Below are 57671 nucleotides of genomic sequence, written 5' to 3'. Positions count from 1 at the left end.
CATTTGGTCCTCGAAATTTTTTAGTGCCCTTAGAGGAGATTAAACAGAGAGTTAATCAAATCTTAGAAAAGGTTCGCCTCCAAGGGTATAACGATCGTTTATCTGAGGAGCTGTCGGGGGGTGAAAAACAACGCTTGGCGATTGCGGGTGTCCTGGTGATGGAACCAGAAATTCTGGTGCTGGACGAACCAACTTCAGAACTCGATCCGGCAGGACGCTCAGAAATCTACACGACATTAGCGGATTTGCGGCGGAAAAAGGATTTAACCATTATATTAGTCGAACACTCCAGCGAAGAACTGATTTATAAGGCAGATGAAGTCGTGGTACTTAACCAGGGAGAATTAGTTTGGAGAGGAGTTCCTTCAGAACTCTTTCGCAATCTGCCCCTCTTGCGTCAGTGGGGGATTAAGCCCCTCCCAGTCACTCAGATCGGATGGGATTTCTACGAAAAGGGTTGGATTACCCTCGCTGAAATCCCCTTAGATATCCCATCTGCAGAAGGTTTGATTAGAGAGCTTTTACCCAAATACGGACATTGGCAGGGGCATTTACAAGGCCTAGCACAAAGACAAGTGCAAGTGCCAGTACCAGGTCAAGGGTTTGGGTCAGAACAGAGAAAGGATGGCTTGCTTCAGCAAGAACTGCACTTGTCTAAGAAAGAAATTGCAGTTCAAGTCAGGGATCTAAATTATCAATATAACTCAGATCAGACCGCATTGAGAGGGATTAATCTGATGGTTGAAGCAGGGGATTTCGTGGCTTTAATCGGACAAAACGGAGCAGGAAAAACGACTTTAGCCAAACATTTTAACGGACTTTTGAAACCAACCAGTGGTGAGGTTATCATTGGGGGCATGAATACTCTAAAGTATGATACCTCCGATTTGTCAAAAACTGTCGGCTATGTCTTTCAAAATCCGGATCATCAGATTTTCTCAGCTACGGTCGAGAAAGAGTTGGAATTTGGGCTCAAGAACGCGGGATTTAAAGGTAAGGAAATCAAGGAACGTGTTGAACAGGTTCTCCAGTATACTGGTTTAGAAAGATACCGCAGCGTTCATCCGTTTAGTTTGGGCAAAGGAGAACGGCAAATGATTGCTGTGGCTTCAATCCTTGTCTTAAACCCTAAAGTCCTGATCATAGATGAACCGACCACGGGCTCAGACTGGACAGGAGTTCAGACCATGATGGCTTTGATCCGTAAACTTCACACTGCAGGGACGACAATTATCATGATTAGTCATGATATGGACTTAGTTGCTCAATATGCAAAGAGGGTTATTGTCTTGAAAGACGGCGGTGTTTTGTTAGATGGCACGCCAAAGAGTGTTTTTTCCAACGAACAAATTCTTCTTGACTCTGCTATTGTTCCACCCCAATTATGCAGGCTCTCATTCCAATTGGAGGATATTTTCGGGCCCGAACCCTTGATCGAATCAAGTGAGTTTGCGGCGATGTTCGAAAGCAGGGAGCAGTCAGGATGCTTATAGAGTATTTACCAGGGGAGACCTTGCTCCATCATCTGGATGTCCGGACAAAAATGCTCGGGTTCTTAGGGTTTATTATAATTTCCTTTCTATTTCAGGATCCAAAATATCAGCTTTTGCTTGTCTCGCTTACTGGGCTTTTAGCCTTTTGGATAAAAATCCCCTTGCAAAAGATCTGGGGAATGATGATTCCCTTGATTCCTATCTTCATATCGATTATTCTAATCACAGGATTTACATTTGCACCTGAGCGCTTTGAACATGTATCCAGTCAAACGATCCTCTTTTATGCCCTTCCTGGAGAAAGGCTGGGGGCTACTGTAGGGGGATTTATGATGGGAAGTACGTTTATTTTTCGTCTTTTTAGTATGATGATCGCTTCGTCGGTCTTGATTTTAACCACATCAATTGATGATTTCACCCAGTTCTTTCAAAAGATGAAGATGCCAGTTGAAGTTTCTATGATGCTGACAACAGCGATTCGATTTATTCCAACCCTAGATAAAAAACGCCGGCAAATTTTAGAGGCCCAAAGAGCGCGTGGTACTAAATTCAACGAGAAAGGGATCATCGGTTCCATCCGATCCTATATACCGATTATGGTTCCCTTGTTTATTAATTCAATAATGATGGCTAATTCACTATCGATGGCAATGCTTAACAGAGGGTACGGTTTGACGCGAACTTGGACATCTATGCGCGAAATAGCCTTTGCTCCAAGGGATTATTGGGTAATGTCATTTATAGTTCTGTTGATAACATTGAGTTTCTTTGTCCGATTCAGACTGCAGCTGGGAGTATTATAGGTTCATCAAAAACTGGCTCTATATGACTTACATTTTCTTGATATCAAAGGTCGATGAATCAATTCAGGGCTATATAATAATAACGATTGTACTTTCGATTAAATTTAATGTGGGAGAGAAACTATGGCACGAGATAAAGATAGACATACTTGGCGTGAAGGATATACTACAGGAAGTTGTGCTGCGGGTGCGGCAAAAGCCGCCTGTCAGTTGCTTAAAGGGAACAGTTTAGCGGAGCAGGCAGAGATTCCACTGCCGAATTCGGCGCGCTTAATGATGCCCATTCACAGCGGAGAATCCGGATACCCTCAAGCTTGGGCCAGTATTCTAAAAGATGGTGGGGATGATGCGGACATCACTCATGGCCTTGAAATTCGTGCGATGGTACGTTTCATTTCTCATCAAGGAGAAGTTCACATTCGCGGAGGCAAGGGAGTTGGGACCGTCACGAAAAAAGGCTTGGCGATCTCAGTTGGGGAAAATGCCATTAACCCGGTACCTAGAAGAATGATCCGTGAAGCAGTCCGAGAGGTTTTTCCCGATGAAGAAATCGAAGTTATTATCGAAGTTCCTAAGGGAGAAGCTACCGCTTTGCGCACGCTTAATCCGAGACTTGGGGTCATAGGGGGAATTTCAATCCTCGGGACAAGTGGGATCGTCCGACCGATGTCCGAGGAAGCGTTTAAAACTTCCATACTGCCGGAGTTGGATCAAGCAGTTGCCTATGGGCATAAAACCATTGTGTTCACCCCGGGGCACTACGGATACAGGGTAGCAACTGAACGCTTTAAAGTTCCGCCCGAAGCCGTAATACAGATGAGTAATTTTGTAGGCTATATGCTAGAGGAGGCCGCTTATCGGGGGATTGAAAGCGTCATTCTCTTGGGGCATGTTGGCAAGCTCATTAAGGTTTCCGGCGGAATTTTCCATACGCATAATCGAGTTGCAGATGCTCGAATGGAAGTCTTACTGGCACACGCTGCATTAGCTGGTCTTAATTTAGATACCTTGAAGCATCTGGCCGAGTTTCCAACGACAGAAGGGGCAACCTCCGAACTCTTGCTCCTTGGAGAGCAAAAATTGCTTCATCATCTGGCACACTTAGCGAGTGAAAGAGCCCAGGCTTACACCTTTGGGCGTCTTAGCGTTGGAACGATTATGACCTTATTAGACGGCCGACCGGTTGGCTGGGATCAGGAAGCTCTTAAGATGGTGGAGGAACAAGGGTGGGCGTGGTCGATTGAGCCTTAACCAATTACTGAGTATTTCAACTTTATCGTGTAATGCATATAACAAGGTCTGAATGTGATTGAAGCTGTCTGTCATATTCAGACCTCTTATTTCTTTTTCTAGGACTACCATCAGTTAAAGCCTTACCAATTACTTTTCCATGCTACTCATCCGACACACTGTCCGACTATAAAAGTACGGCTTTTACGACGTGATTGCAAAACCTTACAGGCTTCAAGAGCTGGGCAAGGTTTTGGCTAGCGTCATCCATGGAAGTAAGGTGCGAGCATAAACAATAGAGGCTATGTGGGAAAGAAATTATCCAATTCCGATTTCATGTTATAATAACATGAGTAGGAAAGGTGGTAATGCAGTGGGAAGCGTCGTTAGGTCAAGGAAAATATGGTTAGGAATTGGACTATTTTTGTTGGGAATTTTAATACCGTATTGGTTAAAACCTCAACTTTTAGGATTGGATCAATTACTCCAAACCATGAACCAAAAAACAGACGGAAGTGCGTTAATGGTTAATGCCTTTCTCGTTGTGTCAATAAATACCATTATTTCCACTCCTCAGTTTCTCAGCGTGGTGATGTTGGGAGATGGGATGGCAGACGCGTTCAATTGTCCTGGTTTTAAAACCATCATTCCCCTGACTGTAGTACCGCTCGCTTACGTTATCGTCAATGTGATGACTCCATTAAACTATAGTTTTGGGGCCACAGATATTTTTCTTTGGCTATCAATCGCGGTGATGCAGAAATTAAGCAAACAAAAATTAAATATGGGGATGAAACTACTGGTTTTCTCCCAATTGATCTTTGGTGTTGCCTGGTTAAATCAAATTCCTTTTCTTACTTCTTATGGTTTCGGACAAGGTTCTTTATCGATAAAAATAAAACAGGTAGCGATCCAAATTGGATTTGGTCAGGTTCTCGCACTTTATGCGAATGTGTTGTTTTTTATCTTCGTAGCTAGTGCTATTACTTTATGGATTTACTTGATTTTATATATGGAGAAATGGGCTATTTCACAGGACCTACATCGTGCCCAACTTGAAGCCAATGAATCTCGTTCAGGACGTGAAGTTCTCCATCTTGTCCACGACCTTAAAACTCCGCTTGCTACAATCGAAGGACTGGTTTCATTGATGGAGATACGATGGCCGGATCCTAAGATGCGAGAATATTGCCAAACTATCTATGGTTCTATTAATTCAATGAGCAAAATGGTCTCAGAAATTTTATATGAGGATCGAAAGAACTGGTGTGAGCTTAAAGAACTAATCGATTATATTCGAGCTAGTCGTCTAAGTGGTACGAATTTAAAGGTGGATATTGAATTAGAGGGGGAACCTCAATCAAGTCTTTACATTAATAAAATCAGGTTAACTCGAGCAATCATAAATTTAATTGATAACGCGTTGGATGCCATTCAAGGGCGGGAGAATGGAAGGGTAGTCTTGCGCGCCAAAACATTGCAAAACACTGTAAAATTAGAGGTTGAAGACAATGGATACGGTATTTTGGCGAATGATGTAAAAAGTATCTGGAAGACCGGCTACAGCACAAAAAACCATCCTGGAGTTGGCTTAGCTTTTGTACAAAAAGTTGCAGAAGGACACGAAGGATCCGTTAATATAAAAAGTGAAGTAGGGCAAGGGACGAAGGTCTGGATAACCCTGCCACTGGGAGAAAGCCAATGAGAATAATAATCATTGATGATGAACTATCCCTGCGCTATACGTTAAGTGAAATATTTAAGTATGTTGGTTGGGATCCCATAGCCTATCCCAATGGGAGAGAGGGAATTCAGGGGTTCCTTAATCATGGAGCGGATATCATTTTAGCGGATTATCATATGCCTGAAATTGATGGCTTAGAAACGGTTCGCCTGATTCGGGAACAAGATCAACAAATACCTATTCTTGTACTCACTGTAGATGAAAGGCAAGAAATTGCCGACCGTTTTCTGGATGCAGGCGCCACCGATTTTGCACTTAAACCGGTCAAAGCGCCGGATTTGATTGCTCGCGTTCAATTGCATAAGCGGTTGTTGGATATGACAAAGACTGTTCAAGCAACACCAAAAATGCAATACGAAGTGTTTGTAACCAAAGGAATTAGCGAAACGACCCTGTCCTATATAGAACGACACCTCACGGCTTGTCAGCAACCTTCTACAGTGGAGGAGATTTCGAAAGAATTATCGCTAGCCGTCCCTACAGTTTATCGATATCTTACGTATCTTGTTCAAAATGGCAAGGTGCGGTCAATCCCTAGTTATCAAAAAATAGGAAGACCAAAAAATCGATATGGTTGGATTTAATTGTATAATCATTATCGCCTTAGGGATATCCCTAAGGTTTTTCTTCTTGGATCGGACAATGAAGAATTAATTTCCCCTTTTTCTCATTTTTATTTCTTCAATTTAGTCTAAGTTTCTTGTTATAATTAGTCAGAATTGTAGTATTAATTTAGAGGGGGAAGAGAATGAATATTTCGAATAGGTTCATTACCTGAATCTTAACAACTAAAGGTAGAATTCACTGAGTCACTACAGTGAAGCCAGAGACAACCTCAAATTTGCTCTCTAAATATATTTCTTTATAATTTAGAAGAAATAAATGCAGAAGAAAAGCTTTGGTTTAGAGAGTAATGATAAATTATTGTTCAACTATGTGAGGGAGGGAAAGAAAATTATGTTTAAGAATCACAAATGGTTAGTCACCACTACCTCTATAGCTCTGGTACTTGGCGTAGTATTAACGGGTTGTGGCTCAACAGCCCCTACTGCTGGTACAACTCCGTCAAAAGAGATGAAAATGAGTTATGCCCCTGGCTCGGAGCCAAAGACTCTTGACCCCCAGATGTCCAACGGTATTCCTGAGATGATCATGGAAATGAATATGTTCGAAGGGTTAATGCGCTTAGACAAGGATAGTAACCCGCAAAATGCCATCGCTGACAGTATTACAGTTTCCCCTGATGGTCTTATATACACCATTAAACTTAAAGATACCAAGTGGAATAACGGCAACCCTGTAACGGCGGATGATTTCAAGTTTGCTTGGATGCATGCATTAAATCCGGAAGCAGCTGCAGAGTATGCTTACCAATTGTTCTACATAAAGAACGGCGAAGCTTATAATAGTAAGAAAGCTAATGCCGAAGATGTAGGAATTAAGGTCGTTGATCCTAAGACAATGGAAATTACCTTAGAAAGTCCTACTCCCTACTTTAAGTCTTTGCTGGCTTTCCCCACTTATTACCCGGTAAACAAAAACAATGTTGAGGCTAATCCAAAATGGAATTTGCAACCGGAAACCTTTGTTTCCAACGGTCCTTTCAAAATGCAATCTTGGAGTCATAATGACAAATTGGTTCTTGTTAAGAATTCTAATTACTGGGATGCCAATAGTGTTAAGCTTACGGAGTTAACCTTCAACCTTGTTTCAGACGGCAAAGCTGCTTTGACTGCCTATGAGGCTGGGCAATTAGATGGCATTGACCAAACTGCTGTACCGATCTCAGATCTGGATCGCCTCCGCAAAGCCGGCAGTTTGAAGACTTCTCCTTACTTGGGAACTTATTTTTATCGATTCAATGTAACTAAGAAACCTTTAGACAATACTAAAGTTCGTCAAGCCCTAGCTCTTGCTATTAACCGCCAAGCACTGATTGATAATGTGTTCAAAGCTGGCCAAACTCCTGCCTTAGGTTATGTTCCAGGAGGGGTTCCGGATGCTGAAACTGGTAAGACCTTCAGAGAGGTTGGGGGAGAGTTATTTAAAGAAGATCTTACCAAGGCCAAACAATTATTAGCTGAAGCTGGTTATCCCGATGGCAAAAACTTCCCAGAACTTAGTATTTTGTACAACACTAATGGTTCTCACCAACTTCCGGCCCAAGCAATCCAGGATATGTGGGCCAAAAATTTAGGGATTAATGTTAAACTGGTTGGTCAGGAATGGAAAGTATATCAACGGTCGCAACAAGACTTGCAATATGATATTTCCCGGGCAGGTTGGATTGGTGACTACATTGACCCCATGACATTTATGGATATGTTCGTAACTCAGGGCGGAAATAATCAAACCGGATGGTCGAACGCTGATTTTGACAAGGATATTGAAACTGCTAAAAAGAGCGGGGATCAAAAGGTACGTATGCAAGCTATGCATGACGCCGAAAAAGTCTTAGTGAATGACATGCCCATTATGCCAATTTACTATTATGTAAATTACTACGTGCTTAAAGATAATATTAAGGGCCTCATTCAATTACCGTTAGGATTCACTGACTTCAAAAATGTTACTGTAGAGAAATAAGTTCACAAGACTGGTAGAAAAAGGGGTGAGTTGTAATAACTTGTCCCTTTCCAGATTTACTTTTTGAAAGTGCGATCTTAGGTCAGCTTAAGTTCAACAAAACTTCCGTCTGCGCCTAAAGGCTTGGTGCAATTTTTGTTGAGGATGACTGAGGAGGACGTTATATGGCTCGATACTTATTTGGACGAATTGTTTCAGCTCTTTTAGTTGTTTGGCTTGTTGTTACCCTCACATTTTTCTTAATGCATGCTATTCCAGGTGGGCCATTTTCTTCGGAAAAGATCTTACCTCCGGCCATCATGGAAAATATTAATCAGCGTTACCATTTAAATGACCCTTTAGCTAATCAATATCTTGATTATCTCAAAAACATAGCGCATTTTAACTTTGGCCCAACTTTCCGTTATGAGGGACGTACGGTTAATGATTTATTTAGGGAAGGTCTACCTAAGACCATAGCTCTCGGGCTTGTGGCCACTGTCCTGGCCCTGGTCGGAGGGACTATGATGGGGATAATAGCTGCTCTAAAACAGAATAAGGCTCCCGACTATATTGCCACCTTTCTGGCAACTATTGGTGTTTCCGTTCCCAGTTTCGTTTTAGCAACCTTTTTGCAATACTTTGTAGGTTTTAAAACCCATTGGTTTCCTCCGATCGGTTGGGGGGAGGCAAAAAATTTAGTTTTACCGGCACTGGCTTTAAGTGCCTATCCCATTGCCCAGATTACGCGTCTCACCCGTTCTAGTATGTTAGATGTTTTAAACCAAGATTATATTCGTACTGCTAAATCTAAAGGATTACCAGGGTATATTATTGTTTTACGTCATGCTTTAAGAAATGCTTTGATTCCAGTTGTTACGTTTATGGGACCTTTTTTTGCGTATATTTTAACCGGAAATTTTGTTGTCGAATACGTTTTTAACATTCCAGGTATTGGCCAGTTTTTTGTAACCAGTATAGGTAACCGAGATTATCCAGTCATTATGGGCACAACGATTTTGTTTGCCACTTTGCTTGTAACCTTTAATCTCTTGGTGGATATTGCCTATACCGTAGTTGACCCCCGGATTAAACTTACGGGACGAAAGGGGGCCTAGTCTTGAGTATTTCTGTTGAGTCATTTTCTCCTTTGCAGCAGGGACTTAAGGCAGAGGGCATAAATCGGCCTAGTACAACTTTATGGCAAGATGCTTGGCGCCGTTTCCGGAAGAATCCTTTGGCCATGGGGGGACTAACGGTACTTGCCTTGATTATTCTCTTTGCTCTTTTCGGGCCCTTCTTTTCCCAGTTCGATTATAAAACTAATAATTTAATGGCCACAAACCAATATCCTAATTGGATACATCCCTTTGGCACAGACGAGTTGGGTCGGGATATTTTAACCAGGTCGATGTTCGGTGCCCGTATATCCTTATTAATCGGTTTTGGTTCAGTAGCTATAAACCTGACAATTGGAATTTTTTATGGCGGAATATCCGGTTATAAAGGTAGTTGGCTTGATAATTTCATGCAGCGGATAGTTGACATTATTTTTAGCATTCCAGACTTGCTGTATGTTATTTTATTAATGGTTACGTTCGGTCCTGGCTTACGGAACATTTTTATTGTTCTAGGGCTCGTAAATTGGGTGCCAATGGCTCGTATTGTCAGAGGACAAATTTTAACTCTCCGGGAACAGGAATTCGTTCTGGCAGCTCGTACCTTAGGCGCTGATACGAAAAGAATCTTGATTAAACACTTGCTGCCGAACAGTATAGGGCAAATTATTATTGTTGCTGCCTTACAAATTCCGGCAGCGATCTTTATGGAAGCGTTTCTGAGTTTTATTGGTTTAGGCGTACAAGCACCGATGGTTAGCTTGGGATCTATGGCCTCTGATGGGAGAATGAATATTCCGTCCTACCCTTATTCCTTGATTTTTCCGGCAGCTATGATTGCCCTCTTAATGTTGGCCTTTAACTTTGTGGGAGATGGCCTGAGAGATGCCTTTGACCCGAAAATGCGTAAGTAAGGGGAGAAAAATGTGCAGCAATTACACCATTTATTAGAAGTAGATAACTTAAGTACCTCTTTCTTCACTTATGCTGGGGAGGTTAGAGCAGTATCCGGAGTAAGTTTCTATATTGATGAAGGAGAAGCTTTAGGCATCGTTGGTGAATCAGGTTGTGGAAAATCGGTAACTGTTCAATCCGTGATGCGTCTTATTCCCAGTCCTCCCGGTAAAATAGTTAGTGGACAAATCCGTTTTTTAGGGCAAGATTTAGTAAAACTTCCCGAGAAACAAATGACAACTATCCGTGGTAAATCAATGGGTATGATTTTTCAGGATCCGATGACTTCCTTGAACCCAGTTTTAACGATAGGACGGCAAATGACGGAAGTTTTGCAAAGGCATGAAGGCCTCGGGAAGCAGGAGGCTATGGATCGGGCAGAAAAATATTTAGAGATGGTTGGCATCCCTAATTGTAAGCGCCGCTTAAAGCAATATCCACATGAATTTTCTGGGGGAATGCGCCAACGAGTTATGATCGCTATGGCCTTGTTATGTAATCCTAAGTTATTAATTGCCGACGAACCGACAACCGCTTTGGATGTGACAATCCAAGCTCAGATCCTTGAATTAATGAAAGACTTAAAACAGAAAATTAACACCTCAATTATTTTAATTACTCACGATCTTGGCGTGGTTGCTGGTCTTTGTTCTCGGATTATCGTTATGTATGGGGGTAAGATAGTCGAAAGTGGTACTGTCCAGGATATTTATAAATCCCCTCAACACCCTTATACCTGGGGATTGTTAAAAAGCGTACCTCGTTTAGACGCTCTAAGCCGTACCAAGCTTGTACCAATCCATGGGACACCGCCGGATTTATTAAAACCACCGGTAGGATGCGGATTTACGGCCCGTTGTGCTCATGCCATGAAGATTTGTGCCGAACAACCACCAGGAATCACTGAAATAAATCCCGGCCATCAAGTGGCCTGTTGGCTCCTACATCCAGATGCACCGAAGAGTACCTTTGACGAAAAGGGGAGAGTGGGATGAAAAATGAAGTGATTTTAGAGGTCGAAAATCTAGTAAAACACTTCCCCCTTGAAGAAGGAATCTTTTCTCGTCATCATAAAAAGGTTCATGCCGTAAACGGAATTTCTTTTCAATTACATCAAGGTGAAACGCTCGGATTGGTCGGCGAAAGCGGTTGCGGCAAATCGACAGCCGGTCGCACGATTATCCGTTTATATGAACCTACTTCTGGTATAGTTAAGTATCAAGGTAAGAATATTCTTAGCTATAATGCTAAAGAAATGCTTGCAGTTCGTCGAGATATCCAAATGATTTTCCAGGACCCTTATGCCTCTCTAAACCCCCGAATGACAGTAGGTGATATCATTGGCGAGGCTCTGGATATTCATCATTTGGCCAGAGGACAAAAAAGAACCGATCGCATCTATGAATTATTAGAGACAGTAGGACTTAATCCCGAGCATGCCAACCGTTTTCCCCATGAGTTCTCTGGTGGGCAACGCCAGCGGATAGGCATAGCCCGATCACTATCAGTTAACCCTAAACTGATTATTTGTGATGAGCCGATTTCCGCCTTAGACGTCTCTATTCAAGCGCAAATTGTCAATATGCTTGAAGAACTTCAAGAGAAGCTTGGTTTAACCTATTTGTTTATCGCCCACGATCTTTCCATGGTTAAGCATATTTCACATCGAATTGCTGTGATGTACTTGGGCCGAATTGTTGAGTTAACTGACAGCTTTACCCTTTATGAAAAACCTCTTCATCCCTATACTCAAGCCTTATTATCGGCTATTCCAATTCCTGACCCTGATATTGAAGCCGCACGTCAACGTCAAGTACTGAAGGGAAACGTGCCTAGCCCAATTGATCCTCCCTCAGGGTGTTATTTCCGAACCCGCTGCCCAAAGGCGCAAGAAGTTTGTGCTCTAAGTACTCCAGAACTGATTGAACAGGGTAACAATCATTGGGTCGCTTGTCATTGTATTTAATTAGGACCTAAAATACGGATATCTTGGCTTAGTATCTAAAACGGCTGGAACTCCGAAGCCTTGCCGTTTACTTTTTCCCTTTATACACTAATTCCAAGTATTTATACTCGGCGGCGTCATTCAGACTGTTGGCTGGCAGCATCCTGTGGATGCTGCCAGTTCCACTATAATAGGCGGTGGGATTGTGAATTCTTCAAAGCAAGGCTTATCATAGTGCAATCCTTGATTTGGCAGATAAAATAAGACTTAATAAACATATTTACCTTCACTTTAGAGGATATAGTTAAAGCAACGGCGCTTTGGAATTACTCGGAAAACAATGATTATCTAATGCGCCTTTTAATTATGGCGGCTAATAACTAACTAATTTGCGGATAACAAGTATCTACATTTAAAGCACAATAATTTTGTTTATTTATTATTTATTTTGAAAAAGAGGAATTTAGTATATACTTATAGAATAAATCACTATCCGTCTAAAGAAAAATTGGCTAGCGCCAAGCCTTCAGGCCTAGGCGTCGCCTTAGTTGCACTTATGCGTCCGGAGAGAATATAACGATAAGTTATACTTTCTGACTAGTAGAACACTCGCCTCGTGAATTTAATAGCGTTATACTTAAGGTTCCTTTAATTTAAAGGATCTAAAAGGGGAAGTCGGTGAAACTCCGGCGCGGTCCCGCCACTGTATACAAGGAGTTCTCTTTGTGAATCCATTTTGAAACACAAGATGGATGAAAATGAGAATGATGACTTGAAGCCAGGAAACCTGCCTTAAGTAGCATCACAAACCTACGAGCGATAGGAGATGTGTGTGTTTATTCAGGGTAAACCATACGAGCCGCTCAGGCTCGTTTTTTATTTGTATTCGCTAATGTATCTTTAGAAATTTAGTTAAACGACATTATGGAAGAGGGGTAAAGTATGTTACAGGTGATCGGTATCGGCCCTGGAAGGCCGGAATGGTTGCCCCCTGCGATTATTGAACTGGTGAAAAACTGCGAAATTTTAATCGGAGGGTCTAGGGCTCTTAAACTCTTTCCAGATTTCACAGGACATCAATATGTCCTATCCGGCAACTTGTCCAGCAGTGTTGAGGTGATCAGAAATGCACTTCAGGAAAAGAAGGTTGTGGGAGTTCTCGTTTCTGGCGACCCTGGTTTTTTTAGTTTTTTACCCAGACTAAAGAAGGAATTCCCAGAGGAGAATATCGACATTCATCCTGGGATCAGTTCTCTTCAATTTGCGTTTGCCAGAGCCGAGCTTCCTTGGCAAGAGGCGACTTTTGCCAGTGTCCATGGCCGAGAATTATCCGTATTGCCTCAAGTGATAACTCGTCCGACAGCGGTTTTAACCGGTGGGGAAAATACTCCTCAGAAAATCGCTCAATTTTATTTGGAACGCGGCCATAATCCGAAAATTTCGGTTGGGAATGCCCTTGCTTATCCAGAGGAATTTTGGGCAACAATGGATGCAGAACAGTTAGCTCAGGAAAAGACCTTTTTAAAGAACGCTATTGTTATTCTCCATCCACATTCCCATCGGTATTCCACTATGCAGGGCACCGGGTCCAGGCTTGGAATTCCAGACGAGGAGTTTCTGAGGGGCAAGGTTCCGATGACAAAGGCGGAAATTCGAGTTCAAGTACTCGCTAAAGCCCAAATTTCTAAATTCGATAATGTCGTTGATATTGGCGCTGGTACAGGGAGCATTAGTATTGAAGCCGCAGGGCTCGCTTCTGAAGGGGTTGTATACGCAATTGAACATAATCCGGAGGCGCAAGAACTCATTCTTACTAATCAACATAAGTTTAACGTTTCAAATCTTTGCTTGATTCCCGGAGTTGCACCCGATGTCTTCGGAGAGCTCCCCCCTGTCGATGTTTGCATTATTGGCGGGAGTAATGGGCGTTTAGCTGAAATGTTAAAAACTGTTCCTCTTGTTGAAGGGGGAAGAATCGTGATCACAGCAGTGACGATCGAAACAGTGGCTCAAGGTCTGAAACTTCTTACAGACAATAACTATCAAGATATTGACACTGTTTCAATTCAAGCAGTTCGGTGGAAAGCCGTACAAACTCTGCATATGGCTCAAGCTTTGAATCCAATCTTTATAATATCAGCAAGAAAAGGGGAAGCATCATGAATACAACATGGGGAAAATTCTATGGAGTAGGGGTAGGTCCCGGTGATCCTCAGCTCTTGACCTTGCAAGCCGTTAATGTCCTTCATTCAGTCGATCTGGTAGCCATACCAAAATCCAAGCTGGATCGAGAAAGTGTTGCCTGGGATATTGCCAAAATTCATTGTCCCTCTAATGCTCGGCTTGTCGAACTTGAAATGCCCATGACTTCAGATCCGCAGGTTTTAGCTAAGGCTTGGCAAGATGGAGCACAAACCATCCTGGCTGAATTGAAACAGGGTAAATCTGTCGCCTTTATCACATTGGGTGATCCTTCACTTTACAGTACTTATAGTTATTTACTTAACATTCTCCAGGAGGAACTTCCTCAGGAATATATTGTAACAGTACCTGGAATTACGGCTATGGCTGCAGCCGCCGCTAAGATTAACCTGCCCCTGGCCACAGGAGATGAGCCTCTGCTTATCTTGCCAAGTACGGAAGATGTTGGGGAGTTCCTTAATTTCCCCAATTTAGTGTTAATGAAAGTCTCCCGCAGACTTCCTGAAATTTTGACCCTGCTTGAAGAGCGCGACAGAAAAGCAGTCTTATTGACTCGCCTCGGACAATCTGGTGAGAAAATTCGCTGGGAACCTAAACCAGAAGATTTTACAGCTGATAAAATTGATTATCTCAGTTTATTACTCGTCAAAAAAGATTTGTTGGGGAGGGAAAACAGTGAGCCAGAAAAAAACTAGCGGTGAAGGTGAAGTAATCTTCGTCGGAGCTGGTCCAGGGGATCCTGAACTAATTACGCTTAAAGGATCTCGCGCCCTTGAGAGAGCGGACCGCGTGATTTTTGCCGGGTCCTTAGTCAATCCAGAATTGCTGGGATTGTGTCGTCCTGGAACCCCTTGTCATGACAGTGCCCATCTCACCCTTGAAGAGGTGATTGCTCTTATGTTTGAGGGAAGCAAAAATGGAGAAACGATTGTCCGGCTCCATACAGGTGATCCCAGTATGTATGGAGCAATTAAGGAACAATTTGAGCATTTAGATAAGCAAGAAATACCCTATTCCGTCATTCCTGGGGTTAGTTCAGTATTTGCCGCCGCAGCAGCGGTTAAACGTGAATTTACCCTGCCTGATATCAGCCAAACCCTGATTCTTACCCGTATAGCTGGGCGCACTCCTGTTCCAGAGCGTGAAGCACTGGCCAAGTTAGCACAACATCAAGCCAGTATGTCAATTTTCCTAAGTGTTCAGGACATGGGATCTGTTGTCCAGGCTTTGCAGGAAGGCGGTTATCCTATCTCGACGCCCATTGCTGTGGTTGCAAAAGCGAGTTGGCCAGATGAAGAGATTCTCTTGGGAACCTTGGAAACCATCGTAGAAAAGGTTAAAACAGCAGGAATTCGAAAACAGGCTCAAATCCTTGTCGGCGATTTTTTAGATCCAGCTAACGGATACGCGCGTTCAAAGCTCTATGACCCGACCTTTACACACGAATATCGGCAAGGGACAGATAAGTGAACAGGAATCTTGACAGGGACACTGACGCAGACGTAAACACAAAAACTAAAGCAGCTCTTGTGACTTTAACTGACCGTGGGTTAGATACAATCCTGCGTATTGGAGAGGGTCTTCCGAATGCCATTGGAAGAGAATATTATCTTCATGAGAAGGTGCTTAATCAAAGCAACTATCATGGAGATTCACAATCCTCCCAAAGTTTTAAAATTAAATCCTTTTCTCGTTTGAGCGATATCATTCCCAGCCTGTGGCAAGAGTTTTCTGTTCTTATCTTTGTTATGGCTTCAGGAATCGTCGTACGTCAAATTGCTTTATTAATAGAAGGGAAAGACCGAGATCCAGCAGTTCTAGTTTTAGATGAGGAAGGAAAATTCGTGATTCCTTTGCTTTCCGGACATTTAGGCGGCGCAAATGCTTTGGCCCATCAGATCTCTGAGCAAATTGGGGCTGTACCAGTAATTACGACAGCCACGGATGTGAGGGGTATGGTAGCACCGGACGAATATGCCCGCAGGTATGGATGGAAAGTTGAACCTGTTGATCATTTACCAGCGGTCAACCGCTTACTTTTAGAGCAAAAACAGCTCAATGTCTGGGCAAGTTATCCGTTGACGCCCGAGCATGAAACATGGGTTAAGGATACCCATTATTGCTTTTTATCCGAAAAGGAAAAGGATAAAGCGAATGTCATTATTGATGCTTTTCCAAACTCAAATATTAAGGCGGATTGTCTGTATTTAGTGCCACCAATTTTAAGTATAGGAGTGGGGTGCCGCCGAGGGGTTGCCAGCGATGTCATTCTAGAGAGAATCAAGCTGGCAATAGAACAGCTCGGAGCGTCCCTTAAAGCTATCGCAGGAATCTATAGTATTGACCTTAAATCCAATGAAGTGGGACTGATTGAAGTTGCCAAATACCTGCGGGTTCCGTTTCGAACCTTTCGAGCAGATGAGCTGCAGTCAGTTAATCTTCAAGAACAGTTAAGTCGATCAAACTTTGTAAGCGAAAAGATAGGAGTGGACGGTGTATGCGAAGCAGCGAGTTTACTGGGAGCCAAAAGGGGTCGGTTAGTACTGTCAAAGACCAAGGGGCAGGGGGTAACAGTGGCAATCAGCATAGAAAACTCTACGTCGTAGGTCTCGGACCTGGAGACCAGGATCATATGACAGCAAGGGTTCAGTCAGTATTAAATGAAGTTGAATACATCGTGGGATATAAAACCTACATAGACCTTATTCGATCGTTTATAACCCATCAACAAATTGTTGCAACGGGGATGCGTCAAGAAATAGACCGCTGTCGAGAAGCAATTCGTTTAGCTGCTGAGGGCCATCGAGTAGCTGTCGTAAGTAGTGGTGATGCTGGTGTCTACGGTATGGCAGGGATTATTATTGAATGTTTGGAACAAGAGAACCTGCTGGATCTGCCCTTGGAAATCATTCCTGGAGTGACGGCAGCCTCTGCGGCAGCTTCCATGTTAGGAGCTCCTTTAATGCATGATTTTGCAGTGGTTAGCTTAAGTGATCTGCTGACTCCTTGGGAAGTTATCGAGAAGCGAGTTCGCTTAGCAGCTGAGGGAGATTTTATCTTCGCACTTTATAACCCGAAAAGTAATGGTCGTCCCCATCACATTGAGACTGTTCGGGAAATTGTTTTACGTTATCGTCGCCCTGATACCCCGGTTGGATTGGTTCGAGAAGCCTTACGAGGTGAGGAGTCGAGCGTAGAAATTACCACACTGGATGATTTCACGAATCATCCCATTGATATGCTCACGACCGTCATAATTGGAAACTCTCAAACCCGGATTGTTGGCCCTTATATGGTGACTCCTCGCGGGTATAAACTGTGAAACTTCTAGTTTTAGCAGGGACTGAGGATGGGCGTGACTTGGCAGATACTCTAAAACAGCGCGGTCATGAGATATTAGTCTCTACCCTAACTGCCTATGGGGCAGAATTAGTACAGGAACACGGCTTGCAGGCTCGTTCGGGAGCGATGGATGCCGAAAGTCTTACAGATCTTCTAAAAGGTAATTCCTTTGCGGCTTTAGTGGATGCAACTCATCCCTATGCCGTACAGGTTAAAGAAATGGCTAAAAAAGTTTGCACAGATTTAGGGCTGCCATACTTGCGTTGGGAACGCTCTGCATTGGAGGTAGACGATCATCCTCTTATTCATTGGGCGGAGGATATACCCGCTGCCGTTCAAATTGCATCGAAACTAGGAAAAAACATTCTGCTCACGACTGGAAGTAACGGCTTGCCCGATTGGGTATCTCATCCTTCGCTGAAGGATAAATTCCTATATGTCCGCGTGTTACCCACTTCTCAGGTATTAGCCCGTTGTGAATCATTAGGCTTTAAACCCAATCAAATCGTAGCGGCTCAAGGTCCGTTTTCTCAAGAGTGGGATGAAGCGATGTTTAAACAACTAAAGATCGATGTCGTAGTGGCCAAAGAAAGTGGAAAAGTTGGCGGAACCCATGAAAAGATACAGGCCTGTCTTAACCTAAACCTGCCCTTGGTTCTTTTAAAACGACCAGTACCCGAAATGGCTTCAGATAGTCAAACACTTACTCAATTTATTAAACATATGGAGGAATTGATATGAAATCAGAAATTATTATCTTAGGGCACGGCAGCCGTCGTGCAGAAGCTAACCAAGGACTTTTAGAGGTTGCCGAAAAAGTGAGTCAGTTAATGGGACAGACGGTAACCCCGGCATACATGGCTCATGATCACCCGAGTCTGCCTGAAGCAGTGGAAGCAAAGATTCAAAGCGGTGCGGCTCACATTGTAATAATGCCACTCTTTCTTTTCCGCGGAATGCACGTAACGGTAGATATTCATGAGGAATTGCGTGAAATTCGAGAACAGCATCCTGAAGTTGAGATCATCTTTACCAGAGAACTGGGAGCTGATGACGGGATTGCAAGCTTGGCCAGCCTTCGCATTAAGGAGGCTTTAGGCGAATGACAGCAGACTTCATTTTAGACCCGGGTCAAATTGAAACTGAAAGTATGCGTATTATCCGGGCTGGATTAACCCGTCCCTGGCTGGAAGCGGACTACCCAGTGGTCGAACGCATCATTCATACAACCGGAGATCCCTCATTAGAGTCTTCGATTGCGATTCATCCTGAAGCAATTGCTTGCGGTCTCCAGGCTCTGAAAGAGGGCGCTAACGTCATTACTGACGTAGAGATGGTTCGGGCAGGAATTTCCAAGGAGAAACTCAAGTCATTAGGTGGGAGTGTGGAATGCTTCCTAAACTCTCCTGGAGTTTCTGAACAAGCCAAAGCTTGGGGAATCACACGCTCGATGACCGCTTTTCGTATGAATGCAAATCGTCTGCGGGGGGCGATAGTGGCAATCGGCAACGCGCCAACGGCTTTAATCGAGGTCTTACGCTTAGCTGAAAACCCAGAGACTCGACCTGCATTGATCGTGGGAATTCCTGTTGGTTTTATTGGAGCGAAAGAGTCTAAGGATTTATTATGGGAACACCAAGAGTTCCCCTCGATTTCTGTACTCGGAACTCGGGGAGGAAGCCCAATCGCCGCAACCGTGGTTAATGCGCTGATTTATACGGTCTTAAAACACCTTAAATAAATTACTTCACTCAAGGTGACAATAGAAACTTCAATTTAACTCCTATAAACTGCCGCTTATTGAAGTGATTCGTGAAAACACGAAAATTATTGCGTTAAAAAGCACCAGCTTAAGAAGAGAGGGTGAAAAATGATGTCTTCAAACAATAAATTGACGGCCAAACTCATGATCCAAGGAACCTCTTCAAGCGTTGGGAAGAGTGTCTTGGCTGCTGCTTTTTGCCGAATCTTTTACCAAGAAGGATACCATGTAAGTCCGTTTAAAGCACAGAATATGGCCCTCAACTCATTTGTGACAGCGGCAGGTGGAGAGATGGGCAGAGCTCAAGTCGTTCAGGCCCAAGCAGCTGGAGTAGAACCTGAGGTGCGCATGAACCCAATTTTACTGAAGCCGAGTGGACCAACGGGTTCTCAAGTTGTCATTATGGGCAAGTCGCAGGGTAATGTGACAGCGTTGCGTTACCATGGTGAGTATCAACGTATGACCTGGCCGTATGTAACTGAAGCTCTTCACGGATTGCTCAATGAGTATGAAATCGTAGTTATTGAAGGGGCGGGAAGTCCGGCTGAAGTCAATCTTAAGTCAAACGATATTGTAAATATGAGAGTGGCTATGGAGGCTGCTTCACCAGTCATACTCGTGGCAGATATTGATCGTGGCGGGGCTTTAGCTTCCGTCGTAGGGACCTTAGAATTAGTGGAACCTGAAGAGAGAGCCATGATTAAAGGGATTATTTTCAACAAGTTTCGTGGGGAAATTAAGCTTCTTCAACCTGCTTTAGATTTTATAGAGGAAAAAACAGGAATCCCGGTAGTTGGAGTTGTTCCCTATTTTAAGATTCGTATCCCAGATGAAGACTCCGTTGCTTTGAGCGAAGCAGACGAAAAATCCAGGGTTTCCTCAACGGAACAGTTGGACGTTGCGGTGATTCGCTTACCCTATATTTCAAACTTTACAGATTTTGATGCACTTCAAGATGAGCCGGATGTTTCTGTACGCTATGTCACAGATCCGGCAAATCTGGGAAAACCAGACCTGGTGATTATTCCCGGCAGTAAGAATACTCTTGCTGATTTACGCTTTCTTCATGAAAGCGGCATAGGTAACAACATTCTTACACTTTGTACGAAAGAGATTCCTATCATAGGGATTTGTGGCGGCTACCAAATGATGGGTCGCTTAGTAAAGGATCCGTTGCATACAGAGTCCGAGCTTGAAGAAGTAGCGGGACTTGGTATTCTGCCGATGGTGACGGAATTTTATCCTCAAAAACATACTGTTCAGAGCAAGGGGACCATCTTGACGGATCAAGGATTCTTTAAAGCTTGCACTGGAGAAACTGTGGTGGGCTATGAAATTCACATGGGGCGATCCACATTAGATGAAGGGAATTTACCTCTGTTCAATTTAACTTCAAACGGAGAATCAAATCTTGATGGTTTACAGGCAGGGAATTCTTATGGATCCTATTTACATGGGATTTTCGATAATGACAGCCTGCGGGCCTCACTCTTAAATTGGCTCTGGGAGCGCAGAGGGTCTAAGAGACCTGTTGAGGCGTCACTATCTCAGGCAGCGCTCCGTGAATCAGCGTTTAACGAATTGGCGGATTTAGTCCGTCAAAATGTGGATCTAGAACGGATTCGAGCCATTATGGGCTTAAGGGCAGATTCTTAGGGAAAGACCGGGTAATTAAATATGATAGAAACGCTTTCTTCAATTTGGGCGGTTCTTCCGATTACTGTTTTCATAGGGTTTATACTCGATCAGCTTATTGGAGATCCACGTAGCTGGCCACATCCAGTCGTAGGAATTGGCAAGGGGATTAGCATTTTAGAGAGCAGACTTAATCTAGGTCCCCCGGAGATCCGTCGCCGTAACGGTGTCTTGCTAACTTTATTGATCGTGGGTGGAAGTTATCTATTTACCTGGGGTGCGATATCCTTAGCGAACATATTTCATCCCATACTGGGGTTTGTCTTCAGCGCTTATTTAATTTTTACAACCTTAGCTGGTAAATCTCTTTTAGATGCTGGGCAAAATGTCCTTATCCCTCTGTTAAAAGGGGATTTGAGTGAGGCTCGAACCCAACTTTCTTGGCTGGTCAGCCGTGATACGACGAATCTTTCCGAGGGAGAGATTGTCCGAGGAACGGTTGAAACGATGGCAGAAAATTTTGTGGATGGGATTTTATCTCCCCTTTTTTACGCGGCTCTTGGCGGTGCGCCCTTAGCGATGGCCTTTAAAGCGGTTAGTACTTTAGATTCCATGGTCGGCTACAGGAATGACCGTTATGAAGAGTTTGGCTGGTTCTCTGCACGGACGGATGATTGGGCAAATTATCTTCCAGCACGCTTATCTGTACCGATTTTACTCCTGGCTGGAAGGTTAAGAGGAATGTCTGTCAATCATGCCTATCAGATGTGGAAGCGAGATGCTTCTGGTCATCCCAGCCCCAACGGCGGTAATCCGGAAAGTGTGGTTGCAGGGTTGCTGGGCATTCGCTTAGGTGGAATCAACATCTATCATGGAAAGCCTCATCACCGAGCAGAGATGGGGGATGCACTCCATCCAGTCAATGCCACTGACATTGTTCGTTGCCGTCAGCTTATTAAAACAGCGACCTGGTTGTCCCTTGGACCTATATTAATTGCAGCTTATATAGTCTTAAATATTTAGCGAGCGGGAAGGGAGATTCTGCATGAAAATTCCACGGATTGTCCTGGCAGGAACGCATAGCGGAGTAGGAAAAACAACCCTTGCTACAGGTTTGATGGCAGCTTTGAAAAAACGTGAGCGTCCAATCCAAGGGTACAAGGTTGGACCGGATTACATTGACCCCAGTTATCATGCGGCAGCGACGGGAAGGGCTTCCCGCAATCTTGACCGCTGGCTGTTGGGCGATAATCTTCCTTCCGTTTTTGCTCAAAGCTCTAGAGACCAGTGGGCAGTGATCGAGGGTGTCATGGGCATGTTCGATGGAATGAGCGGAACCGCAGGTTTTGGGAGCACCGCCGATGTGGCAAAACTTCTCGACGCTCCGATCATCCTCATTGTTGATGCATCTTCAATGTCTCGCAGTGTCGCGGCACTTGTGCATGGATTTAGCTCATATGACCCGCAAGTTAAGCTGCAAGGAGTTATCCTTAACCGCGTAAAATCTTCTGCACAGGAAAAAATCCTGAGAGAAGCCCTTAGTGAGATCCAAATTCCAGTTCTCGGAGTCCTTCCCAAAGAATTGTCACTACAACTTCCCGAAAGGCATTTAGGATTAGTTCCGGTAGGGGAAGGCGGACTCTTAGAAGGCTTTATCGAGACTCTTTCAGAGTTAATAACCAGGCACGTTGACTTGGATCAAGTCGAAAACATAATGCTCGGTGCTCCTGAATTTAAGAAACCTGCTTTAGCTAAAGAAACTAAGAAAACTATCACGGGTACAGCCCCAAATTCTAATGGTAAAATTGAAAAATTCAGGCTAGGCTTAGCTTGGGATGAAGCGTTCCTTTTTTACTACCAAGACGCTTTAGACCTTGCAGAACACTCGAATGCTATAATCATACCGTTCAGCCCTTTGCATGATCACTCTATCCCTGAGGACTTGGATGGAATTATGTTGGGCGGGGGGTTTCCAGAACTGCATCTTAACCGCTTAAGTGCAAACATCTCATTTTTAGATTCTTTGCGCGAATATGCTGCGAGTGGCAAGCCAATCTACGCTGAATGTGGAGGGTACATGTATCTTGGTAAGTCCATTCAGGATTTTGAAGGAAACGAGTTGCCTATGGCTGGCCTAATTCCTATGAAGGCCGAAATGACAAAACGGTTACAGGGTATAGGATATCGAAAAGGAGTCTTTCGTGAGGATAATTTTCTCGGTCCTCGAGGGACTGCAGTTCAAGGGCATGAATTTCATTATTCACGTGTGGTCTATGATAAGGACTATCCTCCTGCTTACGAACTATTTAGAGGAAATCAAGCGGACCGAATGGAAGGGTATGCCCGGGATAATATTGTAGCTTCCTATCTGCACCTTCATTTCTCAGGACATCAAGAATTACTCGAGCATTGGTTTGCTTCTCGTTCTGGGAGAATTGGAGTATGATAACAGTCTATACTGGTCAGGGCAAAGGAAAGACCACTTCAGCCATCGGAGAAGCAGTGCTTGCCTATTCCGAGGGGAAACGAGTTTTAATGGTCCAATTTCTAAAGGGGAGTACCTACAGCGGCGAACTTGCAGGACTTAATCGCTTAGGAATTCCTCTCATACAATTTGGTGTAGGTTGTCGCTGGTCAGGGATGATTCGTACTGGTATGAAACACTGTACAGGATGTGGTGAATGTTTTCGTCAAAACCGCAATCCGGAAATCGCTTTAGAGCTAATTCAACAAGCTATTAATTTTGTGGCAGAGGAAATTGAGGCAAACATTTATCAGGTTATCATCTTAGATGAAATAAGCCATGCGTTAAATCGAGGTTTTCTAGACTTGAATCAATTAAGAGAACTCTTGTCGACTGAGTCCTCCCGGCACCTGCACTGGATTCTTACCGGTCGGGGGATGCCCGTTGCCTTAGAATCATTGGCAGACAATTGGTGGGATCTAAACATGCTAAAACATCCTTTCTCTAAAGGGGTTAAAAGTCGTAGGGGGATTGAATATTAATGGATTTCGCAGTCGGGTTGGCCCGGTGTCCGGGAACATGTGGAGAATGGGTACAAGGGGCTCGGGGAGGAGTTCCTTTTCTTATAGATTGTCCCATTGATCGATTTTCTGAGGCTAGGGTGGCGTTGAGCATGCACAATGCTGGCTGGGATCTTCCTCTGAATAAAATAAAAGCACTCCAAGTATTGGAGTTACTCAAAGAGAACTTAGGTCTGCCTATGCTAGGCGGTAAGGTGAAGTTTTCCCATCAACTTCCGGAAGGGAAAGGAATGGCAAGCTCTACCGCTGACATTACCGCCGTGGCTGCAGCGGCTTTGATTGCCCTCGGAGAAGATCCTGCTCCAGCACGCTTGGCTGATTTAGCTTTAAAAATTGAACCGAGCGACAGTGTGATGTTCCCTGGAATTACGGAAATAGAACATGTTCAGGGTCATAACCACCGCTTGCTGGGGTCCTCAGTACCTGCCCTGTTTTTGGCCTTGGATTGGGGGGGGACGATTGATACCGGGATGTTTAACGCACGCCCAGGGTTAGCAGAACACTATCGACGTCACGAAAGCGAAATCAAGAGAGCACATAAATTAGCCTGTGAAGGAATAACTCAAGGGGATTTAGAAAAACTGGCCAGTGCAGGAACGATCAGTGCAAAATGCAATCTGGAGATAAATCCTAAATCGTTCTTCGAGCCCTTCTTATCATGGGTGCGTCAAAAAGGTGGACTTGGTGTGGTAACTGCCCACAGCGGGACACTATTAGCGGGGGTCTTTCCGCAAAGTGGATTATTCAATTATGACGTGTGCAGGAACTTGCGTATTGAAGCCCAACAACTGTTTAAACCTGCCTACATCGATCTCTTTCATAGTCACTCGGGTGGAATTGTTGCCACGAAAATGGAAATTAATAAAAATACGGGGTGATACTATGCACGGTGGTAATCTCCGCAGAGCCAAGGAATTATATGGCTTAGAGTCATTTATCGACCTTTCCGCAAATATTAATCCCTTTGGACCTCCACCAGGGGTTTGGGCTGCCTTGCAGAAGGGCATGGTGGATATTGTAAATTATCCAGATCCTGAAAGCTTGGCCTTAAGAAAGACGCTTTCCTACCATCTAAAACAACCAAACGAAACGATCATGGTTGGTAACGGGGCAGGGGAATTGATCTTCACGATCTGTCAAGCGTTGAAGCCAAAAAAAGTTATGATTCCTATTCCTACATTTAGTGAATACGAACGAGCTGCACGATCAGTTGGGTCTGACGTAAACTATATCCCCCTCGGCCCCGAGGGGTGGGCAAAGTTTAATAACAATGGCGAGATGTGGGGCGAACTTCTTAAAGGATGTGATCTACTCTTTCTATGTTCTCCCCATAATCCGACGGGTAGTGTCCTTGAGAAAGAGACGTTTGGACAAATCCTAAAGGTAACCAAAGAAATTGGGTGTAGAATTCTCTTTGACGAATCTTTCCTTGATTTTCTGCCGGATGAGTATCGCCAGTCCGTTCGTGGCCACTTGGTCGAAAATGAGCATCTCATTGTGCTGTATTCATTAACAAAGTTTTACAGTATACCGGGGTTACGTCTGGGCACTGTCTTTGCACATCAATCCTTAATTTCTAAGTTTGAGCACTACCGTGATCCCTGGTCAGTAAATGTTCTTGCCCAGCATGCTGGTATAACTGCGCTAGAAGATTTAGGGTATCCGGCAGCAGTACGAAACAAATTGAGGGAGAGCAGGGAGTATTTTTACCGAGAGTTTAACTTAGGCAACTTTTCGGATCTGAAGCTTTGGCCAACCACGGTTAATTTTGCCTTGATCGAGGTATTAAACCAGACGCCCGGTGAACTGATTGAGCATTTGGGTCGTTTGGGGATTCTTGTGCGCGACTGTTCCAGCTTTGAAGGTCTACCGGGTAATTTTATTCGGGTTGCGATCAAAGACATCCATGTTATGCAACGGTTAATTGAGGGGTTGAGAGGCTGGGCGAGATCCTCGAAGGGATGCTGATCAGCTGCACGAACATAACAAATATCAATCAAACAAGAAAAAAACACTTCCTTAAATGTGGGGTGTGATAGGGAAGTTTTAGTATTCCCTGTCAGGCGGGGCACAGGATACGGTATGTATCCTGTGCTTTTTCTGTTTTATCCTCCGGAAGTATTCCGAGAAATTTGTAATAAATGTCTATCTGCTTCGTGGCATTCTTGCCATTTCGGACGCTGCAAAGACAGAATTCTATTGATATTAGATTTTGTCACTGAATAATTAGTTGATATGTCAAGCATATTTAAGAGAAATAATCTATAGAGCTGGTGAAATAATATTGAAAAATCAGGAACGCAGGAGTATTGGAAGATGGATTTCAATACTTCATAGACAATTTCAAATTTATATAAATAATGAGATAAAGTCATACGATTTAAATTCATCGGAATACGTTTATCTATTAATCTTGCTCAAAATGAAGGAGTTAATCAAAAATATTTATCGGATATGTTAATTATTGATGACGCACTGATGTTCTTGGGCCAATTTCTTTCGCCGGTCATTTTGGATGCCGCGGGTGTTATCTTGGGCAATGAGACAATTCGCTTTACCTACCAGTTTACCGGAGTAGTAATAGCAGCCATTTCTATTGGCTGGCTGGCAAATACTATGCTTTCCCGACAGCCGGTGCGCAGCGAGTCTTAAAGCATAAATGATTTATTTGTTAAGATACATCAATATAAAGCAAAAAAATCCCTGTGATAATAACCGATTAAAGGCTAAAATTAGAATTACCAACAAAATTCAAAAGTGTAAGAACTCATTCCGCCATAGGTAAAAAAGAGAACAACTTAAAGAACGTTCAGGTCATGAAATCTTAACAAAATAGAGGGAGGAACACAAACATGCTAGTTGTTGGCGAATTAATTAATGCTAGCCGTAAAGCAGTGGGAGAAGCGATTAAAGCACTTGACGTGGGATACATTCAGAAGGTTGCAAAAGATGAGTTCGAAGCCGGAGCAGATTATATAGATGTTAACGCCGGAATCTTTGTCGGCAAGGAACCTGAATACTTGCAATGGCTCGTGAAAACGGTTCAGGAGGTTGTCGATGCGCCCTGCTGTATCGACAGCCCCGATCCGAAGGCAATCGAGGCTGCTTTATCTAGCCACAAAGGAATCGCAATGATAAACTCCATCTCCCTAGAGAAAGATCGTTATGATGCCTTAATTCCGGTTGTAGCTGGGACAAACTTAAAAGTTGTAGCACTATGCATGAGTGACGATGGGATGCCTGAAACCATGGATGCTCGGTTAAAAATAGCAGAAAAACTGATTGATGGTCTTGTCAAAAACAATGTACCCTTGAACAATATTTATGTAGACCCATTAGTTCAGCCAATCTCGACAAACAGTACTTTTGCCGTAGAATTTATTAATTCTGTCGAAGCGATTATGACACGGTTTAAAGGAGTTCATACAATGTGCGGACTGTCGAACGTATCCTATGGCTTACCGGTTCGTAAATTCATGAACCATGCTTTTGCAATTATGGCCATCGGAAAAGGGTTAGATGGTCTAATTATTAATCCCCTGGACAAAATGATGATGGCAAGTTTGATTACAGCTGAGGCGCTGGCGGGACGAGATAATTACTGTGTCAAATACCTTAAGGCTTTCCGTAATAAACAATTTGACTTCTTAGACTAAAACTAAAAAGTAAATGATGGGCTGTAACAACGTTTCTTTTATTTGTTACAGCCCATTTTTGATTTAATTCATCATTTTCGGTAGTCAATAGGATTATTCAATACTTATAGCAGAATGAGAAACTTTGATAGAGGTTACTGATAGATAGATAGATAAAAGTAACCTCCAGATTTAAGAAGTAATAACAATCGTTGTTGTTATCTAAAGGCGGCAGTTAGCTTTTCTTTCTGTAGATTATTACCTATAAAGCTTATAATGCCAACCTCAACATCGGTTGACTCCATTATAGAATATTGCCCATCTACATAATTAAATTCGAAGTATTTAGCTCCTGAATTAAGGATCCCTTTGCCTCGTATCACATCTCCGAATCCGCCTTTTTTACACGTTCCGAGAATATTTTCCAATTGTTCTAAACTTAGAAGTCTAGAAGTTTTCAGTCCCATGGAATCAAAGTTATGGTTCAAGAAATGTTTAGGAACATTTAAACTAGAATTAGAATTTCCATTGATTAAATCTTTGATATCCTGATTAGATAATTCGGCCCAATTCTTTGAGATAATATGGGCAGTCTCATTTAAAGTTCGTAACTCATGTTCCAATAAGTAAATTTCTTTGTCATTTAGAAACTGGGCTTTACTAATAACCAAAGATGAGGCATGTAGAATTTGGCTTTTGAAGAAACCTGAGTAACTCTGTATATGCTTAGTAAAATTTTGAGCATCCACAACCGTGGTCACTGAGTTAATAAAACATTTGCTGGAAACTTCAATGTCCTTAAAAACGTCAAGAATTTCACTCAAAATAAAAATGCCGGATGGTTCAAAGATGATCCGATCAATTTCTTGGCTCAATAGATGCTTAAGAGTAAGAAGAAAATCCCCTTTGAGTTTACAACAGACACATCCATTGGATAATTCATAAACCTCAAAACCTTCAATTTCTATGATCTCACGATCCACATTGACTTCGCCAAAATCGTTTTCAATTAAGACGATTTTTTCACAAGTATCCAGTGAATGCAGGATTTTTTTCACTAAAGTTGTTTTACCTGCACCTAAAAAGCCAGAGACAATATCAAATTTGACCATTAAATCTCATCCTCCTAAAAATCCTCAAAGACATTGCTTCATCTAAGTAAGCTTAATGATAATTGTGCAAGTATACCATGGATTATTCTGTATTTTTGGGGATTTTCCGATGTATTTTGCAGAATTGTCTTAATTTAATAGATTGACAGGTATAGAAAATTCTATTGTAAATACTTTGAACTCTCAAGACCCCCACTTCTATAAGGGGGGGTGGGTTCTTCGTAAACTTCAAGTGGGGTAGAGTCCCCATCTGAAGCCTCGATGTTCAGCTTTAGCTGAACGAGTTCATTACTCTGTAAAAATATAACAGGTTAGGATTTATCAAGATAAAACAAGATAGTCCATGGTAAAGAAAGTCTAGAAAAGACTACAATATTATTAATAAAACTAATCAAAACTTTTTGAACATTCATTCTATTGGTAAAACATGGATCATAGACTGAGACTTTATAAGAGAGGGGTGAAAAGGGAAAGAGTGTACTTTGAATAAGTGACCGCAGTAATTACCTTATGAAAAAACTAATTAAGGCAAATTCAACAAATAACTTTTAGGAGGATATATATGTTTGATTTTACTGGATTAAGTAATGCCGTAATAGAAGGCGACAACGACCAAGTGCAGGCCAAAGTCAAAGAAGCTATCAGTGCAAACGTGGATCCACTCGCGATCATTAATCAAGGACTTATCGGAGGAATGAATGTCGTTGGACAACGCTTCAAAGTTAATGATATGTTTGTACCAGAAGTGTTGATGTCAGCCCGCTCGATGAACGCAGGTATCGAACTGGTTAAGCCATTACTCGCCGGTGGTGAAATGACCAATAGAGGTACGGTCATTATAGGAACTGTCAAAGGAGATCTACATGATATTGGTAAAAGCTTAGTAGGAATGATGCTTGAATGTTCAGGATTCAAAGTAATAGACTTGGGTGTAGATATCTCTCCAGAAGAATTCATCGCTGCAATCAAGGAGAACGATGGAAAAATCCTAGCCCTTTCAGCCTTACTTACGACCACGATGCTCTCCATGAAATCAACAATTGAAGAGTGTGTAGAACAAGGTATGCGAAACGATATTAAGGTCATCATTGGTGGTGCACCAATTTCACAGGAATTCTCGGATCAAATCGGTGCAGATGGCTATGCTGGGGATGCTGCTGCGGCCGTGGAACTAGTTGCTAAGTTATTGCAATAATTAATGATATAATGAATAGGAGGGACTATTGTGGCTAGTCTTCAATTTAATGAGCTTGCTTATACAAATTTGAATGAATTTATATACGGTCATGCCAAGAAACCTGTAGTTTGTAGCAATGGAATGGTCATAGGCGGAGGAACAGTTTATCCAGAAGTAAACCTTACTCTCCCAACTATGTTGATTAATGAAGAAACCATGCCGAAAGTATTATCCCAGTATGAAGAAATGATTCATGGTATTTGTTCGAAAGCACATGAACTTCTTTCACCCGGAATTATCATCGAAATTGAATTGCTTCCTCCATGTACCTTCAATCCTGAATGGGGCGTTGATGTCACCAAAGTTGTAAAGGGTGTAATGAACGAATACTATACAAAATTCGGCTTAAAGAGTCTCTTAAGAATGACGGTTGTCGATATTCGTGAAGGTAAGACCCTTACTCATATGTACAAAGGTGAACATTGGGACAATGTTATTAAAACGTTTAGAGGTTGTGCTGAAGCTGGTGCAGACTTCTTGGCAATTGAATCGATTGGCGGCAAGCATCTCCACGATGAAGCAGTAATGAACTGTGACCTACCTAGAGCATTGTTTTCTTTAGGGGTTGTAGGCTGTCGAGATATGGCTGCTTTATGGGATGAAATTGTAAAAATTTCGGCTGAAACGAACTGCATCCCTTCAGGAGACACAGCTTGTGGCTTTGCCAATACCTCAATGGTCATGGCTCATAAGAATTTTATTCCAAAAGTCTTTGCAGCAATTGACAGAGTTATGTGTGCAGTAAGAACATTAGTCGCTGTAGAACGTGGAGCTATAGGGCCTGACAAAGATTGCGGTTATGAAGGAGTTTATCTCAAAGCAATTACTGGTACACCCATTTCCATGGAAGGAAGAACTGCCGCCTGTGCTCACTCAAGTTCAGTTGGAAACATAGCCGCCTGTTTGGCAGACTGCTGGAGTAACGAGTCTGTAGAAAACGTTAGATTATTGGGCGGAATGGCTCCTACTGTTTATATTGAGCAACTTATCTATGATTGCCGAATTATGAACGTTGCCTCAGCACGTGGCTCTGCTCTGGAGATGAGAGATATTTTGTCGGAATCAGATCGAATGTATGACCCCCAAGCATATGTCTTAGACCCTGGTGTCGTTCTAAGAATAAGTCAAGAGATTGTTAAAGGGAAGACTCACTTTGAGCGAACGAAAATCGCCGCTTCTGCTACAATTAAAGAATTACGAAGCGCTTTCCAAGACGGCTTAGTACAGCTAGATGCTAAAGAATTAAAGTATCTTGATATTTTCGAAAAACAGTTAAAGACTATTCCTAATGATGAAGCTGAATTTACACAATTCATGATTAAAAATAGTACTTTAGATAAATTTGATCCAGCAAAATATGATTTTAACTTTGATGCAGTTGCTAAGTAAATAGAATTAACTCAAAATATTTATTTTAAATAATCTATGGCACCCTTGCCTCTTGCTGGTTAAGTATTAAATCCAGCCGGAGGCTAGAGTGTCCCTTTGAATTTTTTATTTATAAGTTTACAATAGTTTTAAGAAAATATTTCCATATGTTATAATAATATTATTAAATTGATATGTAGCCTAATCCGCATTTGCTTCCATAAACTTGTGTTCAGGAGTGAAATAAGTATTTGCACACATTTAAAGTGTGAACTTGCTTTGGAGGTGGTAATGTGAATCAAGGAGACCAGAATCAAGACAAGAAATTACAGTGGCTCGAAAAATTGGTTGATCGAAATCTTTTGGATAAAATGCTTTGTTCATTTTCAAAATCTACTGGATTAAAAGCAATTCTCGTCGATAACAAAGGAAATACACTAATTTCTACTGATCATGCCATCAATGACTGCAATTTTTGTGAAATGATAAAATCAGATAGTAATGGGGCAAAAAAATGTCAGCGTTCATATGCACGAGCTTGTACTGAAGCATCTAAGTATGGAGAGCCTTATATTTTCCGGTGTCATGCAGGCTTAATAATGTGGGCAGCCCCTATTTTGTTGGATGAGTATGTAGGCTCCATTATTTGCGGCCAGGTACTTATGTGGGAGCCCGAGGACTATTTTCTGGAAGAGATAGAGGAAATGGTTAGGGGACTTAATATAGACGTTGCAGCTGTCAAATGGTCAGCTGCTCAATTAGAGATTATGTCAAGCGATAAAGTACAAGCAGCCGCAGATCTGTTGTTTGTAGTAGCGAATCAAATTATGCAAAGTGGCATGACAGTTTTAGCGCAAAGAAGGGAAATTACTGCTCAACAGGCTAGATTGGCTGAAGAAATCCAGGCTCGCAAACGTGCGGAATTCGCCATGGGTACAATTGAGTCTAGAATCATCAGCAGTAATTCCTTAGACAAAGAACAAGAGCTTAAGTCTATGGTACGAAATGGGGAGAAACAAGCAACTGCACAACTTTTAGAAAAATTATTAGTTGATATTATCGCCAAAAATTCTAATCATATTGGTACATTAAAAACTAGAATAATGGAGCTCGTTGTAATTATCTCAAGGGCAGCCGTGGATGGAGGCGCAGAGTTAACTGAAATTCTAAAGCTAAACGCCTTGTTTCATCAGGAATTGCTAGAAATTACTTCTCCTGATGAACTCTGCCTGTGGGCAAAAAATATGTTAGAAACATTTATGAACTATTTGGAAACTAATAAAAACCAGAAAAATCTGCTGGCAATTCAGAAGGCTGCCGAATATATTCGAAAGAATTATCGGAATAAGCTGACAATAGATGATATTGCCCAAGCAGTTTATCTTAGTCCGTGCTATGTTAGTAGAATCTTTAAGCAGGGTCTGGGTTGTACTTTAATGGAATACCTCACACAGGTACGGGTGGAAGAAGCTAAAACAATGCTGAAGAATCCGAAATATAACGTAATGCAAGTTGCTGAAGAAAGCGGTTTCGAGGACCCCGGCTACTTTACTAGAGTTTTCAAGAAGCTTGAGGGAGTTACTCCCAGCCGGTTTAAACAATATGCCTTATAACGAAAAGTACCGAGGGGAGTGAGGTAGGATTGGTAACTTCAGAATTAGAATTAGAGTCAATAACGAGAGCGCTGATCAAAGGGCAAGCCAACCGAGTTAAGACACTTACTACGTTAGCAATTGAAAATGGTGTCACACCACAAAGGGTTTTTCAAAACGCACTACTACCTGGTATGCAAGTTATTGGCAGGCAATTTAGAGATAATACAATTTATATTTCAGATGTACTAATAGCTTCAAGGGCTATGCATGCGGGTTTACACGTCTTAAAACCTATCCTGTCAGATCCACAGAATTCTTCACTAGGTAAAGTTGTAATCGGTACTGTAGCCGGGGATTTACATGATATTGGCAAGAATTTAATCGTCATGATGTTTCGCGGTTCTGGCTTAGAAGTAATTGATCTTGGCATAGATGTCCAGACTGAGGATTTTGTGGAAGCAGTTAACGAACACCAGCCAGATATTTTAGCAATGTCTGCAATGCTTACGACGACCTTAGCTATGATGTCTGAAACAATTAGAGAACTAGAACGTCTTAAACTGCGTGACGGTGTCAAAATAATTATTGGAGGAAATCCTGCAACACAAGATTTTGCCAATGCAATTAATGCGGATGGTTATGCTGTTGATGTTTTTAAAGCTGTTGATTTAGCTTTGAAACTGGTTCAATAATTAATTGAATTATTGTCCAAGGGAATGTTAAAAACAACAAAGTTGAGGGTCGTTGGTCATTAGGACAAATTGGCTCTCAACAATGGATTAGTCAAGTGCAAACAGATATCTAAAAAGGGGATTTAATCGAGGATTTGAAAGGCTGGACTGGATTATAATATCTGTCTGACTGAGATTTTGATTTATTAAATAAGAAATACCACGGCTTATACCGTGGTATTTCTTATTCAATTGATTAAGCGATTTTTATAATTTCTTCTTCCGATATTTGTCCTTTAAGTTGTAGTAAGAGACCCCTTGATTGCCAATTCAAGGTGCCATGTAACTATTATGCATAAATATAATTGCAGGGTTCTTCCTAATTGAAAAAATTATTGGTAAGAAATAGCACAACTAACTTTTAGGAAGTCCAGCCAAGCAATTAATCAAGCTGAAGATGATTAATTATAAATTCTAAGTAGAGGGCCAGATAAAATGGTTTTGATTAAGACTATTAATGATTAATTCTGGAGATAACTAGACTCTGTGAAAAAGTCTGAATATAGGAATTAACATTTGATACACTGATAAACTAAGAGGGTCGTGATACAATGTTATGGTGCTTTTTATTGCTTATAAACCTTCTTCAGGTTATCTTCCTTTGGTCGGCAATACTCTTAGAAAATCGGACTCCTGGAAATACAATAACCTGGCTTTTCATACTTGGTCTCCTTCCTATACTTGGGTTCATCCTTTACATAGTATTTGGGCGAAAAACTCGGGGACCTTTGTTTCATGCTAAACATATCCAAGATAATTCATATAATCGTTGGATTAGTGAGCAGCAAACAAACATTAAGAACGGAGATTTAAATCCAAATACTAATTATGAGTTAAAATTGGTCAAGCTTCACTTAAACTCAGGCTATGCTCCTTTAACGGTTCATAATCAAGTGGAAATCCTCTTGAACGGTAGGGAGAAATTTCTAGAATTATTCAACTCCTTAGAAAGTGCAAGCCATCACATACATCTCAGTTATTATATTTTCAAAGACGATGAGATTGGTGCAGATGTCTTGAAGATCTTAATTCGTAAAGTTACTGAGGGAGTAGAAGTTCGTGTCCTGCTTGACGGAATGGGAAGTATTTCAATTTCAGGGAGTTTTATGAAAAGTATGCGTGAAGCAGGAATTCTGGCAGAATGGTTTTTCCCAATTCGCTTTCCCTATCTTACTTCTAAATTAAATCTGCGTTATCATCGCAAAATCGTTGTCGTAGATGGCTGTACCGGTTTCATGGGAGGACTTAATATTGGCGATGAATACTTATCTCGCGACTCCAAACTAGGTTTCTGGCGTGACACACATTTAAAACTAGAAGGGGAAGCCGTCTATACCCTCCAAGCTATTTTTCTGAACGATTGGTATTTTGTGACTCGTCAGGAGGTTAAAGGGGAACGTTATTTCCCCGAAACAAAAATTTCACAGCATCTCCCAATCCAAATACTGGGGAGTGGACCAGATTCAAGGTGGACATCAGTTCTGCAGAGTTTTTTTAGCTCGATCACAATGGCGACTCATTGTATCTATATAGAAACCCCATACTTTATCCCCGACGCAAGCTTGATCATGGCCTTAAAAACCGCTGCCCTCAGCGGTTTAGACGTGCGGCTCCTTGTCCAAGGAATCCCAGAACACAAACTGACGTTTCTAGCTATGAATTCATATTTTGAAGACTTACTTCAGGCGGGTGTAAGGATTTTCGAATACATGAAAGGAACTCTTCATGCCAAGATCCTTATCATAGATAATCAGCTTGCTTCGGTAGGATCTGCTAATATGGATTTGCGAAGTTTTCTCCTGGATTTTGAGATTTGTGCCTTTATCTATGACTCAACAATTGCCGGACGTTTGAAGAAACATTTTGAGATGGATTTGAAAGAGAGCAGGGAAGTCATTCTTGAAGAGTTTCAAAAACGCTCAGTCATAGAACGATTTAAGGAATCGAGTGCCCGTGTGTTTTCACCGCTTTTATAGCAGATTTTTCATTTTAACCGAAAGGATGCATCTTTGTTCGAAATGACAGGGTGTATTTTTTTGTTTTTATAAAAAATTTACGGTTAGGGTGTCAGATGAAGCAGAGAGAGTACGTCTATTTAAATGTAAATCCAGTCATGGTTTTAACTCCTATATGCTTCCGAAATCCTATGGTATGATAGCTTGTGTAACTCAGATAGATAATAACGTATTAAAGAGAGAAGGCAGGAGGCTGACGACGAGGTGGAGGCCAATTCGACCTTTGATGAGACCTATGAACTTTTATTTCCATTGATCTACCGATTTGTTTCGATTCGAATACCTAAGCCAGATGTGGAAGATGTAACCGCTGAAATAATCGTGAAAGTGTGGCGCGGTCTGCCAAATATGGAAAAAAAGACGGCCCTTAAGTCTTGGGCCCTAAAAATTGCTACCCATCAGATTGCAGATTATTACCGAAGTCATAAACGTACCCCTGTGATGACGCTCGAAGATACGCCGCTACCCATGTCGCAGCAATCCGATCAAAGTGAAACGTGGGCAACTCTGTTAAGTGTTAAAGAAACCCTGGCTAAGCTCTCTCCTCAACAGGTTAACGTTATCCAACTCCGATTAATTGAGGGTTTCAGTGCAGGAGAAGCGGCAGAAATCTTAGGAACAACACAACAGGCAGTGGACAGCCTTCTATACCGGGCTAAGAAAGGGTTCCGAAAAATCTACCAGGGGAACCTGGACAGAGGAGGCAGAGTCCGATGAAAAGATTTTTTTATAAAACGGATCTCACCGCACTCTGGGAAGAGGATGGTGATTTGCAACGTATGAAAGCTTTCTTCCAAACGATTGAGGGAGATATAGAGGGTAATGAGCAAATTAAGCAGAGTGTGAAGCAAAAGGCTCTTGAAAAAATGGCCAGCATTGAAGATTCAAAACAGTTTCATGTTGATGTGAATATTAACGAAAAGGAAAGTCTAGCTCAACGATTACGTTCAAGACTGCTCACTATGAGTAATTTTGGTCATTGGAAACTAAGTCTTTCTGTGGTTGCGCTAGCCCTCTTCGTGATCATCGGGCAGGAAGCTATGAATGGTTCATTGAACATTTTCCCTCGCATGGGGAGCACTCAGAAGTTAGCCCAATCGGTAGGAAGTCCCCCCCAGGCTGCGGATTCAAAAGGTTCAATGGAAATGGGCGCGGATAGTAATGCAAAAACAAAAGGGGTTAATGACACCTTTATAGCAAATGACGAAATTGCTGAAGCACAATCACTTCAGAAAGATTCGCTTTACAGTACAAATACCTCTTCAGACATGCGTGAAAATGTTGAAATTCCTCCTCTTTCACCAGATCAACCAAGCGTTCCTCCCGCAGATACTGGGGTTTCGAGGAAAATCATTCATGATTTAGAGTTAACCCTTGAGGTGGCAACCATCAAGGATACGGTGACGCAAATCAGCCAAGAGGTAAAACAATTAGGCGGATATGTGGTCACATCTCAACAAAGCGAATCAGATTATCATTCATCCGCGCAGTTGACGGTTAAGATTCCGGCCGACAAGCTTGCTGGGTTGCAGGATACCTTTTCTGCTTGGGGTAAGGTGCTCGAACAACGCTTGCAGGCCAATGATATAACTAACCAATACTATGATTCCCAGGCACGTTTACAAATTCTAGAGGCCGAAGAGAAACGTTACCTCGAAATCCTTGACAAGTCGACAACTATTGAGGACGTGCTTAAAGTGGAAAACTCGCTGAGCAACGTTCGTCAACAGATTGAACAATTAAAGGGTCAATTAAAACTTTGGAACCATCAGGTAGACTACTCCACGGTAACCCTTCAAATCGTTACTCGCCAAAGTCCAAATCTCAATGTCACGAACCCGTGGCAACCGATTTCTTGGAGTGAAACCTGGAAAGCGGCAGGGGATGCTGTATTGAAAACTTTGAGCAGTACCTGGAATGGACTTAATTATCTGGTAGTCGGGATAGGGTATGCCTCCCCTTACCTTTTAATCGGTGCCTTGAGTTGGATCCTTTATCGAGTATGGCAAAAGAGTAAATCACAGTAATTATTCGGCAACCACAAGGAGGGCTTAGATCTGCAGATAAATGCATGTCTAAGCCCTCCTTGTATTGAGTCAGGGCCAGAACCTTAAGTCTTGGTGCCAGTAAGTTGCTGTATCGTGACTCGACTTTACGTACAATCTATATGTCTGTATAATGAAATGTAATCTTTAACCAAAAAGTAGGGGGCATTTATTTGAAACTATCAAAACGATCAAAGTCTATTGGAGGGATTATAGGGATTGCTGTCGGTGCCATCCTTGCCGCTTATGGAATTCAAGGCTTTATTGTCTATTCCGGTTTAAGTGGAGGCGGCGTCGGTGGAATTGCCCTGCTCCTCTACTATACTTTTAATCTTCCGATTGGGATCGTGACATTTATACTAAATGTACCGTTATTTGTTTTAGGATGGAAAGAAGTAGATAAACAGTTCGTTTTTAAAACCATATGGGGATTAGCGATTTTCTCTATCTTTCTGGATTTATTTAACGGCGTTAAACCTTTCGATTTTAACGACATTTTTTTAGGGGCTCTGTATGGAGGGGTCATCTCGGGGGTTTCCTCTGCTATTGTCTTTCAATTTGGTGGCAGCCTGGGGGGCACCGATATTGTCTCTAAAGTCATTCAACGCAAGTATGGAGTACCTATGGGCACCTCAGCCCTAGCTATCAACGGAGTCATTATCTTGATATCTTGGGCAGTACTTGGCTCGAAAGCAGCACTCTATACTTTGGTAATGCTGTTCGTATATGGACGTGTACTTGATCTAATTGAGAGTGGCGTTCCAGCAAAGTCAATTACCATCATTTCAGATCGATCCGAGGAACTTGTCGCCCGAATTATGGTTGATTTAGGACGGGGGGCTACGTTTTTACATGGCAGAGGTGCTTACTCTTGTGAGCCGAAAGACATTGTTATTTGTGTCGTAAGTCTGCCTGAAATAGGCCGCCTAAAACGAGCTGTGCGGGAAATAGATCCTCAAGCCTTTATAATTATTCAAAATGCCGGAGAAGTTTTCGGAAGCGGATTTATTTCCAATGAGTGAGTTAAAGCATTATTACTTTGTTTCTGAATCCAAGGTTTTAAGTTCACTCAAAGTAGCTAAACGATAACCGCGAGCTCTCAAAGCATCAATAATGGGACCTAGTGATTTTACTGTTTGACTGCGTTGATAACCTCCGTCATGCATGAGGATAATTGAGCCCGGGAAAACATTTTTAACAACATTGTCCACAATTTGTTTTACTCCGGGATTTCTCCAATCTTTGCTGTCAACGCTCCACAGCGCTACAACATGGCCATTTCGGTTAGTGGTTTCCAGTTGAGTTTTTGATACGAACCCGCCGGGAGGACGATAAAAATATGTGTGGTAGCCTGTTGCAGCATAAACTGCTTGATCTGTTTGATTCATTTCTTTAACTAAATGGCGTTGTTGATAATCATGGTTAAAACCATGATTTCCAATTTCATGTCCTTCTTTTACTAAGCGCTTTAATAAGGCAGGGTTTGATTGTGCCGCCTTCCCCAAAACAAAGAATGTGGCCCGCGCCTCCTTTTCTTTTAGGATATCCAGTATATCAGGAGTATCGATTGGATCCGGTCCATCATCAAAGGTAAGCGCTACAACCTTTTCTGGGGTATTTGCCAAATAGTAAGTACCAGGAGTCCGAACCAAAGAGGGGGTTGTCAGCGTAAATTGAGTTATAGCTAGAGTCCCCCCCACAGTGAACAGGAACAATAATCCTAAGAGCAGTTTTCGCCGAGACAAAACATAAATGCGCACTGTCCATCACCCCCAAGTCGCTTCTATATACCTATGGATGAACAATGGGTTACATGCATTCTGCTCTCTAAACTATTTTAAAACTTGGAAATAATTTTGTAAGCTGATGAAATGTCTTGTGGAAGGGAGGGAGTTATATGGGTTTCCGTTTCGTTTTTGGTCGAGCCGGCAGCGGCAAGAGCACCCTGTGTTTAGAAGAAATCCGAAGTGAGCTCCGCAATGAACCGGGAGGGGCACCATTTATCCTCCTCGTTCCTGAACAGGCTACCTATCAGTTGGAGGTTGCTTTAGCAAATACGCCGGATCTTGGAGGCAGCTTGCGAGCTCAGGTTTTAAGTTTTCGACGCTTGGGCTGGCGGGTATTTTCAGAGACTGGAGGCGGACAAAAAGTTCTGATCGGCACGATAGGCAAACGGATGCTGATTCGCAAAATTCTTTTAAAGCACCGTCTCAAATTAAAGGCGTTCGCGCGCTCTGCTACTCGACCTGGCATGGCTGAACTGCTTGCTCAAGCCATCGGAGAATTTAAGACTTATCGAGTTGTCCCAAATGATTTACGAAAGGCTAAAACTGCGAGCAGTATTTTATTAGATAAGCTTGATGACTTAGCCCTCATTTATGAAGAGTTTCAAGCAACACTTGGGCAGGGAATTCGAGATCCAGATGATGAACTGACAGTTTTGGCAGAAAAAATCCCTTATGCCCCTCTTATCCAAGGGGCAAAAGTATGGGTTGACGGGTTTACCGGATTTACCCCTCAAGAATTAGAAGTCTTGAAGATTATCATGTCAAGTGCTCAGGAAGTTGTCATTACGTCCTCTCTTGATCCGAGTTACCTTTCAGAGGAGCGCCATCTCGAGACTGGGATATTTAGAGCGGGAGAGGAGCTGTTTACAGGACCTTGGAAAACTTACCAGGACCTGCAACGCATTGCTCTGGAAACGGGTACCATTATACACCCTCCTACCTTGCTTAAAGCCTCAAAACGATTTAAACATCCTTGGCTTTGGCATTTAGAGAAATATTATTCTGCGTATCCAACTATATCTTATGGAACTAATCAGTCCTTCGATTCATGCAATTCTATGGATGAAGCGCCTATCACTGTTGACACTGCAACTGAAGGCATTCAGGTTTTTTCAGCAGTCAATCGGAGGGCTGAAGTAGAGGGAGTAGCACGAGAACTAAGGCGCTTGGCTAGGGATGAGGGTTTTTGCTGGAATGAGATGGCGGTCACGACTCGTGACCTCACAGGTTATGCAGAACTGATTGCTCAAGTTTTCACGTCCTATGAAGTCCCTCATTTCTTAGATTATAAACGTTCTGTCCTCCACCATCCGCTAATTGAACTGCTTCAATCCATCTTGGAAGTTGCGCAGAGCAATTGGGGGTATGAACCGCTATTTCGCTGTTTAAAAACAGATTTTTTTTCGCTTCAAAGGGATGCGGTCGATCGATTGGAAAACTATGTACTAGAACATGGGATACATGGCGAGGGCTGGACGAGAAATGTTGATTGGCGATATCACCGTCAATGGACTTTAGGAAAAAATGAGGAACAACGAGTTACAGAGCTTATGTTTCAAGCGGAACTAAACTCCTCCAGACAGACTGTTTACGACCTCATTGCTCCATTGATGCATGGATTCTTATCGAAAGCTCAATCTAAAACTTCAAATGTGCGGACAGTCACGGAAGCATTATATGTTTTTCTAGAAACTTTAAATATTCCTTCAACCTTAAAAAGGTGGTCGCAAAAAGCCCAAGAAGAAGGAGATCTGAGCGAGGCTCGGTTGCATGAACAAATCTGGGAATCCGTCGTTCAAGTCCTGGATGAAATTGTGGTTGGGTTGGGGGAAGAAAGCCTAGAGCTTGAGGACTATGCCTTAGTACTTTCTTCCGGGATAGAAGGGATTGAACTAGGTCTGATTCCCCCTGGACTTGACCAAGTTTTAGTGGGTTCATTAGATCGATCACGAAATCCTGAAGTACGAGTTCTTTTTCTCATAGGGGCTAACGAAGGCATACTTCCTGCACGACCAGTTTCTGACGGAGTACTCGACGCTGAGGAAAGGGTACAGTTAGAGAAAGCAGGGGTTGCCCTTGCTCCAAAAGGGAAGTCTCAGACTTATGAAGAACAGTTTTTCATATATATGGCACTCACCCGCGCTGTAGAAAAACTTGTGGTTTCTTATCCTTTGACTGATGAAGAGGGGAAAGGGCTGACAGTTTCTCCTGTTGTCACACGGATCGGCCACCTTTTCCCAACCCTGAATGAGAATTTCCTGGGAAACCAAGAAGATATACATCAGATTAGTCAACCGGATTCTACTCTTCAAATCTATGCTGAACAACTTCGCACTCTGCGCCAAGGAGAACCGCTTTCAACTCTTTGGCAGGCAACTGAAAAGTGGCTCATCGAGGATCCGCTTCGCCATAATCAAACTAAGAGATTACAGGCCAGCCTCACGACCCAGAATCAGGAGGGGAAACTGCAGCGTCCGCTAGCTCGACGCTTATATGGTAAACGCTTGATGGCTAGTGTCTCTCGTCTGGAACAATTCGCCAAGTGTCCTTTTGGTCATTATGCCCGCTATGGACTGAAGTTGCGTGAGAGATCTGCTTATCAATTATCCAGCCCCAATATGGGGGAATTCTTTCATACTCTTTTACATGATTTTGCAATCGAACTACAGTCACGCGGCTTAGATTGGGGCAAATTGACGAAGGAAGAATCTTGGGCACTTATTAGTGATCTGGCAGATCAAATAGCTCCTAGTCTGCAGCATGAAATCCTTTTAAGCAGCGCTCGCTACCGCTATTTAACCCATAAACTGAAGCGCACAGTTCATCATGCAGTTCGAGTGTTAGGCGAGCATGCCCGAAAAGGGATATTTATTCCGATCCAACTCGAAGTAGGTTTTGGCCCGCAAGAGACGCTTCCTGGAGTGGAGATACCGTTAACTGAAGACGATTCGCTGTTGCTCTGCGGACAAATTGACCGAGTGGATGCTGCTTTCTTGGATGGACAAGTCTATCTGCGTATCCTTGATTATAAGTCCCGTGAGTTATCCTTATCGTTGGATTCTATTTATTACGGCTTAAATCTCCAACTGCTTACTTATTTAAACGTCGCTCTACAGGGAGCGGAAGTCTTGTTAAATACTACGCTAGCTTTGCCTTCGTCAGAGGAAACGGAATCAAGTACAGAAAGCAGCATGAGTGAGATTGCTGCAGGGAGAGATAACCCATTTCTACAGAAGATCCCTGCGGGATTTCTTTATTTCCCCGTACTGGAACCTCAGCTCGAAGAGAAACTTCCTCTTAGTACGGAAGAGTTGGAGCAACATCGAGTCAGAACAGTCAAAGTCAGTGGCTATTTATTAGCAAATCCTAAAGTGTTAGAAGCCATGGATTCAACGTTTACGACAGGGCAATCCGAATTATTGGGACTTAAATTAAAAAAAGATGGTACCTTTAAAAAAGGGACCAATGTCCTTACTGAGGGTCAATTTTCTCTGCTTAGTGACTATCTTCGTCAGTGGTTTCGAGAGAAAGGGGAAGAAATACTAGACGGTGACATTTCCCTATCTCCTTTCCGCAGAGGAAAGAGTACGGGATGCCAGTATTGTGCATATAAGCCCGTGTGTCACTTTGACCCCTACCTGCCGGAAAATCAATACCGAGATCTGTCTGCGCTAAAACCAGAGGAGGTTTGGGAACGCCTGGATATATCAAAAGAAGATACTCCTTGTGACTCTTTGCCCGAAATAAAAGATTCCAACGTTTTAACCTTAAACTGGCTTGGTGAAGAGAGTGAGCCGAAGAAGGATCGAAAGATCCAGACTCGTAAGTTGAAAGGCGGTAATCTGAGTGAGTAAACCCAAATGGACAGAGGAACAGGATGCCGCCATCATGTTGCAAGGAGAACTCTTAGTTGCCGCCGCAGCTGGTTCAGGCAAAACAGCTGTACTTGTGGAACGATTAATCCGCCGCATTAAGAATGCTGAAGACCCTGTCGATGTTGACCGTTTTTTGGTTGTAACCTTTACAAAAGCAGCAGCCAATGAAATGCGAGAGCGTATCGGCAAAGCCTTAGACGACGCTCTGTTTCAGGAACAAGAGCCTAGGGAAATCGAGCGCATTCTTAGCCAACGCACCCTTCTTCATCAGGCTAGTATTACTACACTGCATTCATTCTGTCTAGAGTTAATCAGAAAGTACTTTTACCAACTTGAGCTTGATCCTGCCTTTCGAGTTGCGGATCAAGCCGAGGCAGAGTTGTTGCGTCAGGATGTCATTGAAGAAATCTTTGAGACTAGGTATGCCAAAGAAGACAATGAGTTTTTGAGGCTTGTCGAAGCCTTTGGCACGGATCGTGATGATCACCCCTTAATTGAGCATGTTCTTAATCTCTATTCATTCGCCTATAGTCAACCCCAACCTAAGTCCTGGTTAAGTTCGCTTAAAATGGCCTATTCTTGGGATAATATCAAATCCCTAATGCAAAGCGAATGGGGGCAAGCCCTTCGCCAAGGACTACTCGATCTTGTAAGTGAAAGTTTAAACTTACTCACAAGGGCCGAACACATTACCCAAAGTCCTGGGGGGCCAATGCTTTACTCAGCAACCTTGCAAGATGATCTAAACCGCGTTGGTTTACTTAACCGAGCTTTACAAGAAGGGGATTGGGCTGAGGTTGAAGTGGAGTTTTACTCTGCGGTCAACTTTCCAAAGTTGCCGGCGATAAGATCAAAATCGAAGCAGAAGTCTGCTCTGGTTGCTGAACAAGCCGAATACGATGAATCCATGCAAAAGGGGTTACAGGAAGAAAGTAAAAGATTAAGGGACGACGCTAAAAAGAAACTGAATTCTTTAAAAGAAGCGGTCTTCGCTTATCCTCTCAATGAACAGTTGCCTGGCTTGCGAGAGATGGGAACTATGGCTCAAACACTAAGTGACTTAGTGAGCGAGTTTTCTCAAGTTTATGCGACTGCCAAGGGACAACGCAACATTTTAGACTTTACTGACCTGGAGCATTTTGCCCTCCGATTACTGGAAGAAGAGGGTGAGGCTTCTTTGATTGCGCAAGGATTAAAGGAGTTTTTTGCTGAAGTATTAGTGGATGAATATCAGGACATTAACCCTGTTCAAGAACGCATTTTACATCAGGTATCCAGACAAGGGGAGTCCCCTAATCTGTTTATGGTGGGTGATGTCAAGCAAAGCATTTATCGTTTTCGCATGGCAGACCCAAATTTATTTATTGCAAAATACAACCTGCTTCCCCATTGGCAATCAGACATGACAAACGATACTAAGACAATGGTAATTGATCTAAACCGTAACTTTCGTAGTCGGCTTGAGGTGGTAGAGGGGGTTAATTTTCTCTTTCGTCAGATCATGACCTTGAGCGCCGGGGAAATCTCCTATGATGACCAGGCAGCCTTACAATATGGAGCATCCTTTGTTTCCGGGAAAAATCAAATTCGCACTGCAGAAGGCCCAATTGAAGTTCACCTTATTGACTCAAAGAGTATAAAAGACGAGCTGAGTTCATATTCTGATGAAGGGACAAAAGATGTTGCGACTTTGAGCGAAGGACAATCAGAAAGTGACAGTGCAGAAAGTGTCAACCCTGCAGAAAATGACGCTGAGGACTTGGGAGACACTTTATCATCAGAAGATATGGATAAGGCTCGAATCGAAGCACGCCTTGTCAGCCAGAGGATCCAGGGTATTGTCCAAGGAGCGGAATTTCAAATCTATGACAAAAACAACACAGAATTTCGACCAGTACGATATTCTGATATTGTCATCTTGATGCGTTCTTATTCAGCGGTGGCGCCAATCTATATAGAAGAATTCCAGAACACTGGCATTCCTGTTTATGCCGAAACAACCAGTGGTTACTTCGGAGCCAGTGAAGTGGAAACGATTTTGTCACTTCTTAAAATCATTGATAATCCACATCTGGATATTCCTTTGGCAGCAGTCCTGCGCTCCCCGTTGGTAAGTCTAAATGGGAGAGAGTTAGGCCAAATTCGCATGATGCTCCCCGAGGGGGATTTCTTTGAAGCACTTACCATTGCAGTATGGGCCGGGCTTGACGAGGGAAATTCTGCCTCAGAGCAAGTCGATGAGTTTAAAATCATCTTAGGGCTATATGAGGAATCCTTACCAGAAAAACTTAACAAGGCTCGTCTAATTCTATCCGCCGCTCCGATGTTAAAGGAGAAAATCTCAGATTTTTGGCTTAACCTGCAATCATGGCGAACACGATCCCGACGTACTTCCTTGGCAGATTTGCTTTGGTCTCTTTATGTAGAAACGGGGTACTTGGCTTATGTTGGAACCTTACCGGCAGGCGTACAGCGTCAAGCAAATCTGCGTGTGCTCTATGACCGTGCCCGTCGCTTTGAAGCAACTCGTTACCGCGGCTTGTTCCGTTTCCTGCGCTTTCTGGATCGCTTCCAAGGACAAGGTAAAGACATGGGAAGTGCTCGAGCATTAGGGGAAAATGAAGATGTCGTTCGGTTAATTACGGTTCACGCCAGCAAAGGACTGGAATTCCCTGTTGTTTTTGTGGTTGGGCTAGGTCGAACTTTCAATACCCAAAGCCTCCGAGGCAAGATGCTTCTACACTCCAAATTAGGAATTGGTATGCCAATCATCGATGTAGAAAACAATGTGCGCTATCCGTCTTTAATTCAATACGCTGTCAAACAACGCTTGGCTCAAGAATCTTTGGCTGAAGAGTTGAGGATTCTTTATGTAGCTCTTACAAGGGCTAAGGAACGTCTATTACTTTATGGCTCCATGGACAATTTCGATAATACACTCAATAAATGGTATCGTACTTTAGATTGGCAAGATATCCCCTTGCCATCAGGTCAACTCCGGAGTGCCAAGTGCTTTCTGGATTGGATCGGTCCTGCCTTAGCACGACATCCAGACCAACTTTTTGGTGAGGAAAATCCTCCTTTAACTTTAACTATGCCAGATATAAGTTCAAAATGGGAACTTCATCGACACTGCAGTTTAACATCAGTTAAAGAAATAAACAGGGAAGAATCTCAGGAACTTGGCGTAAGCGTCGAAGAAGCACCAAAGAAGGAAACGGATACCGATACCGAGCAAAGCAATACAGAGAACTCTTCTATTATTAAGACGTTTGAAGAATGGTATTCTGAGGTCAGTCGACGTCTAAGCTGGCAGTACCCACATCCAAAGTCTGTTCGGCAGGTTGCTAAAACGAGTGTTAGTGAACTAAAACGTCAACAAACCTGGCATGTAAATGATGAGGCGTCCTCAATATCCACACTTTGGAATCAATCGGATACCATAAAAAGGCCAAAATTCCTTCAAGCAACAAAACAATTAACTGCTGCCGAACGAGGAACCGCGTTGCACACAGTTATGCAGCATCTTCCCCTTAAAGAATGGGAAAACCATTGGCCAAGCCTGTCTCTGAAGGAACAAATTAATGAAATAAACGAATTTCTGAATCAATTAGAACATCGAGAAATACTTAGTTTTGAGCAACGGAGTGTCATTCAACCAGAACAGGTTGTACATTTCTTGGGCACCCCCTTAAGTCAGCGACTTTTTAAAGCAGAACAAATTCTTCGAGAAGTACCCTTTACACTAACGTTTCCGTCCGAGGACCAGACAAAAATCCTGGTCCAAGGGGTTATTGATGTGGTTATTATGTACAAGGACGAATACGGTAATATTACAGCAGAGATTCTTGACTATAAGACAGATTCATTTCGAACAGACAGTGAAACTGATCCAGAGCAGATTTTAAGAGAGAGGTATACCCTGCAACTGTCACTCTACGCCCAAGCTATTGAACGCTTAAATAAAATAGTGGTTACGAGTTGTACGCTCTATTCGTTTACCCTTGGCCGCGAAATTACGATTTCAGAGGAGCTGCGTAAAAGCATTTTAGAACCTGGTTTTCCATTTCTCTAAGTCATACCAAATCTATGGATTTACAATTATCTTTAGTAATATTACATTCTAATTCTAGTCTAAAATAGTATAATATTTGAGCTTTTCTATCCTTATTAGTGTTCAAATTTTTGAACATATGTCATTAAATGATTAAATAAGGGTAGATTGCTATAAAATTATTTAATTCCATAATATTTCGTCATTTCTAAAAAGGATTTTTCAATTAAATGGCGAAGTTAATTACAGTTCCTTGTGATTGTTGTAACTATCTTTAATAAGGAGTAAGGATGAAAGAGGGGTTGTAATGAGTCAAAATAAAATAGGTTCTGTTTTGATTGTTGGCGCAGGAATTGCCGGGATTCAAGCTGCACTGGATTTAGCAGAGTCGGGATACTTAGTTCATTTGGTAGAAGAATCGTCAGCAATTGGCGGAACTATGCCAATGTTGGATAAGACCTTCCCAACCAATGATTGCTCGATGTGTATTTTGTCCCCAAAACTAGTTGAATGCGGACGCCATCTTAACGTGAGAACCTACACCAATTCACAAGTTGTTAAAACTGAAGGAGAAGCCGGAAATTTTAAAGTCACTATTAAGCAAAAGGCACGTTACATTGATCTGGAAAAATGTACGGGGTGTGGAGCCTGTGCTGAGGCTTGTCCGGTAAAAGTCGATGATGAATTTAATCAGGGCTTAGGAAAACGAAAAGCTGCGTTTAAACAGTATTCGCAAGCCTTCCCAAATGCCTATGGAATTGACGAAAAGAATTGCTTGTATCAAACTCGTGGTAAAGCCAAAGGGAAAGACATTTGCCTGAAATGTGTTAAAGCATGTCAAGCTGGCGCAATCGACCATCAGATGGAAGACAAAGAATTTGAAGTTGAAGTAGGGTCAATGATTCTTAATCCCGGCTTCAAAATATTTGACGCCTCCAGGCTCGATTACTACGGTTATGGAAAAATCAAAAGCGTTATAACAAGCCTTGAATTTGAGCGTCTTCTCAGCGCTTCTGGTCCCTTTGACGGACATTTAGTAAGACCTTTTGATCAAAAAGAGCCACAAAAGATCGCTTGGATCCAATGTGTCGGTTCCAGAAACGCCAAAATCAATAATAATTATTGTTCTGGTGTTTGCTGTATGTACGCTATCAAAGAAGCCGTTATTGCTAAAGAACATAGCCATATTCCAGTGGATACAACCATTTTCTATATGGATATGAGAACCCCTGGTAAGGATTTTGAAAAATATTATAACAACGCTAAGAATAATCAAGGGGTTAACTTCATTCGTTCTCGTGTATATGAAGTTACCGAAGCCAAAGATGATTCCGGAGATGCTTGCATAAGATACTCCACAGAAGATGGAAAAATTTGTGAAGACCAATTTGATTTAGTCGTTCTCTCTGTGGGTCTTGAGCCAGGCGACAGTTCCAAAGAATTAGCACAAATGTTAGATCTCAAAGTCAACAAATTTGGATTTGCTGAGCTTGAACCGCTTAGTGGGGTAAATACCTCCAAAGCAGGTGTTTTTGCTGCAGGAGCCTTCAGTGGCCCGAGAGATATTCCTGAAACTGTTATGCAAGCCAGTGCCGCTGCTGGTGCTGCCTCCGCTTTATTATCCGATGAGCGTGGAACCCTGGTTAGTGAAAAAGAATATCCACCTGAATTAGATGTTGTTGGAGATGTTATACGAACCGGTGTCTTTATTTGTCACTGTGGTGTCAATATCGGCGGGGTTGTAGATGTACCCAGTGTTGTAGAATATGCCAAAACTCTGCCTACTGTAGCCTATGCTACAGACAAAATCTATGCTTGTTCTCAAGATGCTCAGGCTTCGATCAAAGCATTGATTAGTGAACAGAAACTGAATAGAATTGTTGTTTCTTCCTGTAGTCCGCGAACTCATGAACCTTTATTCCAAGAGACTTTGAAGGAAGCAGGTTTGAATGCCCACCTGTTTGACATGGCTAACATCCGAGACCAATGTTCCTGGGTTCATATGCACGAGCCTGAAAAAGCGACCGAGAAAGCGAAAGATCTCACAAAGTTAGCAATCGTTCGTGCTTCCATGCAACAACCTGTCCAACCTATCTTCATGTCAATGAATCATACTGCATTGGTGATCGGCGGCGGAGTAGCTGGGATGACAAGTGCCGTATCTTTAGCTGATCAAGGCTATGAAGTTCATTTGGTCGAAAAAGATAATGCTTTAGGTGGAGTTGCTAGAAGATTCTCTACCGGTTTCAGAGGAGAAGACATGAAAGCCTTTGTTGCTGGGCTTATCGATCAAGTAAGCAACCATCCAAACATTAAACTTCACGTAGGTGTGGGAATAAAAGACGTTGGAGGTTTCTTGGGTAACTTTACCACCACTTTGGAAAATGGAGAACAACTGGCACATGGTGTAGCACTCCTGACCATTGGCGGGCAAGAATACAAGCCTAAGGAATACTTATATGGTCAAGATGACCGCGTCATGACCCAAATCGAAATGGATGAGGCAATCTATAACCATGACCCTAAAGTAGATAATGCTAAGAATTTTGTCTTTATTCAATGCGTGGGTTCTCGTTCTGATGAAAACCCATATTGTAGCCGTACTTGCTGTACTAAATCCGTTAAATTAGCTCTTAAGGTCAAAAAGAAAAATCCAGGAGCTAATGTATTCGTTCTATACAGAGATATGAGAACTTATGGCTACTACGAAGAGGACTATGAGGAAGCAAGACGAATTGGGATCATCTTTGTCCGCTATAGTGAGAATGCCAAACCTGTCCTAAGCAAGGAAGCAGACACCCTTGTGGTAACAGTCACAGATCATGTCTTAGATCGACCTATAGAGATTGAAGCAGATCTAGTTTGCTTAGCTGCTGCCATTAAAGCGCCTGCTGACGGCAAGAAACTTTCCAAATGGTTCAAAATCCCCTTAAATGCCGAAGGTTTCTTCTTAGAAGCACATATGAAATTACGTCCTGTCGATTTTAGTACAGATGGAGTCTTTATGGCAGGTATTGCTCACAGTCCTAAAAATATGGAAGAAGTTGTAGCTCAAGCTAAAGCAGCCGCTGGACGCGCAGGTGTAGCCTTATCACAAGATCAAGTAGAATCTGCCGGTCTAAACGCTTTTGTCAACAAACGCAAATGTACTGCCTGTGGAACTTGTGAAGCAGTTTGCTCAGCCAAAGCAGTCACCGTTGATATGGTTAACCGCGTAGCAGTTGTAAACGATGCTCTATGTAAAGGCTGTGGAGCATGCGCTTCGAGTTGTCGTTGCGGAGCTATAAGCCTCAGAGGGTGTACAAACGAGCAAATTGTGGAGATGTTAAACTCCCTATAAATTTTGGGCACCTAATAACTATTGGGAAAGGTAGATGATTATGGGAGAAATTCAGGTAGAAACTGAAAATAAAAAGTATGAACCAAAAATTGCGGCATTCTTGTGTAACTGGTGCAGTTATGCAGGAGCAGATCTAGCGGGTGTCGGTAGAATTCAATATCCTGCAACTATTAGAACAATCAGAGTCCCATGTTCCGGTCGAATTAATCCCCTATATGTCTTGAAAGCAATGGCTAATGGGGCAGACGGAGTCTTGGTTTCCGGCTGTCACCCAGGAGATTGCCATTATATTAGCGGCAATTATGTAGCAAGAAGAAAATTTGCGCTTATTAAATCCTTACTAAACCATGTTGGTTTAGAAGAAGATCGAATCAGTTTTTCATGGGTATCAGCAGCAGAAGGCGGCCGCTTTGCTGAAGTTGTTAAAGGGGTTACCGAGCGCGTCAGTGCTCTTGGTCCTAATAACGGAATCTTTAAAGTAGTCGACGGGGGTGCAGCGGATGAATAAAATCATTAACGATATCCGAGAAACGGCCCGTCAATTACTGGCTGAAGGCAAAGTAGACGTTGTCATCGGTTACGAAAAAGGGTCCTTACCACTAAAAGCGACTCCTTGCTTTGTTCATTCTTCAGAAGGGGTTGACTCCTTGATATGGGATGAAACTTGCGAGAATAATTTAGCGACTTATGTAGCTAAGACTCCCGGAAAAAAAGCCATTGTCGCCAAAGGGTGTGACAGTCGCGCTTTAGCAGTCTTGTTACAAGAAAATCAAATTGTCAGAGATGACTTATACATCATTGGAGTTTCCTGTCACGGTGTCATTGATCAAAGAAAAATCGGAGCTGAAGTGGGAGAAATTCTCGAAGCTAGTATCAGCGACGGTAAAATATCCGTAAAAGGAATGGAAGGGGATAAAGAGTATCTCTTTACGGAAGTAAAGGATGCTACCTGTCAAACCTGCCGTTACCCTAACCCTGTCATGGAGGACCTTCATATTGGCGATACGATTGAAGTATCTCAAGAAGCTGCTGCCTTTGCAGACGTAGAAGCCTTGGAAAGCAAATCTGACAGCGAGCGCCAAGAATATTTCAAAGAGCAAATGAGCAAGTGCATTCGCTGTTATGCCTGCCGTAATGCTTGTCCTTTATGCTATTGTCAGGAATGCTTTGTGGATTGCAATTCTCCAAGATGGCTCACTGGCGGAGTAAATCGTGCCGAAAATCTCCTTTTCCAAGCTGGCCGCGTTATGCACTTAGCTGGCCGATGTGTTGATTGCGGTGCATGCAGTCGTGCATGTCCACAAGGTGTTGACATCCGCGCCTTGAACCGTAAAATGACGAAAGATGTATACGTCATGTATAACCATGAATCCGGTATCAGTGAAGAGGGTAAACCTGCTCTTAATGAATACAGCGCAAATGATCCAGAACAGTTCTTGGTAAAGGAGTGAGGTGAAGATAATGAAGATAAGTAAAGAAAAATTTGGCCAGGCATTTGATGCTTTAGTCGCTGAGTACCAAATAATTGCTCCGGTTAGTGATGCTAACGGAATTGCTTTCAAAGGAGTCAAAAGCTTCTCAGAAGTTAAGCAAGATTATCTAAATTCTAAACTTCCTCCCAAAGCCTTCTTTTTTCCTCAACATGAAAAACTCATGTCTTATAAAAAAGAGGGTAAAGATGTAACCGTTAAGAGCGAGCTTAAGGTAGAAAATACAGTTCTTTTTGGAATTAGACCGTGCGATGCTAAAGGGATGCAACTCTTAGATATGGTCTTCAAAAATGATCAGTATACAGACCCATATTATTTTGAACGCCGAGATAAATCTGTCATAATCGGGGTAGCGTGTAACAAAATTGCTCCTACTTGCTTTTGCTCCTCATTTGGTCTTTCTCCGGCTGGCAGTGAAGGGTCCGATATCTTTTTAATTGATCTTGGAGATTCCTACGACGTTGAAGTGATCACAGAGAAAGGGAAAGCCGTAGCTGCTCGTTTCGAAGCGCTCTCTGAACTTTCTGCAGATGAACAAGCCTTAGTTGACAAAATTAAGGACGCAGAGACCTCGAGCAAGGTCGATGTATCAACCACCACCAGTAAGCTGGACAAGATGTTTAATAATCCTTACTGGGATACTCTCCAAGAAAAGTGCATTGGGTGTAATGTTTGTTCGTTCTCATGTCCTACCTGCCATTGCTTCGATATTTCCGAGGAAGTGCGCAAAAATGAAGGCACGAGAGTTCGAACTTGGGATGCTTGTATGGCCCCGCTCTTTACACTTCATGGATCTGGTCATAACCCGCGGGATAATAAAAAGACTCGTTGGCGTCAGCGGATGATGCACAAGTTTAACTATTTTGTCCACAACAATGGGTCTATGTCGTGCGTAGGCTGTGGTCGCTGCATAAAAGGTTGCCCAGTTAATATGGATATCCGACAAGTCATTGATGGGGCTAACAAAGCAGAATTGGTGGTGGAATGATGCAACTGAATCCATATATCCCAATAACCATGAAACTCGTTAAAAATTTAGTAGAAACCGAAGATAAGCTGATCAATACCTTTACACTGGAGTTTCTCAATAAACAAGATGAAGAAAACTTTAAATATATGCCGGGGCAGTTTGCAGAACTAAGTGCCTATGGTCATGGCGAAGCACCTTTTGGAATTGCAACCTCTCCGACTGAGCCTGGAATTCTAAAGTTTTCGGTTGCTAAAGTAGGATGCGTATCTAATGCCTTACACCTCATGGAAGAAGGAACTATGGTAGGGGTTAGAGGACCAATGGGCAATTATTATCCCATCGAAGAATTTAAAGGGAAAAATATTGTCATTATCGGTGGAGGTTTTGCCTTTACGACTCTGCGTTCACTTGCTAAATACATGCTTGATCCTAAACATCGCGGTGACTATGGTGATATTACGGTTATTTACGGTGCTAGAAACCCTGGCTTATTGCTTTACAAGGAAGAATTAGCCGAGTGGGAAAACAACCCAAACATTAATCTGGTAACCACCATTGACAGACCGGCAGAAGGCTGGAATAAACATGTTGGTTTTATTCCCAGCATAACTGAGCAAATTGCTCCTTCTTCAGTCAACACCTATGCCGTTGTTTGCGGACCACCGGCTATGATTAAATTCACATTGCCAGTCTTAGAAAAACTCAACTTCCCTCCTGAGCGAATATACACTTCATTAGAAATGCGCATGAAGTGCGGTTTAGGAATCTGTGGACGTTGTAATATTGGTACAGAATATGTATGCAAAGATGGCCCGGTTTTCTCTATGGCTCAATTAAAAGAATTACCTAATGAATATTAATCAAGTCGGAGGTGATAGTAAGAATGGCTGAACCCATTAGAGTTAAAGACTTAGACCCTACCCTGCGAGATGAAATGGCTGGATTATTAAAAGGCTATGATTTTTCCAATTGCCTTTCTTGTGGTATGTGTACTGCGGGATGTAAGTATAGTGATTTAATTGAGGATCAAGACCCTCGTAAATTCATTCGCAAAGTAGCCCTTGGCATGCGGGAAGAATTGGCTAACGATCCTTTCGTTTGGAATTGCAATATGTGTGAACGATGTACCGTAGAATGCCCGATGGGTGTGAATATTGCAGCTATAACAAGAGCTTTCCGAGGAAAAACTCCTGTGCCTCCCGGTCATTTACAAATCATTGCCGATGACCATATCCGTACGGGTAACCAAATGGCTGTAGAACAACTTGATTATGATGAAACTCTGGAATGGCTTGAGGAGGAACTTCAGAAAGAACTGAACGATCCAAATTATAAAATTCCTATCGACAAGCCGGATGCAGATTTTATGTTTGGCTTTAACGCCAGAGAGGTCAAGCATTATCCTCATGAACTGCAGACTATTTTACATGTCTTTTACGCTGCGAAAGCAAATTATACCCTGAGCAGTAAACGTTGGGACGCAACGAATATCTGTCTGTTCACAGGAAAGAATGATGAATTTCAAGAAATTTCTCGACCGCTCTTTGAAGAAGTAGAGCGCTTAAATGCTAAAGAACTAATCGTTACAGAATGTGGTCACGCTTTCCGCTCCAGTAAAATGTTTGAGCGTACTTTCTGGAAAGGGAAAAAATTCCCTGTCCGCCACATTGTCGAACTTTACGCCGATTGGATTAAAGAAGGCAGACTAAAACTGGATAAGAGCAAAAATCCTCTCCCAGTGACCCTTCACGATCCTTGTAATACGGTTCGTAAAGAAGGAGTCTATGAACCGCAACGCTATGTCATTAAACATGTCGTTGAGGATTATCGCGAAATGAATCCTGATGGCAAGTATAACATTTGTTGTGGAGCCGGCGGTGGCGCTTTAGCCGTAGCTGCGACCAAACAGCAGCGTATGATTAAAGCTAAACCTAAAGTTGATCAATTATTGGCTACTGGGGCACAAATTGGCTGTATTCCCTGTCATAACTGCATTGACCAGTTTAATGACATGAATAAGTTCTACAAGCTTAAAATGAAAATGCACCATCTCAGTACTCTCATTGAAAATGCATTAGTACCCGATGATGCGCCGGAGAGTCCTGCAGCAGAGTAGACCAGTCTGGTTGTCCTTGCTGAATGTCTTGAACCGTGGCATTAGCAAAAATACTATTTGCTTTATTTTAAAGTGAATCAGAAAGCCCCGTCGGCGGAAAAATAACCGCGCGTACGGGGCTTTTTTTGCTTCCCGTATAGTTCAGAATCTGATAGAATGTCTTATCAATTCATAATCCTTCACTTTGTTTTATTGAAGGATGCTGGGGGAGGAAAAATGGTTAAATGGATAACGGTTCTAGTAGTGGAGCCTGGAAAATCTCCAGATATTCGAGAAATGCCCAATAACCTTAAAGCGTTCGAACTGACAATCGGAGGTTATCTTGAGATTGCAGAGAGTGTGCGTCCTGGGTGCTCAATAATATACAATGGCAACAAACCTCTTCTCAAAAAGCCCCTCAGAAGATCAGATATTGAGGGAACTTTCATCATTGTCCGAGTAGATCCTCCGGAGCCTGTATCACTTAGTCAAGAAGATATCACCACACTATTGGAAGTCTATAATTAAATTCTAAACAAATTACACAGTGAGTTAATAAAGGTATAATATAGAGATAATTAATACATGCGCATTCAGCTTATTAGCATGTAATGAAAGAGAGCTAAAAGGATGGCTGTACAAATTTTGACAGATAGCACAAGCTACTTGCCAGAAGAAACTAGAAAAGAATTAAACATAAGAATGGTATCGTTAAATCTTTCATTTGGAAATGATAGTATGAGGGAAATTGACATAGATAACAAGACGTTTTACACAATGATGGATGCAAAAGGGATTCCAACCTCTTCACAACCTTCAGTTGGGGAAATGTATCAAGAAATGACAAGTGCGATTGAGATGGGGGATAGCCTTTGCTGCATCTTCTTGTCTTCAGATATGAGTGGTACTGTATCAACTGGTCAAATAGTAAAAGCCATGGTTTTAGAGAAATATGAAAATGCCCAAATAGAGATCGTTGATTCTAGATCAAACTGCATGCAACTTGGATTTGCCGTTGTTTTAGCAGCCAGAGCTGCTAAGGCGGGCAAAACCCTGGAGCAGGTTAAAGAAGCAGCTTTAGAAAATATCAAACGAAGCAGATTTTTGTTTATTCCGGAAAATTTGGAGTACTTGAAAAAAGGTGGCAGAATTGGTGGCGCTAGTGCGTTAATAGGAAACTTATTTAAAATCATTCCGATTTTAACTGTAGAAGATGGTAAAACAACGGTTTTAACGAAAGTTCGAACGAAGAATAACGCTGTTAAGGCTATGGTTGATAGAATGATGCTGGATGTAGGTATGTATGGTTTAGGAGAAATTGTTGTTTTGCATATTAACTGTTTCGATGAAGCGATAGAACTAGCTAAAATAATCAAGGAAAATTTGAAAGTTGATATAGATGTCATGGATATTGGACCGGTCATCGGGTTACATGTAGGTCCAGGTGCAATTGCAATTGCTTATTATACAGAAAATGCTATGAGAGAATGATATAATATAGGGTAAATGACACTCCAATCGAGTTTAACTAACTGCACAGAAAGAGGTAATAGGTAATCATGATGTACGAATACAATGGAATAATATTTAAAAACGCTAATCCCAAGCATGCTGACGGAACAAAAGCATGGAGCCAAATATGCAGAATCTGCGCAGGGAAATATAAGATTAAACGCAGCATGCTGGAAAATGTTTGAAGTGGAACATGTGGTGTGCAAGGTTGTACACGTCAAGCCGGTTTTTATATCAATTTTGAGGATGGAGAATTAGTTGAAGTGGTCGATTGATTTTAAAACTGTAAGCACTTATGATACAATGTAATAGGATGGTAAGAGGGTTAAGATAAAGGAGGTTTTCGCATTGCCAAAACTTAATAGAATTCTATGGTCCCTTGCGATTCTATTTGTTGTTATCACCACTGTGATTTTTTCCTTTGGGATTATTTTAGTTGGTGCAGCAACGCTGAGTCTTTACGGAATTTATCGACATTACTTTCCGAAAAAGAAATTTCCTAAACACCATAATTCAAGGTCACAAGTCTATACTTTTGGGGAAATCATCGATATAAAATCTGAAGTGATTCATGATACGATTGATGTGAAAAAATTAAGATAATTCATAGCCTATTCTTTACCTAGGGTATAGTTTTTCTAGGACTTGAAGATACAAAAGAAAATAGAAATGTTCAGACAGATAAGCCACCGCTTTTTGGGCGGTAACTTATCTGTCTTTTGTTTTTACCAGGATTATTGTTCTATCTGAGCTCACTTCTTGACCTGACTGGCCGCAACATTTATTTGTCTGTACAGGGTGCTATAGTTAAATCATTAAATAGTTTAATGAAAGAAGGGAATAACATGTCTGTCTCAAAAGCAAGTCTATTGGATTTTAATGAAAAAACCGAATCTAGAACAAAATCTAAATTGACATTAATAGCTAATACGTTTCTAATCTCTGTATCTGTCCTTTCAGCTCTAGATCTAC

The 57671-nt window shown here is 42.3% G+C and carries 48 protein-coding genes and 1 riboswitch (1 of these 49 only partly in view); of the genes, 45 read left to right on the top strand and 3 right to left on the bottom strand.

The window, feature by feature from the left end; genetic code table 11:
* The 26 genes from M8E35_RS17105 to M8E35_RS16980 form a co-directional block, all read left to right on the top strand.
* A protein-coding gene (locus tag M8E35_RS17105; RefSeq protein WP_252470518.1) for an ABC transporter ATP-binding protein crosses the window boundary here: on the top strand, positions 1-1493 show its 3' portion. Its footprint begins 349 nt before the window's first position; 1493 of the gene's 1842 nt are visible here — the last part of the coding sequence; the start codon falls outside the window, past its left edge; the stop codon is at positions 1491-1493.
* Positions 1484-2296, top strand: coding sequence for an energy-coupling factor transporter transmembrane component T family protein (locus tag M8E35_RS17100; RefSeq protein ID WP_252470516.1), 813 nt, complete (start codon positions 1484-1486; stop codon positions 2294-2296). Before M8E35_RS17105 ends, M8E35_RS17100 begins: the two co-directional genes overlap by 10 nt.
* A gap of 123 nt (positions 2297-2419) precedes the next feature.
* Complete coding sequence (gene cbiD, locus M8E35_RS17095; RefSeq protein ID WP_252470515.1) at positions 2420-3547, top strand: cobalt-precorrin-5B (C(1))-methyltransferase CbiD; 1128 nt, start codon at positions 2420-2422, stop codon at positions 3545-3547.
* Between the two features lie 352 nt (positions 3548-3899).
* Entirely contained in the window at positions 3900-5231 is a 1332-nt protein-coding gene (locus M8E35_RS17090) for a sensor histidine kinase (protein WP_252470513.1), read from the top strand.
* Complete coding sequence (locus tag M8E35_RS17085) at positions 5228-5854, top strand: response regulator (protein ID WP_252470511.1); 627 nt, start codon at positions 5228-5230, stop codon at positions 5852-5854. Before M8E35_RS17090 ends, M8E35_RS17085 begins: the two co-directional genes overlap by 4 nt.
* Positions 5855-6227: 373 nt before the next feature.
* Entirely contained in the window at positions 6228-7856 is a 1629-nt protein-coding gene (locus M8E35_RS17080) for a peptide ABC transporter substrate-binding protein (RefSeq protein ID WP_252470509.1), read from the top strand.
* Positions 7857-8020: 164 nt separating this feature from the next.
* On the top strand, positions 8021-8953 hold the full coding sequence (locus M8E35_RS17075; protein WP_252470507.1) for an ABC transporter permease: 933 nt from the start codon (positions 8021-8023) through the stop codon (positions 8951-8953).
* Positions 8954-8955: 2 nt separating this feature from the next.
* Positions 8956-9867, top strand: coding sequence for an ABC transporter permease (locus M8E35_RS17070; protein WP_252470505.1), 912 nt, complete (start codon positions 8956-8958; stop codon positions 9865-9867).
* Between the two features lie 12 nt (positions 9868-9879).
* A complete protein-coding gene (locus tag M8E35_RS17065) occupies positions 9880-10902 on the top strand; it encodes an ABC transporter ATP-binding protein (protein ID WP_252470503.1) in 1023 nt (340 codons plus the stop codon).
* Positions 10899-11873: an ABC transporter ATP-binding protein gene (locus M8E35_RS17060; protein WP_252470501.1), complete on the top strand. Its 975-nt coding sequence runs from the start codon at positions 10899-10901 to the stop codon at positions 11871-11873. The genes M8E35_RS17065 and M8E35_RS17060 overlap by 4 nt, the downstream gene beginning before the upstream one ends.
* Before the next feature lie 602 nt (positions 11874-12475).
* Positions 12476-12661, top strand: a riboswitch (cobalamin riboswitch).
* A gap of 133 nt (positions 12662-12794) precedes the next feature.
* Positions 12795-14015 (top strand): precorrin-6y C5,15-methyltransferase (decarboxylating) subunit CbiE, encoded by a 1221-nt coding sequence (gene cbiE, locus M8E35_RS17055; protein WP_252470499.1) that lies wholly within the window; start codon positions 12795-12797, stop codon positions 14013-14015.
* Complete coding sequence (cobI, locus tag M8E35_RS17050) at positions 14012-14749, top strand: precorrin-2 C(20)-methyltransferase (protein ID WP_252470497.1); 738 nt, start codon at positions 14012-14014, stop codon at positions 14747-14749. Before cbiE ends, cobI begins: the two co-directional genes overlap by 4 nt.
* Positions 14730-15524 (top strand): precorrin-4 C(11)-methyltransferase, encoded by a 795-nt coding sequence (gene cobM / locus M8E35_RS17045; RefSeq protein ID WP_252470495.1) that lies wholly within the window; start codon positions 14730-14732, stop codon positions 15522-15524. Before cobI ends, cobM begins: the two co-directional genes overlap by 20 nt.
* Positions 15521-16660 (top strand): cobalt-precorrin 5A hydrolase, encoded by a 1140-nt coding sequence (locus M8E35_RS17040; RefSeq protein ID WP_252470493.1) that lies wholly within the window; start codon positions 15521-15523, stop codon positions 16658-16660. Before cobM ends, M8E35_RS17040 begins: the two co-directional genes overlap by 4 nt.
* A 26-nt stretch (positions 16661-16686) precedes the next feature.
* Entirely contained in the window at positions 16687-17376 is a 690-nt protein-coding gene (gene cobJ / locus M8E35_RS17035; protein ID WP_073030184.1) for a precorrin-3B C(17)-methyltransferase, read from the top strand.
* Positions 17373-18137, top strand: coding sequence for a precorrin-6A reductase (cobK, locus tag M8E35_RS17030; RefSeq protein WP_252470491.1), 765 nt, complete (start codon positions 17373-17375; stop codon positions 18135-18137). Before cobJ ends, cobK begins: the two co-directional genes overlap by 4 nt.
* On the top strand, positions 18134-18502 hold the full coding sequence (locus M8E35_RS17025) for a sirohydrochlorin chelatase (protein ID WP_229246092.1): 369 nt from the start codon (positions 18134-18136) through the stop codon (positions 18500-18502). The genes cobK and M8E35_RS17025 overlap by 4 nt, the downstream gene beginning before the upstream one ends.
* Entirely contained in the window at positions 18499-19137 is a 639-nt protein-coding gene (locus tag M8E35_RS17020) for a precorrin-8X methylmutase (RefSeq protein ID WP_252470489.1), read from the top strand. Before M8E35_RS17025 ends, M8E35_RS17020 begins: the two co-directional genes overlap by 4 nt.
* A gap of 132 nt (positions 19138-19269) precedes the next feature.
* Positions 19270-20814, top strand: a complete 1545-nt coding sequence (locus tag M8E35_RS17015) for a cobyric acid synthase (protein WP_252470532.1) — start codon at positions 19270-19272, stop codon at positions 20812-20814.
* 21 nt (positions 20815-20835) lie between these two features.
* The gene (gene cbiB / locus M8E35_RS17010; RefSeq protein WP_252470487.1) at positions 20836-21816 is read left to right on the top strand and encodes an adenosylcobinamide-phosphate synthase CbiB; all 981 of its coding nucleotides are present in this window, start codon (positions 20836-20838) and stop codon (positions 21814-21816) included.
* A 22-nt stretch (positions 21817-21838) separates the two neighbouring features.
* Positions 21839-23239 carry a cobyrinic acid a,c-diamide synthase CobB gene (locus M8E35_RS17005; RefSeq protein ID WP_252470485.1) on the top strand — a complete coding sequence of 467 codons (1401 nt, stop codon included), beginning with the start codon at positions 21839-21841 and terminating at the stop codon, positions 23237-23239.
* Positions 23236-23799 carry a cob(I)yrinic acid a,c-diamide adenosyltransferase gene (locus M8E35_RS17000; RefSeq protein ID WP_252470483.1) on the top strand — a complete coding sequence of 188 codons (564 nt, stop codon included), beginning with the start codon at positions 23236-23238 and terminating at the stop codon, positions 23797-23799. The genes M8E35_RS17005 and M8E35_RS17000 overlap by 4 nt, the downstream gene beginning before the upstream one ends.
* Positions 23799-24716, top strand: coding sequence for a GHMP family kinase ATP-binding protein (locus M8E35_RS16995; RefSeq protein ID WP_252470481.1), 918 nt, complete (start codon positions 23799-23801; stop codon positions 24714-24716). Before M8E35_RS17000 ends, M8E35_RS16995 begins: the two co-directional genes overlap by 1 nt.
* A 4-nt stretch (positions 24717-24720) precedes the next feature.
* A complete protein-coding gene (locus tag M8E35_RS16990; protein WP_252470479.1) occupies positions 24721-25806 on the top strand; it encodes a pyridoxal phosphate-dependent aminotransferase in 1086 nt (361 codons plus the stop codon).
* A 510-nt stretch (positions 25807-26316) separates the two neighbouring features.
* Positions 26317-26490: a hypothetical protein gene (locus tag M8E35_RS16985; RefSeq protein ID WP_252470477.1), complete on the top strand. Its 174-nt coding sequence runs from the start codon at positions 26317-26319 to the stop codon at positions 26488-26490.
* Positions 26491-26690: 200 nt separating this feature from the next.
* A complete protein-coding gene (locus M8E35_RS16980) occupies positions 26691-27494 on the top strand; it encodes a methyltetrahydrofolate cobalamin methyltransferase (protein WP_252470475.1) in 804 nt (267 codons plus the stop codon).
* Between the two features lie 197 nt (positions 27495-27691).
* Here M8E35_RS16980 and M8E35_RS16975 read toward each other — a convergent pair whose 3' ends face one another.
* The gene (locus M8E35_RS16975; RefSeq protein WP_252470473.1) at positions 27692-28585 is read right to left on the bottom strand and encodes a CobW family GTP-binding protein; all 894 of its coding nucleotides are present in this window, start codon (positions 28583-28585) and stop codon (positions 27692-27694) included.
* 562 nt (positions 28586-29147) lie between these two features.
* Between M8E35_RS16975 and M8E35_RS16970 the strand changes: the two genes are divergently transcribed.
* The 4 genes from M8E35_RS16970 (at position 29148) to M8E35_RS16955 (ending at position 33477) form a co-directional block, all read left to right on the top strand.
* Complete coding sequence (locus M8E35_RS16970; protein WP_252470471.1) at positions 29148-29780, top strand: cobalamin B12-binding domain-containing protein; 633 nt, start codon at positions 29148-29150, stop codon at positions 29778-29780.
* Between the two features lie 30 nt (positions 29781-29810).
* Positions 29811-31211 (top strand): methyltransferase MtaB domain-containing protein, encoded by a 1401-nt coding sequence (locus M8E35_RS16965; RefSeq protein WP_252470469.1) that lies wholly within the window; start codon positions 29811-29813, stop codon positions 31209-31211.
* 272 nt (positions 31212-31483) lie between these two features.
* On the top strand, positions 31484-32803 hold the full coding sequence (locus tag M8E35_RS16960; RefSeq protein ID WP_252470467.1) for a PocR ligand-binding domain-containing protein: 1320 nt from the start codon (positions 31484-31486) through the stop codon (positions 32801-32803).
* 29 nt (positions 32804-32832) lie between these two features.
* Positions 32833-33477 carry a cobalamin B12-binding domain-containing protein gene (locus tag M8E35_RS16955; RefSeq protein WP_252470466.1) on the top strand — a complete coding sequence of 215 codons (645 nt, stop codon included), beginning with the start codon at positions 32833-32835 and terminating at the stop codon, positions 33475-33477.
* Between the two features lie 235 nt (positions 33478-33712).
* Here the strand turns inward: M8E35_RS16955 and M8E35_RS16950 are convergent, their stop codons facing one another.
* Complete coding sequence (locus M8E35_RS16950) at positions 33713-33790, bottom strand: hypothetical protein (RefSeq protein WP_252470530.1); 78 nt, start codon at positions 33788-33790, stop codon at positions 33713-33715.
* Between the two features lie 277 nt (positions 33791-34067).
* Between M8E35_RS16950 and cls the strand changes: the two genes are divergently transcribed.
* The 4 genes from cls to M8E35_RS16930 all read left to right on the top strand — a co-directional run bounded on the left by cls (position 34068) and on the right by M8E35_RS16930 (position 38598).
* Entirely contained in the window at positions 34068-35492 is a 1425-nt protein-coding gene (cls, locus tag M8E35_RS16945) for a cardiolipin synthase (RefSeq protein ID WP_252470464.1), read from the top strand.
* Between the two features lie 243 nt (positions 35493-35735).
* On the top strand, positions 35736-36248 hold the full coding sequence (locus M8E35_RS16940; RefSeq protein ID WP_252470462.1) for an RNA polymerase sigma factor: 513 nt from the start codon (positions 35736-35738) through the stop codon (positions 36246-36248).
* Positions 36245-37558, top strand: coding sequence for a DUF4349 domain-containing protein (locus tag M8E35_RS16935; RefSeq protein ID WP_252470460.1), 1314 nt, complete (start codon positions 36245-36247; stop codon positions 37556-37558). The genes M8E35_RS16940 and M8E35_RS16935 overlap by 4 nt, the downstream gene beginning before the upstream one ends.
* A 191-nt stretch (positions 37559-37749) precedes the next feature.
* Positions 37750-38598, top strand: coding sequence for a YitT family protein (locus tag M8E35_RS16930; protein ID WP_252470458.1), 849 nt, complete (start codon positions 37750-37752; stop codon positions 38596-38598).
* 12 nt (positions 38599-38610) lie between these two features.
* Here M8E35_RS16930 and M8E35_RS16925 read toward each other — a convergent pair whose 3' ends face one another.
* Positions 38611-39336, bottom strand: a complete 726-nt coding sequence (locus M8E35_RS16925) for a polysaccharide deacetylase family protein (RefSeq protein WP_252470456.1) — start codon at positions 39334-39336, stop codon at positions 38611-38613.
* A 137-nt stretch (positions 39337-39473) separates the two neighbouring features.
* Here M8E35_RS16925 and addB point away from each other — a divergent pair, with 137 nt between their 5' ends.
* The 11 genes from addB to M8E35_RS16870 all read left to right on the top strand — a co-directional run bounded on the left by addB (position 39474) and on the right by M8E35_RS16870 (position 57302).
* Positions 39474-43217: a helicase-exonuclease AddAB subunit AddB gene (addB, locus tag M8E35_RS16920; RefSeq protein WP_252470454.1), complete on the top strand. Its 3744-nt coding sequence runs from the start codon at positions 39474-39476 to the stop codon at positions 43215-43217.
* Positions 43210-47313, top strand: coding sequence for a UvrD-helicase domain-containing protein (locus M8E35_RS16915; protein ID WP_252470452.1), 4104 nt, complete (start codon positions 43210-43212; stop codon positions 47311-47313). Before addB ends, M8E35_RS16915 begins: the two co-directional genes overlap by 8 nt.
* A gap of 286 nt (positions 47314-47599) precedes the next feature.
* Entirely contained in the window at positions 47600-50632 is a 3033-nt protein-coding gene (locus M8E35_RS16910) for an FAD-dependent oxidoreductase (protein ID WP_252470450.1), read from the top strand.
* 40 nt (positions 50633-50672) lie between these two features.
* Positions 50673-51140 (top strand): hydrogenase iron-sulfur subunit, encoded by a 468-nt coding sequence (locus M8E35_RS16905; protein WP_073030208.1) that lies wholly within the window; start codon positions 50673-50675, stop codon positions 51138-51140.
* The gene (locus tag M8E35_RS16900) at positions 51133-52083 is read left to right on the top strand and encodes a 4Fe-4S dicluster domain-containing protein (protein ID WP_252470448.1); all 951 of its coding nucleotides are present in this window, start codon (positions 51133-51135) and stop codon (positions 52081-52083) included. The genes M8E35_RS16905 and M8E35_RS16900 overlap by 8 nt, the downstream gene beginning before the upstream one ends.
* 10 nt (positions 52084-52093) lie before the next feature.
* A complete protein-coding gene (locus M8E35_RS16895; RefSeq protein ID WP_252470446.1) occupies positions 52094-53110 on the top strand; it encodes a 4Fe-4S dicluster domain-containing protein in 1017 nt (338 codons plus the stop codon).
* Positions 53110-53952 carry an FAD/NAD(P)-binding protein gene (locus tag M8E35_RS16890; protein WP_252470444.1) on the top strand — a complete coding sequence of 281 codons (843 nt, stop codon included), beginning with the start codon at positions 53110-53112 and terminating at the stop codon, positions 53950-53952. The genes M8E35_RS16895 and M8E35_RS16890 overlap by 1 nt, the downstream gene beginning before the upstream one ends.
* Positions 53953-53975: 23 nt before the next feature.
* Positions 53976-55208: a (Fe-S)-binding protein gene (locus M8E35_RS16885; protein WP_252470442.1), complete on the top strand. Its 1233-nt coding sequence runs from the start codon at positions 53976-53978 to the stop codon at positions 55206-55208.
* 216 nt (positions 55209-55424) lie between these two features.
* A complete protein-coding gene (locus tag M8E35_RS16880) occupies positions 55425-55715 on the top strand; it encodes a DUF3846 domain-containing protein (RefSeq protein ID WP_252470440.1) in 291 nt (96 codons plus the stop codon).
* A gap of 102 nt (positions 55716-55817) precedes the next feature.
* Positions 55818-56678: a DegV family protein gene (locus M8E35_RS16875; RefSeq protein ID WP_252470438.1), complete on the top strand. Its 861-nt coding sequence runs from the start codon at positions 55818-55820 to the stop codon at positions 56676-56678.
* A gap of 369 nt (positions 56679-57047) precedes the next feature.
* Positions 57048-57302 carry a hypothetical protein gene (locus tag M8E35_RS16870; protein ID WP_252470436.1) on the top strand — a complete coding sequence of 85 codons (255 nt, stop codon included), beginning with the start codon at positions 57048-57050 and terminating at the stop codon, positions 57300-57302.
* Positions 57303-57671: the final 369 nt, after the last annotated feature.

This window comes from Desulfosporosinus nitroreducens (genome assembly GCF_023897015.1).
GTDB classification, from domain to species: domain Bacteria; phylum Bacillota; class Desulfitobacteriia; order Desulfitobacteriales; family Desulfitobacteriaceae; genus Desulfosporosinus; species Desulfosporosinus nitroreducens.
Note: the sequence above shows the minus strand (reverse complement) of the source record. Positions and strands in the feature narration are given on the sequence as shown.

Excerpts from the sequence above, each read along its gene's own strand:
- cbiD (WP_252470515.1), top strand. The coding sequence starts at position 2,420 with ATGGCACGAGATAAAGATAGACATACTTGGCGTGAAGGATATACTACA.
- M8E35_RS16885 (WP_252470442.1), top strand. The coding sequence starts at position 53,976 with ATGGCTGAACCCATTAGAGTTAAAGACTTAGACCCTACCCTGCGAGAT.
- M8E35_RS16905 (WP_073030208.1), top strand. The coding sequence starts at position 50,673 with ATGGGAGAAATTCAGGTAGAAACTGAAAATAAAAAGTATGAACCAAAA.
- cobJ (WP_073030184.1), top strand. The coding sequence starts at position 16,687 with ATGACAGCAAGGGTTCAGTCAGTATTAAATGAAGTTGAATACATCGTG.
- M8E35_RS17075 (WP_252470507.1), top strand. The coding sequence starts at position 8,021 with ATGGCTCGATACTTATTTGGACGAATTGTTTCAGCTCTTTTAGTTGTT.
- M8E35_RS16990 (WP_252470479.1), top strand. The coding sequence starts at position 24,721 with ATGCACGGTGGTAATCTCCGCAGAGCCAAGGAATTATATGGCTTAGAG.
- M8E35_RS16970 (WP_252470471.1), top strand. The coding sequence starts at position 29,148 with ATGTTTGATTTTACTGGATTAAGTAATGCCGTAATAGAAGGCGACAAC.
- M8E35_RS17100 (WP_252470516.1), top strand. The coding sequence starts at position 1,484 with ATGCTTATAGAGTATTTACCAGGGGAGACCTTGCTCCATCATCTGGAT.
- M8E35_RS16995 (WP_252470481.1), top strand. The coding sequence starts at position 23,799 with ATGGATTTCGCAGTCGGGTTGGCCCGGTGTCCGGGAACATGTGGAGAA.
- M8E35_RS16985 (WP_252470477.1), top strand. The coding sequence starts at position 26,317 with ATGTTCTTGGGCCAATTTCTTTCGCCGGTCATTTTGGATGCCGCGGGT.
- M8E35_RS16980 (WP_252470475.1), top strand. The coding sequence starts at position 26,691 with ATGCTAGTTGTTGGCGAATTAATTAATGCTAGCCGTAAAGCAGTGGGA.
- M8E35_RS16875 (WP_252470438.1), top strand. The coding sequence starts at position 55,818 with ATGGCTGTACAAATTTTGACAGATAGCACAAGCTACTTGCCAGAAGAA.
- M8E35_RS16890 (WP_252470444.1), top strand. The coding sequence starts at position 53,110 with ATGCAACTGAATCCATATATCCCAATAACCATGAAACTCGTTAAAAAT.
- M8E35_RS17085 (WP_252470511.1), top strand. The coding sequence starts at position 5,228 with ATGAGAATAATAATCATTGATGATGAACTATCCCTGCGCTATACGTTA.
- cbiB (WP_252470487.1), top strand. The coding sequence starts at position 20,836 with ATGATAGAAACGCTTTCTTCAATTTGGGCGGTTCTTCCGATTACTGTT.
- M8E35_RS17020 (WP_252470489.1), top strand. The coding sequence starts at position 18,499 with ATGACAGCAGACTTCATTTTAGACCCGGGTCAAATTGAAACTGAAAGT.
- M8E35_RS17080 (WP_252470509.1), top strand. The coding sequence starts at position 6,228 with ATGTTTAAGAATCACAAATGGTTAGTCACCACTACCTCTATAGCTCTG.
- M8E35_RS17060 (WP_252470501.1), top strand. The coding sequence starts at position 10,899 with ATGAAAAATGAAGTGATTTTAGAGGTCGAAAATCTAGTAAAACACTTC.
- M8E35_RS16900 (WP_252470448.1), top strand. The coding sequence starts at position 51,133 with ATGAATAAAATCATTAACGATATCCGAGAAACGGCCCGTCAATTACTG.
- M8E35_RS17000 (WP_252470483.1), top strand. The coding sequence starts at position 23,236 with ATGATAACAGTCTATACTGGTCAGGGCAAAGGAAAGACCACTTCAGCC.
- cls (WP_252470464.1), top strand. The coding sequence starts at position 34,068 with ATGTTATGGTGCTTTTTATTGCTTATAAACCTTCTTCAGGTTATCTTC.
- M8E35_RS17015 (WP_252470532.1), top strand. The coding sequence starts at position 19,270 with ATGTCTTCAAACAATAAATTGACGGCCAAACTCATGATCCAAGGAACC.
- M8E35_RS17025 (WP_229246092.1), top strand. The coding sequence starts at position 18,134 with ATGAAATCAGAAATTATTATCTTAGGGCACGGCAGCCGTCGTGCAGAA.
- M8E35_RS16895 (WP_252470446.1), top strand. The coding sequence starts at position 52,094 with ATGAAGATAAGTAAAGAAAAATTTGGCCAGGCATTTGATGCTTTAGTC.
- M8E35_RS16975 (WP_252470473.1), bottom strand. The coding sequence starts at position 28,585 with ATGGTCAAATTTGATATTGTCTCTGGCTTTTTAGGTGCAGGTAAAACA.
- M8E35_RS16910 (WP_252470450.1), top strand. The coding sequence starts at position 47,600 with ATGAGTCAAAATAAAATAGGTTCTGTTTTGATTGTTGGCGCAGGAATT.
- cbiE (WP_252470499.1), top strand. The coding sequence starts at position 12,795 with ATGTTACAGGTGATCGGTATCGGCCCTGGAAGGCCGGAATGGTTGCCC.
- M8E35_RS17005 (WP_252470485.1), top strand. The coding sequence starts at position 21,839 with ATGAAAATTCCACGGATTGTCCTGGCAGGAACGCATAGCGGAGTAGGA.
- cobI (WP_252470497.1), top strand. The coding sequence starts at position 14,012 with ATGAATACAACATGGGGAAAATTCTATGGAGTAGGGGTAGGTCCCGGT.
- M8E35_RS16935 (WP_252470460.1), top strand. The coding sequence starts at position 36,245 with ATGAAAAGATTTTTTTATAAAACGGATCTCACCGCACTCTGGGAAGAG.
- M8E35_RS16880 (WP_252470440.1), top strand. The coding sequence starts at position 55,425 with ATGGTTAAATGGATAACGGTTCTAGTAGTGGAGCCTGGAAAATCTCCA.
- addB (WP_252470454.1), top strand. The coding sequence starts at position 39,474 with ATGGGTTTCCGTTTCGTTTTTGGTCGAGCCGGCAGCGGCAAGAGCACC.